This is a genomic window from Jingyaoa shaoxingensis, from assembly GCF_014385005.1.
Classification (GTDB): Bacteria; Bacillota; Clostridia; order Lachnospirales; family Lachnospiraceae; genus Marvinbryantia; species Marvinbryantia shaoxingensis.
The window spans coordinates 115,344-173,014 of the sequence record NZ_JACRSZ010000008.1; the positions used below are offsets into that span (position 1 = coordinate 115,344).

Genomic DNA, 57,671 nt, shown 5'->3' on the forward strand with positions numbered 1-57,671 from the left:
ATTCCTGAAAGGTGGTATTCCATACGGTTTCCTGTACCGGAAGGATTATCTGGACAATGTACTTGCCTGTCAGACACCGGAAGAACAGCGCCGCTGGTTTGTCAGCAAAATGACAGAGGCTTGCCGCAATATCAACAATGTAAAAGAACAGAAAGAAACTACCATCGTAGGAAAAGCCCGGCAATACATTGATCAGAACTTTTCCAAGGAGCTTTCTCTGGAAGAAGTTTCCAAGTATGTGGATATCAGTCCATATTACTTCAGTAAGCTATTTAAAGAAGAGACCGATCAGACCTTTGTAGAATACCTGACCAGCCTGCGTGTGGAAAAGGCAAAAGAAATGCTGGCTTCTCCATCTGCCAGCATCAAAGAAGTCTGTATGGCGGTAGGCTACAGTGATCCGAATTATTTCAGCCGTATTTTTAAGAAAGTAACCGGAAAGACCCCGACTGAGTACCGTGACCGTATCTGAAAAGAGGATTGATTACATGAATCATTTATCATCTGTCGTAAAAAAATATATGTTATACACCACGATTGCTGCCATGGCAGTCAGCACCGCCGGCTGTTCTCCTGTCAAAGAAGAGACACAGTCTGAGAAGTCCGACGAGAATACACCTCTTCAGATCGGAATGTCTTTTGATACCTTTGTATTGGAGCGCTGGATCCGTGACCGGGACATCTTCGTCTCCACTGCATCTGAACTGGGCGCAGAAGTCAATGTACAGAATGCCAACGGAGATGCTGATGAGCAGGCATCCCAGATCGAATATCTGATCGATAAAGGCATGGATGTTCTGGTAATTGTAGCAGTAGACGGCACAGACGCTGCTCTTGCTTCTGCCATTAAACGGGCACACAGCAAAGGTATTAAAGTTCTCGCTTACGATCGTATCATCCAAAATTCTGATGTAGATCTCTATGCCTCCTTCGATAATGAAGAGGTCGGTCAGCTTATGGCAGAAAATGTTATTTCACAGATTCCGGCCAACGGCAAAATTGCTGCTTTGTACGGATCCCCTGCCGATTATAATGTGGTACTGGTTGAAAAAGGCATTAAAAAAGTGCTTGCTGACACAAATATTGAACTGGTTTATGAGAATTATGCTGATAACTGGAAGGCAGAATATGCCTATGATCAGATGAATGAATGTATCGATACCGTTGGAAAAGTAGATGCAGTGATCTGTGGCAATGACGGTCTAGCTGCTATGGCTTTCAAGTCTCTGTCTGAACACCGCATGGCAGATGACGTCTGTCTGGTGGGGCAGGATGCAGACATTGATGCCTGCCAGCGTATCGTGGAAGGCAACCAGTATATGACTGTCTATAAGTCCATCGATCAGCTGGCTAAGCAAAGCGCACAGTACGCCGTCATGCTGGCAGAAGGTACCGATCTGGATATGACAGAGACATTTAACGACGGTACTTACGATGTTCCTTACCTGAAACTGGAACCGGTCGCCGTCACCAGAGAAAACATGGATGCAGAGATTATCTCTTCCCGTTTTCACCTGAAAAATGAAGTATATCTTAACGTAGACACAGAGGAGTAACTATATGTATAAAATTATGCTTGCTGATGATGAGGGGGTTGCCCTGGATGCCCTGCGTATCATGATCACCACTCATTTTCATGAAATGGAAGAAAACATTGATATCCGTATTGCACAGAATTCCGGCCAGCTGTCTGATATTTATCAGAAGTATCATCCTGATATTCTTTTCCTGAATATTCAAATGGCAGGTCTGCATGGTATTTTTTCTATTCGTGAACTTCATGCATTTTACGAAAACTGTCTTTTCATTGTGGTTTCCTATTCCCGCAAAACCGACTATAAACGGGAGGGCTTCAACATGGGAATCCGTGACTACCTTACCAAACCGTTAAAGCGTGAAAAAGTCATCTCCAGTCTAAGCCTTGCTTTTCGTGAACTGAATTATCACAAAAAACATCAGATTCAGGAACAATTAAACAAAGAATCCTTTGATACCGTTATCCCAGTCATAGAAAACGGTTTTATCAGTGAATTGCTTTTCCCGGAACAGCTTCATCAAAATCTGTCTCTGTATACTTCCCTACTGGACATCCATGCACCATACGGATGGATCATGGCCCTGAAGTTCAGTCAGATTACCGCTCACGGTACTATGTGCAATCCGATTGGTTCCATTGTTCAGCTTCAGGGCCAAATCTCCTATTTCCGTACCATTATTAAGGCATTCTTTCCTTCTGCAATCATTGGTCCGGTACTGGCAAACCGTATTTTTATTCTGATTCCAAGCAACTCCATGCCATTATCCGAAAGCGAAGCGGCATTCCGCCAAAAACGTTCCATGGATATGGAAACACAGTTGCACCGTAAGCTAAACCTGCGATTCAAGATCGGGCTGGGCGAGGCACAGCCAATGATGAATCTGGCACAGTCACTGAAAGAAGCACACGAGGCAGTGGAACAATAAAAAAATAATTCCCCAAGGCAGTGATTCCATGTTTACACAAAATCACTGCCTTGGGGAAATTTCTATCCTCTGTAATAATTAATCAGGCATCCTTTCAGTATGATGGTTCTCTCATCATCTGTCAGTTCTCCCATTTTCAAAGTAAATTCTTTCATTTCGCTCTCGCTTACTACGTAAGCTTTGATCTCGGTTGCTTTTTCTTCGATCGCCTTGCGGATCTCCGGTACGAAGATGTAGTCGCCTTTGGTAAATGGCAAGTCGCCTTCTTCGATCAGGAATGGAAGCATGCCCCAGTTGATCAGGTTGGAGCGATATCTCTTGGTTGCATAGCTGTTGGCTATGTTCGCCCAGCCGCCCAGTACTTTCTGGCAGGATGCTGCCTGTTCGCGGGCGGATCCGTCACCTGGTTTTACTGCAAAGATGGTGCTTCCCACACCTACGGTATCTTTACATACATCCGGATACAGTTCTTTTACTTTATGCATAATCGGGCGAAGCTCCGGAAGTGCCTCTCCCATACATTCATTGGCTTCTCTTGCTTTTTCTGCCTTCTGTACTTCTTTTGCCAGTCCCACATAAGCCGGATCTTTTCTGGATAAGGTGAACTCAGCCAGTCCCAGCGGATTGGAGCGGTAAGAGGATGTCTCACCGGATGGAATCAATTCATCGGTTGTAGTTACTGGATCATGGATCTCGGAAACCACCTTCAACATCAGGTGTTTTGTCAGTGCCGGCATCTCTGGCCAGTCCTTGATGTTCGGACCAAACTTGATCTCTACAGACGGATCTGCCACACCCTTACTGTCAAAGACACGGTTTGCATAAATGCTGCTGTCAAAGAAATACTTCGGATTAGTAAAGTGTGTATCCACATCGGTTGCTGCCGTCAGATATCCCTTGTTGGCTGCGGTTGCTGCAATAGAACGTGCATCCATCAGTGCTACGGAAGCGATCTGTCCGCTCTGCAGCTTGCTTCCCTCACGGTTCGGGAAGTTTCTGGTAGAATGACGGATGGAAAATGCATTATTGGCAGGTGTATCGCCTGCACCAAAACATGGTCCGCAGAATGCAGTCTTCACAATGGCACCTGTCTTAATCAGGTCTGCCAGACGTCCGTTTTTCGCCAGTTCCATATAGATTGGAGTACTTGCCGGATAAATGCTTAATGTAAATTCATCTGCTCCGATGTAGGCATCTTTCAGTATATCTGCTGCCGCACAGATATTTTCAAATCCACCGCCGGCACATCCTGCAATAATTCCCTGATCTACATACATTCTTCCGTCGCGTACTTTATCTCTTAAAGTAAAGTCCACGGCTCCACCGAGACTGACCTTAGCGCGTTTTTCCACATCCAGAAGAATATCATCCAGATTGGCATTGAGTTCTTCAATCGTGTAAGTATTGCTTGGATGGAATGGCATGGCAATCATCGGTTTTACCTGAGACAGGTCCACATATACCATACCATCATAGTATGTAACAGCGCCCGGATTCAGTTCTTCGTAATCACCGCTTCTGCCGTGGATTTCATAAAATTCTTTGATCTGGTCATCTGTCTTCCAGATAGAAGAAAGACAGGTAGTTTCTGTTGTCATAACGTCAATGCCGATACGGAAGTCTGCGCTTAAGTTTTCCACACCAGGTCCTACGAATTCCATGACCTTGTTATTTACATAGCCATTTCCAAATACGGCTCCGATAATAGCCAGCGCCACGTCCTGAGGACCTACACCCTTTTCCGGCTTGCCGGTCAGATAAACGCCAACCACCTTTGGCATGTTGATATCATAAGTCTTATTCAAAAGCTGTTTTACCAGTTCCGGTCCACCTTCACCCATAGCCATGGTACCCAGCGCGCCATAACGGGTATGAGAGTCTGAACCCAGAATCATCTTTCCGCCGCCTGCCAGCATCTCTCTGGCAAACTGATGGATGACTGCCTGATGAGGTGGTACATAGACACCGCCATACTTCTTGGCACAGGTCAGGCCAAACATATGGTCATCTTCATTGATGGTTCCTCCCACAGCACAGAGACTGTTGTGACAGTTGGTCAGCACATAAGGAACAGGAAATTTCTCCAGTCCTGATGCTCTGGCTGTCTGAATAATTCCTACAAAAGTTATATCATGGGAAGTCAGCTTATCGAACTTAATCTGTAACTTTTCCATGTTGCCTGAGGTATTGTGTGCCTGTAAAATACGGTACGCAATGGTATTCTTTGCAGCCTCTTCCCTGGATGCTGCATGTCCTGTTTTACTGGTTAACACTGCCTGTGCGTCTCTGTTATCTTCCACAATCTCGGTTCCATTTACCAGATAGACGCCGCCATCATATAATTTCACCATATCTTATCTCCTCTTAGAATGTGTTTCGTTCCATATATTTCATATAATTTGAAACCATCAGTGCAATCCGGAATGTGAGCGCATCTTCAAAGACACGCACATCCAGTCCCGTACTCTTCTGGATCTTCTCCAGACGGTACACCAGTGTGTTTCTGTGAATATAGAGCTGTCTGGATGTCTCGGATACATTCAGACTGTTCTCGAAAAATTTATTGATTGTCATCAGTGTCTCATCATCCAGGGAATCCGGCAGTTCTCCGCCAAATACCTCATTCATGAACATCTCACACAGTGGGATCGGCAGCTGATAGATCAGACGTCCGATTCCAAGGGTACTGTATGCAATAATACTCTTCTCTTCATAGAAGATCTTTCCTACATCCAGCGCCATCTTTGCTTCTTTATAAGACTTGGAAAGGAAGCGAATCTCCTCGATCATGGTTCCATAGGCAATACGTACCTTGGACATTGCCTCGCTGTTCAGCATATCCAGAAGCATTTTCGCTGTCTGGTCTACTGCTTCATATCCTTCTTCTGGTTTTAATTCCTTTACAAGAATGATGTTTTTCTCATCTACTGCGGTGATAAAGTCTCTGCTGCTTCCTGCAAACAGTGTCCTCACAAGCTCCAGTGCATTGCTGTCCTGTTCCTGCTTTGTCTCAATCAGATATACCACACGCTTGGCTTCAATATCGATATGAAGTTTCTTCGCACGATTATAGATATCCACAAGAAGCATGTTATCCATCAACACATTCTGGATAAAACTATTGCGGTCCTGTTTTTCATGATAGGCAACCATCAGATTGTGCAGTTCGCTGACTGCAATCTTACCGATCATATAACCGTCTTCTCCATTTCCCCTTGCTACCAGCACATATTCCGGTATCTGGTTATCCATAATCTTAAAGAAATGGCATCCCTGCATCACCTGGCTGTCTGCCGGTGACTGTACAAATAATTCTATACTGGAAACATCCAGCTCTTCATCAGAAAATGTAGTTGCCACTGTATTTCCGTCTGTATCCAGTACACATAAATCTACTCTGGTAATTGCTTTCAACTCATCAATGGCATTCTGTATTACCTGTCCAGAAATCATCTTCTCCTCCGTCCGTCACTGTTATTTACGGGTTATTATTGTTACTGTTCACTCCGTGAACAGTAACTTTTTTTCATCATTTCACGTATAGCTTTTATCATAATGCATTTTTTCCAAATTCGCAAGAACTAAAAAAGGAGAGACATCACTGTCTCTCCCTGATCTTTTCTGTACTAGTTTGTGATTGTAAGTTCTGTTTCTTTGTCAAATACGTGAATCTTATCTGCATCCAGTGCAAACTTCACAGTGTCACCTGTTCTTGCTGTTGTGGTAGGATTTACACGTGCTGTCAGCGGATAATTCTCTACATCAAAGTAAAGGAATACTTCTGCACCCAGCAGCTCGTATACACGGATGGTAGATTCTACTACAGTATCAGGTGAATTCGCAATGAATTCTTCGGAATCATGTACATCTTCCGGACGAATACCCATAACTACAGTCTTACCAACATATCCACCATCGATCAGTGCTTTTGATTTTGCTTCTGGAAGCTTAATGCTGTACTGACCAACTTTTAATGCAACGTTCTTACCTGTTGCTTCTACAACTGCATCCATGAAGTTCATCTGTGGTGATCCGATGAATCCTGCTACGAACAGGTTGCCTGGCTTGTTGTACAGATTCTGCGGAGAATCTACCTGCTGAACCACACCGTCTTTCATAACAACGATTCTGGTACCAAGTGTCATAGCTTCTGTCTGGTCATGTGTTACATAGATGATCGTAGCACCCAGTCTCTGATGAAGCTTGGAGATCTCAATACGCATCTGAACACGAAGTTTTGCATCCAGGTTTGACAGAGGTTCATCCATCAGGAATACCTTAGGATCACGCACGATTGCACGTCCCATGGCAACTCGCTGTCTCTGACCACCTGACAGAGCCTTCGGCTTACGGTCAAGGAGCTTGTCCAGATCAAGGATCTTAGCTGCTTCTTTTACCATTTTGTCGATCTGATCCTTCGGAACTTTTCTCAGCTTCAGACCAAATGCCATGTTATCATATACTGTCATATGAGGATACAGAGCGTAGTTCTGGAATACCATTGCGATATCTCTGTCCTTTGGCTCTACATCGTTCATAACTTTGTCACCGATCTTCAATGTACCTTCGGAGATCTCTTCCAGACCTGCGATCATACGAAGTGTAGTAGATTTACCACAACCTGAAGGTCCTACGAAAATGATGAATTCTTTATCTTCAATCTCAAGATTAAAATCTTTTACTGCTTCAAAACCATTCGGATATCTTTTGTAAATATGCTCTAAGGATAAACTTGCCATTTTGATTTTCCTCCCGTTTATGCGCCGTTTACGGCTCTTCTTGACACGTACTCAGTATAACTGCTTTTCCCGTTTTCTGCCATGCCACTATTGCCCAAACTTTTTTCAAATCTCTTGTAACTTCTGCCACTCCTTTCCTTTTTCTTCGAAACCAATTGGCAACCTGCCGAAAGAATCCTGTTTTTGCTATGCAAGTTGACGGAAAAACATTCTCTGTGTATACTTATACCAGAAACGCAACAGGAGACTACCATGAATTATATTATTTTTGATCTGGAATGGAATCAATGTCCGGATGGAAAATCCAAAGAAAATCCGGCTCTGCCTTTTGAGATTGTGGAGATCGGTGCCATAAAACTGAATAGTGGAAGACAGGAAATCAGCCGTTTCCATGAACTGGTGCAGCCTTCTGTCTATAAGCGGATGCACCCTATGACCCAGTCGATCATACGGATTGCTTCCGGTGAACTGAAAAATGCTGACCAGTTCCCTGCTGTCTGTGAGCGCTTCCTTCAATGGTGCGGACCAGATGCTGTCTACTGTATCTGGGGTTCTCTGGATCTTCTGGAACTGCAGCGCAACATGCGCTTTCATCATATGGAAATCAAATTTCCATTTCCATTAAAATATCTGGATATCCAGAAGTTATACAGTATCTGTTTCGATGACGGCAAAAGCCGCAAGTCACTGGAGACTGCCGTGGATGAGCTTCAGATGCCCAAGTCCCAGACTTTCCATGCTGCACTTTCAGACGCTTACTATACAGCTGAGGTTCTGAAGATTCTTCCATACGAACAGATTTTTGAATTTTATTCTATCGACTATTTTCGCACACCTTCCAACCGGAAGGAAGAGATATCCGTTATCTTTGACGGATATTCCAAATTCGTTTCCAAAGAATTTGCATCCAAAAAAGAACTGATGAAGGACCGCAAGGTTACTTCCACCAAATGTTATCTCTGCGGGAAAACTGCCAGGAAAAAAATCCGCTGGTTTGCCAGCGGCGGTAAGAACTTTAGTTGTCTTGCCTACTGCGAAGAACATGGCTATCTAAAGGGAAAAATACGATTAAAGAAATGCGAAAATTCCGATGGATTTTTCTGTGTGAAAACCATCAAACAAATCGATGTAGACCGGGCAGGTGATCTGTTGGAGCGTAAGCTGACTCTTCAGGAACGCCGGAGACAGAGAAGGCACCATGAATGATGATACATTCATGATGCCTTTTTCATTAATCCAGATTGTTAAAATTATCAATCAGTTCCTCTACTTCTTCCAGCAGGCAGTCTACCTTTCCGTAGAATGCATCGTTGTTGGTCGGATTGTCCAGTTCAGACTTGAGATGCTGGAATAATTTGATGATCTTATCCATTCTCTTCTTTCCTTTTCCATCCTTGTAGAGCTGATAACGGCTTCTCTCGTTCTCTTCCGGTGTCATCTTCTTGAGCACTACTTCTACGTTTGGCTTTTCACCGATATAACGATAAGTAATGGATGGTGATGCATGGTTTAACAGGTTCTGAAGATAATAAATATCATTGGTACTCTTATAATATCTCCATGCAAATGTCTTTCTCATGGTCTGTGCACCGATGGAATTCAGTCCCAGCTCTTTTCCCACATTCTTAAATACACGGTATGCCTGTTCTCTGGATAAGGAAGTAGTGGAACCTGTATGTCCTACGATCAGATATGCTTCCGGATCCTTGCCTTCTGTATAGTCCATGATGATCTTTTTCAGGTTCTTATTGATCTTGAAGGTTCTCTTGATATTCTTGGTTCCGATGCATGCTTCGATCTCATCTTTGTCACGAATATCTTTATTCTTGAATTTCAGGATCTCCTGAAGCTGAAGTCCGGTTCCTACTCCGATCTCAAACAAAATATAATATTTATCATCTACTTTACGCAGTGCTTTTTTGAAACGTTCCAGTGTTTCGTCATCTTTAATTGGTGATACCCAGTTCATATTAATTATTCCTCCCTGTTTTTTACAGCCGCATGCTTTTCCCCCCGCCGCTGTATACTCCTTTTGATTGTAAGCTTCCCCTGTCTCAGAATGCCACTGACATCCTTACGGTTCTTCCGGCGTTTCTTTTTCGCGGTTTTTCCTCCGCTCCTCTTCCAGCTGCATCTCCAGCTCGTGCGCCCTCAGTTCCGCTTCCACCTGTGCCGCAGATTTTTCTTCAATCTCTGCTTCCAGCTGCCTGCGCAGCGCTATCTCCTGCGTACGCAGTTCGATCATTTTTTTGTATTTCTTATTTCTGCTGATCGATACCAGTAAAAGCGGTATGAAAATAATCAACAGGATCGCTCCTAATATAACAGCAAATATGGTATGTGTCTTAATAAAAAGATCTAACTTGTCATATACTCCTACAATTGCAGTCAGCACTTTATTATCCGCAAATGCTCCGTTCTGAATCATCTGACTCAATCCACCTGCTTCCGTCTCTGTCTCACTCTCCGTCTGTAATTCTGTCTGTGCACTGGTTTCCGTCTCCGGTTCCCATTCCCCTGTGTAAGAAAAAGAAGTACTTCCAAGAGCCTGATCTTCGTAGTAATACGTCATCTTATCCGTCGTGAAATCCATTTTCCTGATAAGGGATGATGTATCTACGCTGTTCGGCAAGGTAACCGTTGTTGTCTCCGCTACTGTAAACGGATCCCTGGACAGATCTGCCTGTCTGATCTTTTCTGCCTCCTGTGCATCTTCTATTCCGATAACTTCAGTATCGGAAACGGTCTGATCCAGGTTGTTGATCTGCACCTCTTTGAAATTATTATATCCATAGTCCAGAACTGTCTTTGTATTACCGTATTCAATATCCTGTCCGTTGGCATGAAGTACCACGCTGATCAGAAGCATACCGTCTCTCTCTGCCGTGGATACCAGTGTATTCCATGCTTCATCCGTATATCCGGTTTTGCCTCCGATAAATCCGTCATACGCTCTGCTCTCATCCATCAGCATTCCGTGATGATTGGCAAAATATCTTTTTTCTTTTACCAGATTCGTCTCCGGATAGCTGTACTCCTGTGTATGGATAATCTCACGGAACTTGTCATACTTCATAGCCGCCTGTGTGATCAGTGCCATATCATAAGCGCAGGTATAATGGTTATCATCATGCAGTCCATTCGGATTTACGAAATGAGTATTCACACATCCCAGCTCTTCTGCCTTCTGGTTCATCATATCCGCAAACTTCTCAACGCTGCCGCCGATATGCTCTGCCACTGCATTGGAGATCTCATTCGCCGACGCCAGCATAATTCCGTACAGACACTGCTCCAGCGTCAGTTTCTCCCCTTCTGTCAGTCCCAGATGGGCGCTTCCATATTCAATACTGTATACTGCATTCTCTGAAAATGTTACAGTATCATCCAGATTGCCATTTTCCAGTGCCAGCAGCACTGTCATAATCTTAGTAATACTGGCAGGATACTCCTGTTTTTCAATATTCTTGCCGTATAAAACGGCTCCTGTATTCCCGTCCATGCAGATTGCCGCATCACTCTCTATTGCATCCCCCTGCGGCCATCCGTTGATATCATTGGTCTGTACAGTCGGATCTATCTCTGTCTCCGTACTGTTTTCTCCGTCAGTATCCGATCCATCGTCCTCTTCTGCTTTTACCGTGTTTTCATAAAAAGCAGTTCCGTTCCAACCGATCCGGACAGGATTTATGCACATAACCATTGTCAGTAACAACGCTGTCCATAACTTCCCCTTTTTCATTATTTTCCTCCTGCAAATTTTTCCTGTTTCGAGTTAAAATCCGAAACTTCCCCCATTTTGCAATACATCACATATTATAACAATACCGACTGTCCTTTTCAAGATCCTTTCCGAAAATTTTTCTTGTTTTGACACTTATGCCTTTCCCAGATATAATGATGCCAGAGTCAAAAATAAACGCCGCAGAAAGGACACGCCACTTATGTCATCCGAATCTGATTTTTCTCAATTATTATCTGATAAAATTGCTGCTTATACACCGGATCTGATCCGTCTTCGCCGGGATTTTCACCGTTTTCCGGAACCTGGATGGTGTGAGGTCCGCACCACTTCCATGATTGCAGACTACTTGACCTGCCTGGGTTACGAAGTTCTGACTGGATCTGACGTATGTGATCCGGATTCCCGCATGGGACTTCCATCGGAAGAAATTCTGGAGACGCACTATCAAAGGGCACTGAAGCAGGGTGCAATTCCGGCTTATGCGCAGAATGCCCGAAACGGTTTTACCGGTGTCATCGGGATCCTCCGCTGTGGTAAAGGTCCTGTAACGGCTCTGCGCTTTGATATTGACGCACTTCCTATTACCGAAGATGCCAGTTCTTCCCATCTGCCATTCACAGAAGGCTTTCTCTCACAGAATCTCGGGTTTATGCATGCCTGCGGTCATGACGGGCATACTGCCATCGGTCTTATTATTGCCCGGATTCTTGCCGAAATGAAGGACTGGTTTTCAGGTACTGTAAAACTGATTTTCCAGCCTGCAGAAGAAGGCGTCCGGGGTGCCCGGTCTGTTGCTCAAAAAGGGCATCTGAACGATGTGGACTGGCTCGTTGGAAGCCACATTTTTCCATACAGTCAACCTGGGGAACAGATCGGTGTATCCATAGGTTCCACCCTCGCTACCACCAAGTTAAATGCCGTCTTTTCTGGTCTGTCTTCCCATGCAGCTCTCCCGGAAAAGGGACATAATGCCATGCTCTCCATGGCTTCTGCCATCCTGAATCTCCACGCTATTCCGAGGCATTCTGACGGTCCGTCCCAGGTCAACGTAGGAACCGCTCATGCCGGTTCCGGAAGAAATGTGATCTGTGATCAGGCAAAACTGGAACTGGAAGTCCGTGGCGCCAATACAGAAATCAATCATTACATGGAAGAATATGCCAGAGTGATTTTGCAGTCCAGCGCGGTCATGCACTCCTGTACCTGTCGGATTGAAACGGTGGGATCTGCCCCGTCTGTCATCAATGATCCGGAGATGATCTCTCTCCTTCAGGATGCAGTCGAGGATCTGCATCTGACTCTTCGTACACCTGATCCGGCAGCTTCCTTCAGCGAAGATTTTTCTTATCTGTCTGAAGCGGTACAGGCACACGGTGGAAAAAGCCTGTTCTTCTATACACTGACCCATACAGATGCACCGGGACATAATCCGGATTTTGATTTTTCTGAAGAAGCTCTGCCAGTTGCGGTACAGATGTTCTGCACACTGGTGTACCGGCTGTGCCACGGCAAAAATCTCTAAATTTTATATATGAAAAGACAGCTGCATGCAAAATCTTTGCATCAGAGCTGTCTTTTTATCATTTTTCGTAACTGTTCAGTACCTTCACAGTGGGTTCTGAATAGTTACCATTTTTCTATTTCAGGTAGTTCATTCTCCAGACTGCTTATATCCATTCTCAGACTACTTCCAGTTTGCCCTTTTCATTCTGCTGCATATCCAGCAAACCAAGAATTCCGGTCTCTACCATACTTTTTACCGCTTCTTCCGTATAAAAAGCCATATGCGGTGTCATGGTTACATTCCGGAACTGACGCAGATATGCCATCTTCTGATTGGATATGATGTCGATTCTGTGGTCTACATGAATGATGCCCTCTTCCCGTTCCAGCACATCCAGTCCCAGCGCTCCGATCTTCTCAGACTCGATACCTTCTATCAGGGCGTCAGGATCTGCCACTCCGTTGGTATCATAGGATGCGTGACTGACACGAATACCGATCTTACCCGCATATTTCACATCAATATGGTTATAACCGATGGTTCTTGTGGATAAGTACCGGATGCCTTTTACCTTCCATGCATCCAGTAATTCTCTGCCGATGAAGACCTGCCCCAAAACAGAGACTCCTTCGCATCCTTCCAGAAACTCTACGTTATCCACAGATGAGTCTTCAGATGTGGTCAAAATGTGTATGCCAAGGCTTTCTTACATTTGATGTACATAATCCGCCTCATCATCCCGCATACTGTATATTCCAATGTTCATATTTACGGTTCCTCTTTTACAGGCACAAACTTTGCCCGGTTCATAACCGGATGCTGCAGATGAATGGCACCAGGATTCGGACATGCCATGACGCAGGCACCACAGTAATAACATTCTCCCGGATAAGCCACGATCGGATGTTTGCCCTTTTCCGGATTCGGAATCATAATATCACACTGACAGATATTGGCACAGGTATTACATCCCACACATTTGCTCTCATCAAACAAAAGTGGTGTGGCACTGCATGGGATCACAGATACTTTCCATTCTTTATTCATGATGGGCACCTCCCATATAGTCCTTGTTGCGTTTCTCATATTCTGTTTCCAGATCTCCAAAATAATCCAGTGGCACTTCGCCCTCTACCACCTGATCTCCTTCTCTGCGAAGGGTGATAAAACGGCGGTCCTTCTGCGGATCCATCTCCGGATAATCGCTTCTGGTAAAGCAAAGCTGCTTCGAACTGGATTTTCTCATCAGGCATGCATGCAGAATCATTTCTGCCACATCCAGAATATCCAGTACTTCATGGGTACGCATCAGATCATGCGGATTCTCACAGTAGAGCTGTGGTACAATCTCTTCCCGATAGCTGTGCAGCAGATCCAGACCTTCTTTTAACAGGGCATCGCATTTTACGCCGCCACAATAGTTCTGCATAGCCTTGGAGATTGCCATATTCAGTTCCTTCCAGGATACCCCTTCTGAACGCTCCAGCGGCGCATACAGACGTTTTTTCTCTGCTTCCACATCTTCCGGATTCACGTCACACAATTCCACGGTATCGCAGTAATCTGCTGCCTTTCTGCCGGCATAGTAACCGGTTGCACAGGCAAATCCACAACAGTCAGATGCAAAAAGCTGGTCACCTGCTGCATAAATGCCATCAATATTGGTCTTCAGATCCCAGTCATGCATGATTCCACCCGGTGCACCAAAAAGCTGGCGTTCCTGATCCAGAAATGCCGCTGACTGCCACCCGGTACCATAACACTGAAGTGCATGCTTTGTCGGATCAAACCCTCTTTCTGTATAATTCTGAAGGATTGGCACCTTTGTTTTGCCTTCTTCGCCTACCATCATGCCCCAGATAACCTTCCGTTCCATCTCCGGCATGCGGCTTAAATCTGCATAAAATGGAAGTTGATAACCACGCTTCATCAGTTCATCAAATGGCATGGTCTCCGGTCCGCGGTATTCGTATTTTGGCTCATCAATGACACCGCCCTTTAAGAAAAACTTCTGTCCCTTTACCGGATAATATCTCTCAGAAACGGTTTTTAATACATTGCCATCACGGTCCAGATACGGAATCTCTACTCCCCTGGCATCTACCATAGTAGCTGCATACCAGGTATTGTGGTTGTTGCCTGCACCATACGGCGGAAAGCTTCTGCCTGCTGCGGAGAATTCTCCCTTTACAGACTTCTCCATCATGGTGAATTCTACACCGGCTCTCCATCCCATAGCATGTCCGCTTCCGATAGACTGCATCGGACGGAATTCACATAAGCCTACCAGATCCGGGTTAAACAGCCATACTCTTGCCGGTCTGGACATGGTCAGCATGGTTGCTTTCGCCTTAAATACCAGCAGCTTGCCGGTATGTACATTCATTCCGATGGCGCCGATTCCACGCTTTTTTCCATTCTCCACGGTAGTCAGAAGTGCTGTCGCTTCGGTACGGTCATAGATCTTCACACCCAGACGCTTCAGTTCCTTATAGAGCACCGGCTTAAAAGTCGATCCCCATACCCTCAAAGTAAATTTGTTCTTATAATCATAGGCAAACATCAGCTTCGTCTTCTCATCCCGAAACTCTGCGCCCTTGAATTCATCCTCTGTGTCGCGGATTTTTCCACCCATCTTTTCCAGATCAAGCAGACGGTCATAACCCTCTCTGCATTCGATATAATGAGCAATTCCGTTGCTGTAATGATCCTGTTCATCCACGTAAGCCTCTGCTATCTCCTTGGCAGTTACTTCCGAACATGGATTGGTACAGGCTGATTCCCAGTGGTCAAATCCGGTTCCTGCGGAGCCGCTTCGCTTCGTTGCACCTTTCTCCACCAGAACTACTTTTTTGCCTTTTCTCGCTGCTGAGATGGCTGCAAAACATCCTGCCAGTCCTCCACCCAGCACCAGGACATCTGATTCTACAGTCTCAGTCTGTCCGTATTCATTCTCATATGGCCATTGATATTCCATTGTTTTCTTCTCCTATTTATCCCCAAATACTTCTGGCGCTATGCCGGTTCTTTGCACACGTCTACCCAGCCGGCTGCTCCTGCCACCTCTTCCAGTTCTGCTATCGTCAGCTTTACTGCGCTGTGGTCATTCCCTGCAGCCGGATACACCGTATCGAACTGCTTCAGACTTTCATCCAGATACACTTTAATGCCTTCTTTGATTCCAAATGGACACACACCGCCAGGTGCATGTCCGATCCAGTTTTCCACTTCTTCAAACGGAATCATTTTTGCTTTCATATGAAAAGTATCTTTATACTTCCGGTTATCTACTTTTGCCGTGCCTTCTGTGAGAATCAGTATCGCTTCCTCTCCAATCAGAAATGACATAGTTTTTGCAATCATCCCCGGTTCCACGCCCAACGCCTGTGCCGCCAGCTGTACCGTTGCACTGGAATCCTCCAGCTCAATTATGTGATCTGCGTAACCTTTTTCTGCCAGATATGCTTTTGCTCTCTCTAATGACATTTACTTTGTGCCTCCCAGCTTTTCTGCCACTTTTTGATAAACAGGAACCGGTACCCCATATTCCTGTCCCATACGAACTACTTCATATACCAGTCCGTCAATCTCAGAATCCTTTTCGGCGTAGACATCCCTTTGCATGGATGTAGTGGCTTCCGGTGCCAGATTCGCCAGAATGCGCAGATTCACATCCACCATATCTTTTTCAAATGGTACTCCCATAGCATCTGCCAGCGTTGCGATCTCACGAATCATTGCCTTAAATGTTTCACGCTGTTCGCCCTCTTTCTGGAAGTCTCCGGCGGTTGCATGATAATACAATCCTGCTGCTCCGATCGGCGATACATAAGAGAACTTCTCCAATGCATCTCTACGGATATTTTCGGAGAGAATTCCGTAAATGCTGCTGTCACACAGATCCTTCTCAATTTCTTTTAATACCGGTCGGTATTCCTCTTTTTCCCGCACTCCAAAGACCACTTTCAGGATCTTGCCATGCTGCAGGAGAACTCCCGGCTCTTTGATATTGGCGGATACATAGATGCAGCCATCTGTCACCAGAAGTTCCGGCAGCTTCTTCTGCATTTTTGCACCGGTTCCATAGATATTCAGAATCGGGATCACCACGGTATCTTTTTTTGCCACTTTCTGAATAAACGGAATCGTATCTTCCAGAGAATATCCCTTTACGCAAACCAGAATCACATCCGGCTGTTCTGTATAATGCTCCATATCGGAAGCTTTTACCGGGATCGTCTCAGTGGACTGATCCCACATTTTTTCCAAAGTCAATCCTTTTGTCTGCATCTGCTTCAGATGTGCGCCTCTGGCAATCAGTGTCACATTCTTTCCGGCTTTTGTCATGTAATAACCCACAACGCCGCCGGTTCCTCCTGCGCCAACAATCAGATACTTCATGTTCTTACACCCTCTTCTCATGTCAGCCATTTGCATTCAGTCAATGTCCGACATATCTTATACTCTATTCTGTAACTTCCACCAGTTCGATCTTGAAATTCAGTTCTTTTCCTGCCATCTCATGATTTGCATCAAAGGTAATGGTTGTCTCATCTTTTGCTGCTACGCTGACCGGGAATGGCTGTCCTGCTGCATTGGATAAATACACTCTTTCTCCTACAGAGAGCCCTTCCGATCCCGGAAGCTGACTGATCTCCAGCGTAAATACATTCTCCGGATTCGGCATACCATAAGCTTCTTCCGGCATCAGATGTATATCAACGATCTGCCCCACTTCCATCTCCTTCACTGCTTCGTCAAAACCTTTGATCATCATGCCTGCACCGCAGACAAACTCCAGTGGCTCGCCACGGTCATAGGAAGAATCAAACTTTGTTCCATCATTAAAAGTTCCGGTATAATGTACTTTGCATTTCTTATTTTCGTTACTCATAGTTTTCTCCAATCTTTTGCTTTTTCGACAATCTTTTTCTATCATATCATGAAGATGTCTGCTTTCGCAAGATAACGCAGTAAATTATAGCAAAGAACCAGTCAAATATCATGGATTCATATCTGACTGGTTCTCCTTTTTACTCGAGCAACGAGCCAAAGTCCATGCTTGCATGAGACCTTGGCGACTGCCGCGATAACTTGAGAAACTCGCGGAACGTGTTTCTCATAGTTTATTCTATTCCATATTCTTTTAACAACTGCTCACAGTATGCTTTATCTTCTGTTGCCCTCTGCAAATCATCCAGGCGTTTTTCTTTCAACAGTCTGGCTGTCAGCACTGACATCCGATCCATTCCTTGTTCCAAACCCTCCTGTCTGCCTTTTTCTATTCCTTTTTCTATTCCTTTTTCAACACCATCATCATAAATCATCTGTCCAAGTCGCGTCATCGCAACCACCTCCTTGATTTCCTGTAATTCCATACCTTTAAGAAATTTATCCGCTAATGTGTACAGAATCGCAATCGTTTTTTCTGCTGTCTCCGTATCTCCCTGCTTTGCGTATAAGATTGCCTCTTTTATCTTCTCCTTTCGGCTCCGTTTTCCGGACATCAATGGTGCCAGTGCAAGACCCGCTAAATCCTCGTCATCTAACGATTCTTCTCTTTCCAGTTTTGTCTGCATTTTCCGAAACAGTTTATCCGCATCATAATCCGTCAGATAAATCGGTTTCACTCTGTATGTATAAAATCCACAGTTCTGTTCTGTCTTCGCACTGGTAATCCCTCCGGAATAAATCACATAGGTCAATACCTTTTTCCCTTTTTTATGAGCTGTCACCGCCTCGTAGGCTTCAAATCGCTGCAAATCTCTCCAGTCCGTTTCCGTTGTCTGAAATTCAAAATGGGCATAGAATCCTTCCACTGTCAGAAAAGTAAAATCCATGTACATAGAGTAAATCTGCAATTCAATCAGCTCTGTCGGTTCTTCTACAACAAACTCATATTCTACTCCCAGCCTCTTCAGTATGCTGTCACGAAAATATCCAAACCCCATTTTCATGATCGCATCTTCATGTTTTGTGTTGGTCATAAGACACCTCTTTTTCTAATCCGTTCATTTTCTTATCTTTTGTGTCTTATCCACTTGTCAGCTGTATTTTTCTCTGTTTTTATCTTTTGTAAGCTATAATTCACTAGCCCTCCTTGGCATCATTATAACAAAGTTCCTACTTAGATCCTATTATATTTTTATAAAAAAAGCAGAAACCCGACTCTGCTAAGCCAGTTTTCTGCTTTCTCATCTTTCTTATTTTGTTATTTTCGCCACTGCCAGTCCGTATACTTCCAGCTTTTCTTCCCCGCTGCCATACAGCCAGGATGCTTCCTTTTCCGGTACCGGAATCTGTACCGCTTCTGTTCCAAAGTTCTGATACAGGTAATATCTGGCTTCTTTGCTTTCTCTTACGGTGATCTCCAGCGTATCTGGAATATCACCTTTTACGCCACAGCTAATTTGATTTTCTTCCAGTACTTTTTTCAGGAAATCAGCAAAAAAATCTTTGTCTGCATCAGCTGCAACATACCAGGCTCTGCCCTTTCCATATTCATTTACAGTCAGTGCCGCATATCCTGCATAGAAGTCTTTTCCGTAGGTCATCAGGCTCTTTGCTCCCCGCAGTTCCACCAGGTCACACAGGTATTTGCAGGTATAAGTCTGATCCAGCCCCAATTCGTTTCCTTCTGCCGGAACGAAGGTGTTCTCTTCCCAGTCATAGAGGCCGTCAATCTCCGTGCTGCGAATTCCCAGTACGTCCATCAATCCGTGTGGAGTACCTTCCAGATAGCAACGGTCAGTATCATCTGCGATTCCGGACCAGTAACTGGTAATCAGAGTACCGCCATTCTCTACAAAGGTACATACTTTTTCTGCAAATCCTTCTTTGAACATATAGACCATCGGCAGAACCAGTATTTTATATTTTTCCACATCACAGGTCTGATCAATGAGATCCACACTGATGCCCTGTTTACGGAATCCCCTGTAATACTTCAGTAAGTTTTCCAGATAATGCAGTCCTTTATTTCTTGGCCCCTGGCTGTCTTCCATCGCCCACTGGCTGTCCCAGTCGTAGATCATAGCTACCGGACTGTCCATGGTGGTTCCAGCCAGTTCCTTCAGTTCTTTTAAGGTTGCTCCCACCTTGGATACTTCTTTGAAGACTCTGGTGTCATTGCCTCCATAATGATCAATGACTGCTCCATGGAACTTCTCAGAAGCGCCGCGGCTCTGACGGATCTGAAAATACAGTGCACCTTCCCCTCCATGGGCAATTGCCTGCATGGACTGAGCAAAAAGCATACCCGGTTTCTTTAACTTGCTGACACTCTGCCAGTTAGTAGAAGTCGGACAGGATTCCATCTGGAAAAATGGTTTGCCCTTCAGGGAACGCATCAGATCATGGCACATTCCATTATCATAAGCAGTATCAATCACTGCCTCTTTATGCCAGGTCGGATAGGTATCCCAGGATACCACATCGATCTCTTTTGCAATCTTAAAGTAATCCAGACTTCCAAAGTAATGCATCAGGTTGGCTGTCGTTGGAAGATCACTTCCGCCATCACGAACCGCTGCAATCTCTGCATGAATAAAATCTGCGGTCTGATGTGTCACAAACCGTTTCCAATCCAGATTCAGTGCATGAAGCTGTGTCTCACCGATCTTAGACGGTGCTTCAATCTGATTAAAGCTGTTATAAGTATGGCTCCAGAAGGTGGTGCACCAACGGTCATTCAGATTCTCAATGGTCTGATATTTTTTCTTCAGCCATTTGCGGAACGCATCCTGGCACAGCGGACAGTAACATTCTCCGCCATATTCATTGGAAATGTGCCACAGAATCACGCCTGGATGTGTAGCTACTTCCTGCGCCAGTTTTTTATTAATCGTATGTACTTTTTCTCTGTATACCGGAGAGGTATAACAGTGATTGTGACGGAAACCAAAATGATTTCTGTGACCGGTCTCATCCACACGAAGTACCTCCGGATACTTATCCGCCATCCATTTCGGACGCGCCCCGGACGGAGTAGCCAGGATCGTACTGATCCCTCTCTGATACAGCTTATCAATGATCTCTTTCAGCCATTCCAAATGAAATACTCCTTCTTCCGGTTCCAGTGTGGACCAGGAAAAAATGCCAAGGCTGACGACGTTACAGCCGGATTCCTCCAGCATATCCAGATCCTTTGCCAGGATATCCGGGCGCTTCAGCCACTGTTCCGGATTGTAGTCGCCGCCATGAAGTAATTTATCCGTTCTAAATTCCATAATTTCTCCTTTATAATGTCATCACCCTTACGTCAGATATCTTCCAACTGCACCTAATACCAGCAAATGCAGGGGATAAAACGTGTAATATACATATTTCGGTATCCGGTTTTTCCGTTCTCCGTTATAACACCAGATGCCATAGAATGCGATCGGCCCTGTCACATACATCAGACTGATCATGCAGCCAAGTATGGTTTTTAACACATTTCTGGTATCAAATACATAGAACACAGCCACCAAAAGTACCATACACAGCCCGTATTCTGCCCGGATCATGCTGACCCAGATCACCGCTGCCAGCACTACCAGCACGCGAACCAGTGTTCTTGCTGTTCCAGACATCTCTTTGAACATATCCAGGCATTTCAGCATCATCAGGCAAATACAGGTTCCGATCAGTGCATTCTGACTGGACATATCCAGAAGCTTTCCGCTCATAGCCCAGTCATAAGGGATCTCACTGATTAATGCAGTTACTCCCATTGCCAGCAGATACTTCCGGTAATCTGATGTATTTTGAAACCCTTCCACCAGCAGAAATGCGAATACCGGTATTGCCATGCCGCCGATGAGCTGCATCACCGATCCCATCCCTGCCAGTGTCATCAAATGGGAATTCTGTGCCATGGCCTCATTTAATCCGGCCTGTGTATACTGATCCAGATGAATCAGTCCCTTTTCAATAATCACAATTCCTATGGACTGAATCAGCATGACGATACAGGCAAACATCTTCAGCCCATCAGCTGTAATATCCGGTGTCTTCCAGACAAACTCTCTTCTTCCCATTTCAATGCTCCTAATCTTAACCTTTTACTGCTCCTCCGGTGATTCCTTCCACATAGAACTTCTGCATAATCATGAACAGAATGGAAATCGGAATAGATACCAGCACACCACCTGCACAGAACTGGGTAAAATAAGAATTAATCAGACTCTTATCCAGCATCTTGTACAGACCAATGGCAACGGTATACTTGGAAGAAATACCTGCATTTAAAATCATCTTTGCGTATACAAAGTCCATCCACGGTACCAGGAAACTGCTGATTACCGTATAGACTACGATCGGACGGCTCATCGGCAATACGATCTGAAAAAAGATTCTTGCCTCGCTGCAGCCATCGATTCTGGCTGCTTCGCAGAGTGCTCTCGGTACCGTATCAAAGAATCCTTTTGCAATCAGATACCCCAGTCCTGAGGATGCGGAATATACCATAATCAGTCCGACATAGCTATTAGTCAGATTGAAAGATTTCAGTGTAAAATATACTGCGATCATAGCCAGCATACCTGGAAACAGGTTCAGGATAACTGCCATGTTCATCAGTGGTTTTCTCATCTTAAAACGCATCATGGAAGTAGCATATGCTACCATCAATACAAACATGGTAGAGATTACACAGGTAAAGCATGCAATGATAAAAGTATTTAAAAACCATTGTGGAAACTGTGATACAGAGTCCGGATGGAACAGCTTCTGATAATTCACAATGCTCCATTCCTTCGGGAAAAAAGTACTGGTATTCATTCCGCTGTAGGCACTAAAGGAAGTGCACACCAGCCAGATAATCGGAATCAGCCAGAATAAAGCCAACACCGCAATGAGTCCGTTATGCAGTACAATTGAAGATGTACGACTGTCTTTCATCTTTTTCATTATTGGTATGTACCCTCCTTATCTCCTTTGATCATCCGGTTAAATGCAACCAGTGTGAAGACTGCACAGATGATAAACACAATGATACCAATGGCGGATGCCATCTTGTAGTTGTAGTAGTCCTGAGTCAGACGGAACAGCCATGTTACCAGAAGATCTACTTCTTTTGCCTGTGAATTGGCCATTGCCTGATTCGTTGTGGTGTATACATCCTGTGTCAGCAGGTAAATAACGTTAAAGTTGTTGATATTTTTTACAAAGTCAGTAATCAGTGCCGGTCCGGTTACAAACAGCAGATACGGCATAGTGATTTTCCGAAAAATCTGGAACTTGGTCGCACCGTCCACTCTGGCACTTTCCAACTGGTCAGACGGCAGGTTCATCAGCACACCGGTAGCAATCAGCATCTGATACGGTACACCAATCCAGATATTAATCAGAATGATCATAACGTGTGCCCAGCCCGGAGCAGATAAGAACGGAATATAACTGGTAGATACCAGACCAATACTTCTCAGGAATCCGGTCAGTCCGATCGTATTGCAGATGGTATTGACAATACCACCGTTTGAGAAGAAGTTACGTACCAGAAGCAGGGATACGAACTGTGGTACTGCAATCGTTACGATAAATAAAGTTCTCCACATCTTCGGCCATCTGGTTTTCTTACTATTCAGTAACAGGGAAAGTAAGATACCGCCAATGTATGTGGTGAAGGTTGCAAAAAATGCCCACACAAGCGTCCATCCCAGAACTCGCACAAACGCATATCCGAATGTGGTGGTCAGTCCGCCACCACCAAACAGGCTGATAAAGTTATTCAGTCCCACCCAGGAGAAAAGTTCCGTAGGAGGCATATGCTGCTGATCGTAATTGGTAAATGCCACAAAGATCAGAAGCAAAATCGGAATCAGTGTAAAAATAACGACTCCAAGAACCGGAAGCGTTAACAGTGTAATATGAAACTTCTCTTCTACTAATGATTTCAAATCTTCCCGGAAAGTATTGATATGCTGTCCTTCTTCTTCCATTTTCTGGAGAACATAGGCATTTATTATATTTTTAAACCAGACCACTGCAGCTGCCAGCCACACAACAAAACTGAATAATGAAAATAACAGAATCGTAAACGAGTTATCGTAATTATTAAATTCACTTTTCATCGTCTTCATATTAAAGACTTTTTCCATCTTTACAGTACCAAGACTGCCAATCTTCGGTACATACTGCATAGCAAATTTTACAGTAAATGCAATGATCGCGATTTCCAGAATCGTCATCAAAACTGCTTTTACATACTGCTTACGCTTTGCATATCCCGCGCCCATCCAGAGCAGAGACAATTTGACAAACGCATCACCTTTTACAACCGCTGTACCAAAGTCTCTGAAAAAGCTTCCGATAGCCTTCCCCAAACTTCCAACGGCTGATGCTGCAGAATTTTTCTCCTGTGCTGCCATTCCTTTTCCTCCATTTTTCTCTTTCCTTAAAATAGCCCACATGCACTTTCACGCATATGGGCCATTTGTATGTTCTTATCGATTCATCAGCATATTCACATATTCTGATCGTCTGACACAATATGCATTACTCTACAGAAGCAGTCACACCTTCTACCAGGTTATCCAGTGCTTCCTGAATTGCTGCATCATCATCTGCTGCCAGAGTTCCCTGTGCAATCAACTCACCGAATGTCTGAGACGGATCCCAGTATTTTCCGCCTACCTTCTGTGCCTGCGCATATTCAGACTGCTGTGCCAGCGCTGAAAGTGCAATATTTTCTTTGATCGCATCAGATGCACCTACATTTTTATTGGATGGACCACTTTCACGTTCATCAAAGAACTTCTGCTGAGCTTCTTCATTTGACAGATAATCAGCGAGAAGCACTGCCCATCCTGAATTTTCAGAATATCCGTTTACACCAATATATTTGTAACCTGCTACAGATCCCTGTTGAACTTCCTGATCACCTACTGTGAAAGTCGGAAGCTTGGTTGCTGCATATCCGTCTCCGAATACTTCCTGTGCTGTCATGGCATCCCATGTACCGGATACGCATGCTACAAGATTACCGGATGCCAGCTGATTTGAGATATCACCATCCGCAATTGCCATAAATGCAGGACTGCCTGAGATAGCCAGCATACCTTTTACCACGTCCACACCGGTATATCCGTCTGCGCTGGTACCGTTCCAGTCGATTGCAGTTGTTCCGTCATCATTTAACGCTGTGGTAAATCCTGCACCATAGAAGAAGGAGGCATTATACCATCCTGATGCCAATGTCATACCTACTTTCTTTCCTGCTGCATCGGCGGCTTCCAGAAGACTGCTCCAGCTTGCCACATCTTCTTCACTGAGAACAGATGCATCATAATACAGAAAATATCCGTTATCTGCTGCTCTTGGGAATGCATACAGTCCGCCATCGATGGTTGCTGCATCAATAGAACCTTCCACATTAGCATCTTTCACATCATCAAGAGTTTTTCCTGCCATCTGAAGTACTTCTGCGTAATCATCCAGTTTCAGAAGTGCACCTGCTTTTATCAGATCAGTAATCTGGTCATCTGCAAATGCATAGACATCAGCAGCTGCTTCTACGTCAGTTAAAACGGTATCCTTGGCTGTGGATTCAGATTCTACACCGATCTGAATATCAAATGTCTGATCTGGGTAAGCTGCCTGGAAATTATCTGTCAGTTCTTTTAACAATGTCTGATCTTCCTCTGCACCCCATACAGTTAAACTGATTGTCTCATCCTCTGCACTTACCAGTGTTCCAAAGGATACTGCCATTGCTGCTGCCATTACCGGCAACATTACTTTTTTCACGGATTTCTTCATCATTCTTTCCTCCTGATATTCTTTTCAAGCTGCGCATATGTAATTATTACTGTTATAATTACTGTTGTCGTCACAGCGCATTTTAAGTTTGCGCAACCGCTTGTTCATGTTTTTAGTATATTAAATAGTCACCTTATTGTCAATTGTTCACTATTCTCTAATTTTTACTCATTTTTTATTGCATATTGCACAATTATCTTTTCATGTTATTTTGTTTTTGCGCAATCGATTGTTCTTTACTGTTTGTCACGTAACTTTACGTTTTCAACAAAAAAGAGCATCTCGTACATTTCTGCACGTTATGCTCCATGATGTCCGTTACTGCGTTGACTCCCGCAGCACGACCTGATAATTTAATGGCTGTGTCTCTTCCTCTGTCTCTTCGCCCATCATCTTTAACAGCTTCTCTGCTGCCATTTTTCCCAGTCTGACCGTATCGAACTTCACACTAGTAATCGGTGGATTATTGTATTCCAGACTCTTACTGTCATACAGGCTTGCCACCCGTACCTGAGACGGAATCGGAATCTTCCGTTCTCTCAGGCTTCCGATGCACATGCTGCAGATGGCATCGTCCATACACAAAATTCCATCTTCCCCCTGTTCCAGGGCCTGTTTTACAGCCTCTGAGACCTTTGTCTGATTCTCGCAGTTCATAAAGATCATGTCTTCATTTACCAGCCTGCCTGTTTTTTTATGAGCTTGCAGATATCCCTTATATCGGCTCTCTGTCACACTGAATGACTGATTGCCACCCAAAAGTGCCAGTTTCTGTACGCCTTTCATCAGCATAATGCTGGTCAGTTCTTTGCTGGCTTCCAGGTTCTTGTTGTCCACATAGGTAATCTGTGGATCTTCTTCCGGTCCAATAACCACAAATGGTTCCTTACAGCTTTTCAGATAATCCTGCGCCATGGAATGCTCTACTGCACGGCTCAGGATCATACCATCCACTTTTCGATTCGCCTCTAACCTCTGAATCTGGGACAGGTCATCTCCGTCTATCATAGAAATAATCACATCATAGTCATGACCGGATGCCACCTCGCAGATTCCCTGCATACAGTCCTTAAAAAAAGGAAATTCTGTCACTGCATAATCCTTTGGCAGCAGCAGCGCCAGATTAAAAGTTTTCTTCTGTGCCAATCCCTTTGCCATCACATTCGGACGGTAGTCATGCTTCTCAATAAACTCTAATACTCTTTCCCTTGTAGCCTGCCCAATACGCCCTTTTCCTGAAATTGCGCGAGATACTGTAGTCTTACTGACCCCCAGTTCTCTGGCAATATCATCAATCGTATAGACTTTCTTCTCTTCTGTTTCCATAACAACACCCCAATTTACGCAACCGTTTGTTCATTACTGATAAGCATAACAAATTGAGGCTTGAATAACAAGTGGTTATTTCACCCCATAATACTTTTTGAATATTTCCAAATACTCCTGCTCTACTTCTCCAAATGGCTGCACGGTATAATCCAGTTCAAAATGAAGTTCCGGAGCTTCTCCTCCCTGTGGTTCATCCAGCAATTTCGTCATATCATACCATAACAGGTCATCATCAATTTCTTTTATCTGTTTTTGTTCTTCTGCTGTCAGATCTGTACCAAGATATCTGGTGTAGACCATACTCAGAAGTGTCTCTTCCTGACAGATATACTCCTGCATCGTCTGCTTAAAAGGACGTGGCACATCAGACATGTAACATTCACTGGCATCATGAAGAAGACAGGCCAGCACGATTCGGTCAGAAAGTCCACGTCCTGCTGCCTCTTTTGCACAACAAATACAATGCTGTCCCACTGACCAGAACGTGGTCACATGCCCGTTTCCGCGGCACAAAAGAGATAACGCATGTGCAATATCTTCAATAACGATTCTCTCCGGATCCGGATGTACCGGATCAAAATGTTTTCTGGTGTAAGTTGTAATATAACTGCTCATGATATGTTTTCTCCTTCTGCAACATGATTCACTATAGTTTTTATTGTACAGAAAATATCCTCATGAATCAAGTCACCCAGTGAACAGTAAAAGAGTGTCCAATTCGGTACAGAATAGATCAGAAAGATTGTTTTTATATCATAAAAATGTTATGATCGTGTTGTATAAAATTGTAAAAAAGATTTGAGGATAAATATTTTGGACGGAAATTTAACAAAAGGGCCGATTCTAAAGACCCTGACAAAACTTGCGATTCCTATCATGGCATCGTCTTTTCTCGGAACATTGTATAATATTACAGACATGGCATGGATTGGACTTCTTGGATCAAAAGCCGTAGCTGGAGTAGGTGTCGGCGGCATGTTTACCTGGTTCTCTCAGGGGTTGTCTTCCATTGCCAGAATGGGTGGACAGGTGCAGGTAGCCCAGTGTATTGGCAGCGGGGATAGGGAAAAAGCTCATAAGTATGCTCAAACAGCTGTACAGATAGCACTGTATATGGGATTGATCTTTGCACTCTTCTCTCTGATTTTTGTCCGCCAGATGGTGGGCTTTTTTAATCTGAGTGATGCGGAAGCCTATAATGCTGCCATTTCCTATACTCAAATTGCATGTGGGCTGATCGTCTTTTCCTTTATGACCATCACACTGACTGGTCTCTATACTGCACAGGGAGATTCCAAGACACCATTTGTTGCGAATCTGGTAGGACTGGTAACAAATATGATTCTGGATCCACTATTAATTCTGGGGCCGGGTCCATTGCCAAAACTTGGCGTCATCGGTGCCGCAATTGCCACTGTTACAGCCCAGTTCATTGTCATGGGTATCATGATACTTGGAATTATCCGGTCAAAAAAAGAGAATGTGCTAAAAGGAATTCACCTGATTGGTGGAATGTCCACAAAATATCTGAAAGGTATCTGCAAAATTGGTATTCCAACCGGAATTCAGGGCATGGTATACTGTATGATCTCTATGCTGATTACCAGGATGGTATCTGGATTTGGAGCTGAAGCAGTCGCCACCTTACGAGTTGGTGGCCAGATCGAATCCGTATCCTGGAATACCGCAGATGGTTTTGCAGCTGCTTTAAATGCATTTACTGCCCAAAACTATGGAGCTGAAAAAATAGATCGTGTCAAAAAAGGATATCGAGTTTCACTTTTGACCGTAGGTATCTGGGGATTACTGATTACCTTAATCTTCATTTTTGCGCCAACCCCAATTGCTTCTGTCTTCTTCCATGAACCTTCCGCTATCGCGACTGCTATAAACTATCTGGTTATCATCGGATTCAGTGAAGCATTTTTGTGTATAGAACTTACTACCATTGGAGCCATATCAGGACTTGGCAAAACAAATCTATGCAGTATCATCAGTATTCTCTTTACGAGTTCAAGAATCCCATTAGCTATGATCCTTGGAAATACTTCTTTAGGACTGAACGGTATCTGGTGGGCATTTTCTTCTACTACCATTGTGAAAGGAATCATTTTCACAGGAACCTTCTTCTGGATCACAAGAAATGGACGGTTGCAAACCACCCTCTCCTCAAGGCAGTGATTTCATGTAATCATGGAATCACGGTTTTACAAAAAAAGAAGGAGCATCGCTTCACTGATTCATCAGTGTTTTGCGACGCTCCTTTTCATTTAAAAAATGCAGGAGATGGGACTTGAACCCACACGGTCTTAACGACCACAGGCACCTGAAGCCTGCGCGTCTGCCAATTCCGCCACTCCTGCATGATTCTTGGTCACTACTGCAACCAAGAACCAATTATACAGATTCATATCACTTCTGTCAACTGTTTTTTATTTTAATTGAATCTTTTTTTTCAAAATATTGCCGTAGCTATAAATATTTCCTTTTTCGCTATATGTCTGCACAGTCAGTGTTGTACTTTTTCCTTTCTTTCTTCCTCCGATTGAAAGATTTATGGTGTATTGGTTTCCTTTTCCTGCTACCAGATGTCCATCGATTTCCATCTTATGGTTTGCCGGCAATTTTTTCTTTAAAGTAACCGTTACCCGATATCTGGTATAATAACTCTTATACCATTTTCCACTGGTTGAGGAATAACTCATCCATTTCCAGCTATAATCTTCTTTGACATTAGATACCTTTATGGATTTTACGTCTGGTTTTGTATTTTTCTGTGTCTGAATACTTCTGTAAAGTGGTTTTCCCTCTATCCATTTACCATCAGACCGTTTAGCAGCTTCTGTCAGTTTGAATTCATAACGTGTATTTGGTTTCAGTTTTTTCACAATTACAGAATCATTACTTTGCAGTTTCTGTTTTATCCATTTATTTCCGGATTTCAGGTACACATTCACTCCATGGGTTCCTGAGGCTCCGCTGCCTCTTACTCCATAGAACTCTATCTGGTTTGGATATACATAATATTTATAAACACTCGGGGTTCCTGCTTTTGCAAATACTGAAAATCCCTTGGACTGCAATCCATTTGACGTTTTAACCTTTATCGTATTATTACCTGCAGTATAGCGATAACCTTTATAAGTTATCGTAAATGTTGCTTTGTTTTTTCCTTTTACAGCGCCCTTAATCTCATACATATCAGAACGAATATTTCCACCCACCAAAATATTGGAAAGTTTGTCATCACTATTTGCAGGTATCGTAGCTGCTGTAAATGTAAATGTCTTTGGGTTTCTTGTAATTCCAGAATCAATCGTCAGTTTATTTGTGTTACAAGTCAGCGATACTCCGGTTGCCGGAATATAATTTCTGCCTCCCAGCCGGAAACGATAGGATGCATACATTCCCGGAGATTTACGGAATCCAACTGCTATTACATAGGTTCCGGGATTAAGCCATACGCTGCCTCTCTTCTCAGCATTGTCAGATGTCAAAGTCAGCAGAGGTGACTTCATTCCAGTGTCATCTTTTCTGTATATACTTACATGAACTTTTTTTCCTTTTTCACCTGCAAGTGATATCGTCTGCTGACGCCGTTCTTTTGTAGTAAAGGAAAAATATCGTGCATACTGATATATTCCACCGCTGTCTCCTGAACGTATCACCCCCTTCTCTTCACTGTTCACAGCAATTTTTTTTGCTGACTTAAATGTTTTTCCACCGTTCTCTGATACAGTTGCCTTCGAAGTTGTCACTCGAATACTGGATTCACCTGCATAGTCTGATCTGAACAAAAATTCTATCGTTTGTTCTTCTCCGGGTTCCATAACAATATACCCGCTCATCTTTCCTGACACCATAAAATCATTCCATGAGAACTGTTCTAATTTGTCACTCGGATATGTTTTTGTCCTGACTGTTTTTACAGTAATATCCAGCTTCATTTTTCCAGATGTTGCGTTTTTAATTACTACTTCTGTCGTGCTTTTTTTGTATTCCGAATTAAATATTATGGAATAATTCTTTCCATATTCGTTACAAATGATATTCTTCGTCTGGGCAGCAGCCGGAACTCCCCATGCCAGCAATCCGATAAACATCAGTATTGTAAGAAACATCATTTGTAATTTTCGTTTGCCAATCACTGCTTTCGTGTACATACTCATATCCTCCCTTCATATCGCATATACAGTTTTCTTGTTATATTATAAGAATATGCCAGAAAACAGCCTCATTACTATCCTAAAATTAGTATGCTTTTTGTAAATATTATCGGATCAGTGGTCCTATAATTTTTGACATTCGTGCCATATTATGATAAAAAATACGTATCTAAAAGGTTTTCTGTGGTTTATCTGCAAAAAGCATGATAAAATATATACATGAAAAAGAAAAAACTCGCTTTTCTGGCTTTTGTAATCATCGCGGTTGCATTATTACTTGAGGCCGGAATTTTAAAATCTGTAAATGACAGCAACACCTATCAGATGTCAGAAGTACTTCTTGATCGTGTAATCACCGTGCTCAATAAAAATGATGAGAATGAAAAAGGACTCATTGAATCGCTAAAGGACGATTATATAATAAGAGCGAAAGCTGCATCATATATCATAGATGCAAAACCAACGGCAGAGCATGATGTAGAAGAATTGCAGAAAATAGCAAAGTTGATCTCCGTAGATGAGATACATCTGATTGATAAAAACGGATATATCTATAGTGGGTCTATGCCAAAATACTATGGCTACAATTTCGACTCAGGAGAACAGATGTCATATTTTAAGCCAATGCTTACTGACAAGGATCTTACCATGTGTCAGGATGTCACGCCTAATACCGCCGAAAAGAAAGAGATGATGTATGCCATCACCTGGAACGAAGCCGGTACAAGGATGATTCAGATAGGCATCGAACCGACACGCCTTCTGCAAGAGTTAAAGCAGAACGAAATCTCTAATGTCGTAAGCGCCATGCCACTTTATAAAGGAATTGAAATTTTTGTGGCAGATGCCGGGACAAAGATTGTAAAAGGAGCCACCGACCGTACCTGGATCGGAGAAGTACTCGATGATCTTGGTATCGCAACTGATAGAGTAAATGACAGCAAGACAGTCACTTTCCACACAAAGGTAAATGGAAAACTCTGCAGGTGTTTCCTGTGTCTTGATGATACATATATCATTGCCGTTACTATGGAAAGTTCCTTTTATCTAAGGAATAATATATATGCTGTATTTATAGTTGGCATATATCTTGTACTGGCATCCTGTTGTATGGTATATATGCTCTCACGAGTTCTGAAAGAAAAATATGAAAAAGAAAAACTGATCTATACATCAAACACCGATGAGCTTACAAAATGTTTTAACAGGCATGCTTATGAAACAGCCATACACAGTCTTGATCTTCATAAAGAATGGATCTATATTTCCATGGATATCAACGGTCTCAAACACGTAAATGATTCTCTTGGACATGCCGCCGGAGATGAACTTATATGCGCAGCTGCAGATTGTATGAAATCATGTTTTCAGAATTATGGAAACGTCTACAGAATCGGTGGAGATGAATTTGTTATTATTATCACCGAGAAAACGGATGTTCTTCCAAATCTTATCACAAACTTTGACCAAAAGTCTGCCAAATGGAGAGGCGAACTGGTGGATTCTATGAGTGTCTCATACGGATACGTTTTTAGTTCAGAGAAAGAATGGAACGGAATCTATGACATTGCAAAGGCTGCAGATGCGAGAATGTACAAAAGTAAATCCTGCTATTACCGCAAAAGCGGCATAGACAGAAGAAGATAACCCGTCAATTATACAAAAATAAGCCCGATCGATTCTTTTTTCTCTCGATCGGGCTCTTAATGAATTTCCAGCAATTTCATTGTCTACACCTTCGGCTTTCTTAGATTACGATTTTTAAATTAAGTTTTTGTTGGACCGTACCTCCAATTCTTAGATTTTCATTTTGGTCTTGTCCGTTATGGATCTCTGCCTTTCATATGAAATCATCTCCTTCATTTACATTCAATGACTTTTTCTTCCAATTCATTGTTCTATCTATGTAAACTCTTTTAAGAGATTTTTTCTTTGGGTTAAGATTTATGTTGCCATTGGACTATACCTCTTTCTTAGATTTTGGTTTGATGGGAAATTTACTTATGCCATCGGTCCGTCCTCCTGATATCTAAAGAATTCAGATTTTCTACTAACTTTTTCTTCTTATTATTTGTCGGAATAAATTTCCTTTGCTTTTGTTAGTTCTGTTTTCTTTTGATATGTTTACTATATCATTGTTTTTTATAATTGTCAATCTCTTTTTTTATTTTAATTAAATATTCAGAATATTCTGTATTTTATTATTTATAATCTTCCGATTCCGTCTATAGTCTCACAGATTGCATGGTTGACAACTAACCTACAATATTGTTTAAAATAATAGAGTAAAGCGGACATTCGCAATCCGCGTTCAATTTTGTTTCCTTGACAAGCCTCATGAGGACTACTATACTCACTTTGGCAACTAATTTTTTAGGGACGATTTGATATGCACAAAAACGATAAAAACAAGATAAATACAAAAAAAGGAACCATTATTGGAACATTTCTGACCATTGCCGGTGGAATTCTGTGGGGAATTTCCGGTGTCTGCGGACAGTTTCTGTTCCAGAACAAAGATGTCACTGCATCCTGGCTGGTTCCCTTACGTCTGGTGACGGCTGGTTTTTTACTGCTGTGTTATTATTTAATTCGAGATAAAAGAAAAGTATTTGACATATGGAAAACCAAAAGAAACAGAATTGACATTATTATTTATGGTCTGGCAGGAATGATGTTATGCCAGTACAGTTATTTTCAGACTATCGAATGGTCTAACGCAGGAACTGCTACGGTTATTCAGTATCTGGGACCTGCGCTGATCGTTGTCTGGGTATGTCTGCAAACGAGACGCTTACCCGAAAAAAAAGAAGTTCTGGGAGTCATCCTGGCAGTTACCGGTATTTTTCTGATTGCCACTCATGGGAATCCAACTACACTGGCATTATCTCAAAAAGCTCTGATTATGGGGCTGATTTCTGCAGTTTCTGTAGTAATCTACACGGTAAAACCCGCCAGAATGCAGGCTGAATTTGACACGCCTCTGATACTGGCATGGGGAATGCTGATCGGCGGTACAGCTCTTACCATAGCATTCCGTCCCTGGAATAATAAGGTGATCTTTGACGGTGAAACATTCACAGCCCTTACCTTCATCATTCTGTTTGGAACCATGGCCGGATTCTCCATGTATATGACAGGAGTAAAAATGATCGGATCTGTAAAGGCAAGCCTTTATTCCTGCGTGGAACCGGTAGCCTCTATGGTATTAACCGCAGTATGGATGAAAGTCAGCTTCACTACACCGGATCTGATCGGAACAGTATTTGTAATTGCTACCATTATTATTCTGGCACTCCCTACACCTTTGAAAAAAGGCAGCGATTCTGCCTGCATGAAACTTTGCAAAAATCAGGAAGAAGTTTGATATTTCTTCCTGATTTTCATCTTTCATATGACTGACTCCTGCAATTTACAGTTCGAGATTCCATTTTAATTCCATCACAATAGCCGGCTTATCCAGATGAATTTTTCTCGGTATCATACAAATATCAGCTTTTCTATATTAATATATATTCCATCTGTCTTTCTTTTGTCTTCATTCCCATTTTTTCATAGAATTTTTCTGCTGAAGTATTTCCTGCCCAGACATTCAATGTTACTTCATAGCAGTTCATTCGCTTTGCTTCATTTTTTACATATTCAAACAAACTTTCTCCGATATGCTGTCCTCGCGCCTGTTGATCGACACACAGATCGTCTATAAAAAGTGACTTAAACTGCACCATATTGTTTGAAAATGGCTGCTCCTGCAATTGACAAAATGCATATCCCACACAAATATCTGCTTCGTTCGCTGCGATGTATATCGGCTTTTCTTTATTTTTCAAAAGCTCTTTCAATTCGTCTACCGTATATTTTGTCGTACTCGGAATAAAAATATCAGGTCTTATGTCTGCATGAATTTGCAGCACTTGCCCTAACAGTTCCATAATTCTGGGAATATCTCTTTCTTCTGCTTTTCTGATCATCATTTCACCTGTTCTTTCTTGAATAATATCACCAACTCCCTTCAAAATCAATGTTGGCTGATATGCATAAGTTTTTACAGCTTCAAGATCTGTTACATCGGGCAACACCCGCACTATGTCATGGAATAAAACAGAAAACCGCTGCACATAACTACAACGGTTTCATAACAGACAGATTTACGGTACGATTTCAAGCCAGTAACCATCAGGATCTTCGATAAAATAGATACCCATCTCTTCATTTTCGAAGCAAATGCATCCCATCTCTTTATGCTTTTTGTGTGCTGCTTCATAATCATCTGCCCGAAATGCCAGGTGGAATTCACATTCACCCAAATTATATGGTTGTGGATGATCTTTAAGCCAGGTAAGTTCCAACTCAAAATCACTTACATCATTGCTCAGATACGCAATGATGAAATTGTTGGTAGTCTTTCGTCTCACTTCATGCAGATCCAGGGCTTCGTTATAGAATTTAATAGAACGGTCCAGGTCTGATACATTATAATTCTCGTGAATCATCTTAAATTTCATAGCACTTCTCCTTTTGTACATTCTGTGTTTTTGATGCGTGACTTATATTGTGGATATTCTGTAATGAACCGCTTAATTACACTGGCATCATTCCAATAATGCATTGGAAAAATGGCATTGCAGTCTATATTTTCAAGGAAATACAGAATCCCGTCAGCATAGTGATCTTCCTGTCTTGGATCAAGGGGAACGAACGCCGCATCAAAATGCATCCCCCTGATTTTCCTGATCTCTGCACGATATGCCGAAGTAAGTCTCTGATTGTCAGCTTCCGGTTCACCATCCCAATACCAATCATTTAAATCACCAGCATGATAAATGATGCCTTCCTTCGTTTTGACAATAAATGCAACACCACTATCATTAGAAAGTAACGTATCGACTTGAGTACCATTATCCAGATTATATGTTTGATCGTGATAAACATAGGAAATCTTCATATCCGGCAACTGCTTCCTTTTGCGTATATCTTTTGCCAAAACTGCCTGATACATCATCCCCATATCATCAAGAATCTCAAAGATCCGGGGATTAAAATGATCCTCATGGAAGTGACTGCAAAAGACGATCACCTCTTTGTTCTTATCGAGAGGCGGCAATTCGCCTTTGTAATAATCGAAAATATAATAGCAGTCTTTGACCTCAACCAAAAAGCCGCTGTGGTTAATATAAGTTATTTTCATGGTATCACCTGCAAAAATCACATATTTCAAATTTGCTTTTATTGTATAGTTTTACATTATATTTGTAAAGCGCCAAAGTGAAAAAGCCCTTTTTTCTTGTACGGAGCGGAAGTAATTTCTCCGGTTGTATAACCGGTGGCATCAATCGTTTTCCGAATAGCTGCTTCATCCAAAGGTTCTTCAGATAGAATGACCGTTTCACCTTTGGAATGATTAGATGTCACTTTTTTCACCGGGAATGCCCCTCGAACTGCATCGTTAATATGAGCTTCGCACATGGCACAAGCCATACCAGAAATCTTTACTGTTGTCTTGATCATAATAAATCTCCTCCTATCTGAATTACTGATCTCTACGTGTTGTTCCAAAATAAGTAATATCACTCATTTATCGCGATACCCTATGGGGGTATTTTCATCATCAGTATATACACCAGTATTATAATTTGTCAATATTTTTTATAATTTAGAATTTTTCTTTTTTGTAACATTTTCTCCTATATATAGATAACAGGTGGGAATATCTCCCACCTGTTATCATATTTCAAATACTACAATCCGTTCCCCGGTATTATCTCCCGTACTTTCTTTGCCAGTGCCTCAGCCAGCTGCTGATGTCCTTCTGCAGTCAGATGCATATAGTCCACATCATTTGGCAGCGCAGATACCACCTCGTTGGCATCCAGAAATTCACATCCGGTCAGCTTTGCAATCTCCCTGTATTCTGCTGCCAGCCCCTGTGATTTTTCCGCACAGCCCGCTCCCATAGTGCTACGCACATGAGACTGTTCATACTCTTTTCCGATATTCTGCGGTGTTACAATCAGAATCTGAGGCTTCTTTTCTCTCCAGCAGTCTGTTATTGAGATGGCTTTCTGCACCAGACGTTTCAGTCCCAGCGCGATACATGCGGAAGACGCTCCGAAACGTTCCTTTGTATCATTGGTTCCCAGCATAATGATCAGCAGGTCTACCGGTTCATGACTCATCAGACACGGATAAATATAATCCAGTCCGGAGAGTCCCTCAAACAGCGGATCGTTAAAGCAGGTGGTTCTGCCGCTTAAGCCTTCTTCCAGTATCAGATAGTCCTCTCCCAATTCTTTCTGAAGCAGGCAGGTCCATCGTTCATTCTCATCGAATCTTCCATCATTCATGGCACAGTAGCCATGGGTATTGGAATCCCCAAAGCATACAATATGCTTTTTCATATGATCACCACTCCTTTGTCTCTTCTACAGCCTTTCTGATATCCTGATACAGAGTCTTCAGATCTGGATCATCCACAGATACCGGCAGGAACGGAAGCCTCGGATCTCCCATCGGGCAGCCATCCAGCGTGATGATGCCTTTTACCGCACCGTGCATAGACGGGAAGCTGCACAGACGATAGATCAGAGGCGTCACAATATTCTGAATCTCTGCGGCCTTTTCCCATTCACTGCGTTTAATCAGTTCATCCATCTTCAGATACAGTTCCGGCATAGCCCCATAGGTACCGCCGATTCCGGCATCTGCACCCAGCAGCCTTCCTGCTACGAACTGTTCATCCGGTCCGTTAAATACAATAAAGTCTTTTCCACCGGCCAGCTTGAATCTTAAGATATCCTGGGCAGGATCAGAAGAACACTTTACACCGGCCACTCTCTCATTTTCCAGCATACGGTTGAATAAATTCATAGACAGATTGAATCCTGTCAGCTGCGGGATATTATAGATAAAGAATGGCAGATCTGCAGCTTCTGTGATCTTGGTCCAGTGCCGATATACGCTTTCTTCACTCGGTCTGTAATACACACATGGAACTGCTGAGATTGCCGCAGCACCAATCTTCTCTGCATGAGCGGCCAGGATACAGGAATGTCTGGTGTCTGCGCATCCTACATGAACGATAATATTCATATCTTTTCCCACTTCATTTACCACGGTCTCCGCTACCAGCATTCTCTCCTCGGTATCCAGCAGGAATCCCTCACCGGTACTTCCGCAGACATACATCTGTTTAATTCCTTTATCACGGAAATATCTGCTTACCGCTTTGACAGCTTCCACATCCACGCTGCCGTCTTTCTGAAACGGTGTATTCAGTGCAACGGTTACATTTCTGAATTTACTCACATCATATTTTGACATCTTCCCTGTTCCCTCTCCTCTATTCTCGATTTTCTACAGCTTTGATAAAACGGGTGGCAATCTCCATCGGTCTGGTAATTGCTCCTCCTACTACTACGGCAAAAGCGCCTGCTTCCAGCATCTTTACCGCATCTTCCGGCGAATGGACTCTTCCCTCTCCGATGACCGGAATATCCACCGTTTCTGCCAGTCTCTTTACCAGTTCATAATCCGGTCCGTTCAGCTTCACCGAATATGGAGTATAACCGCTCATGGTGGTTCCCACCAGATCCATGCCTAGCTTCCACGCACGAACCCCTTCTTCATAAGTAGAGATATCTGCCATCAGAATCTGATCCGGATATTTCTTTCTCACTTCTGTCATAAATTCTTCTATGCTCTTGCCATCCCCGCGCTTCATATCCGTACAGTCCAGTGCAATAATATCCGAACCGACTTCTGCCAGTTCGTCCACTTCTTTCATGGTCGGCGTAATAAAGCTCTCGAATCCCGGATAATTGATCTTGATCAAACCAATTACCGGAAGGCCTGTTTCTTCTTTGATTGCCACCACATCACGAATACTGCTGGTACGGATCATCGGTGTGCCCGCCCGTTTCGCTGCTCTGGCCATCAGATACATAATCGATTTTTCTTCCACATACAATGGCTCCCCAGGCACTGCCTGACAGGATACAATTACTTTGCCTTTGATACTGTCAAATATTTCCTGCTTTGTCATACATACAACTCCCTTCTGTTACTCCCCAACCTTATCCTTTTACAGCTCCCATAGTAATACCTTTTGTAAAATACTTCTGGAATGCCAGGAATACAATGATGATCGGCACTGCGGCCAGCGCAGCTCCCGCCATGATCAGACCAAAGTCTGTGGCATTTTCCGCCTGCAGCTTGGCAATACCAAGGGAAATCGTCAGATTACTGGTACTGCTGAGCATAATCAACTGCATAAAATAGTCATTCCAGGAATTGATAAAGGTAAAGATGGCCAGTGCACCTACACCCGGTTTGATCATCGGATATGCAACAGATACAAAAGTTTTCCACTCATTTGCCCCATCGATCTTAGCTGCCTCCATCATCTCTGTCGGAATACCTTCTGCAAACTGCTTGATCAGAAAGATTCCAAACGGCCATCCTACGATCGGGAAAATTACAGCCCAGATGGTATTATACAGCTTCAGTGCTGACATTTCACGTAATAATGGAATCAAAATAACCTGTTTTGGAAGTGCCATGGCACATACAATTAAGGTAAATACTACGGAACGTCCAATGAAACGTTTCTTTGCCAGTGCATAGCCTGCCATAGCCGCGGTAAAGCAGGTCAGGAACATGGATACGACTGCCATAAATACAGTATTTATCAGCCAGCGTACTGCTGCCGGAACCACAGGACCAGCGAATACCTTTTTAGTAAATGGAATTGCCAGTTCCCATAACGGTGCAGTCTGTCTGCTGAACAGCTTTTCATAGTTTGTCGAAACCCATTCCTGCGGCCACCACTGTGGTGACGGTGCATTGATTGCCATACTGGTCTTAAAGGATCCGGTAATAATCCAGTACAGAGGAAATGCAAATCCAATTGCAATGATGGTAATCACAATCAAAGAAAAAATCCGATAGGCTTTTGCGCCCATTGTTTTGCTTTTCATTTGCTTCTCCTCCTTTCCTATTCTGATTTCGCAAGCTTAAACTGAATACCGGACAGAATCGCAATAGCCAGTGCAAGCACTACGCCCATGGCATTTCCATATCCATAACGGTACAGCTTAAATGCGGTATGGTAAATATAATACATAATGGTATCCGTACTGTGGTTTGGTCCGCCACTGGTCAGCAGCTGAATCAATGCGAAACACTGGAAGCTGTTGATGGTCGTGATAACCAGAATATACAGAGTGGTCGGCTTGATCTGCGGCCATTTGATTTTCCAGAAGCACTGCAGTCTGGTGGCTCCATCCACCTCTGCTGCTTCAACAAGACTCTGATCCACATTATCCAGTGCAGATACATACAGGACGATTGGCTGGCCTACCGATGTGGTAAGCAGAATCAGTATAATACATCCCAGTGCATATTTTTCATCTCCCAGCCAGTTGATGTTCTGCTCAATCAGTCCGGTGGCTTTTCCTACATAGTTAAAAATTCCATAATAATTATTGAACATCCATTTCCATACTACGGTAACCGCAACAGATCCTGTTACCACCGGCAAGTAGAATACGCACCGGAAAACAGAACACAGCGGGCCTCTCAGATTCTGGATCACCGAACTTACCCACAGCGAAAAAATACATACCACAGGTACCGATACCAGCACGATAATAATAGTATTTCTAAGAGCCCCCAGGAACACCTTATCCTGGAACAATTCGATATAATTTCCAAATCCGACAAAGATATCTTCCCTGTTCATCGTAGAATCAAAGAAACTGGTGATGATACACTGGATCATCGGATAGATAACAAATCCAAGGAAGAAGATCAGACTCGGGAGCATAAATGCGTATCCGGCAATTGTCTCTCTTCTTACCAGAGCTTTTGACATACGGCTTTTCGTTGACACGTAATCTCCTCCTATTACTTATGGTGATTTAGCCAAAAACACCCTTCCCGCACGTAATATACAGGAAGGGTGCGTGACTTTCATTTACAAAGTCGGTTTTTTTCAAATTAGTTTGCTGCTGCAGCGGCTGCATTGGCTGTTGTAACGAATTCGTTCACTGCTTCTGTTACATCTGTGCCGGAACCGATCTGCTGAAGCATATTCCACCATGCGGTACGAGCTTCTGCCCATCCGCCAACTACCTGATAGTAGTCGCCCATGTATGGGATAAATGCGGAGTATTCCGTCATCAGGTCATCGCCTTCGTAGATATTGCCAAGGTCTTTTACCGGCCAGTAGCTGGAAGCTTTTACGCTTTCCGCTGCCTGAGTCTCATCATTTGCCATGAAGTCGATAAATGTCTTAGCTGCTTCGATCTTAGCTTCGTCTCCGTTATCAAAGATACCGAATCCCCAGATACCGCCACAGAGCTGTGGGTTACCATCTTCTGAAGGGAATGCCATAGGAAGTACGTCAAATGCTATGTTCTCTGCGTTGTTCTTTTCCTGAGCAATGTTCCAGCAGAAAGCCATTCCCAGTGTTCCGTTGCAGAACAGGTTGATTTCATCGCCGCCTGCAATAGATGCATCAAAGTTGATTCCATCCATGGATTTCAGCAGTTCCAGTGCCTTGATATTTTCCTCGCTGTCTGCTGTATATTCGGTATGTTCTGCATTGGTGAATGTTCCGCCATACAGGTTGTTTACAAGAGCTCTTGTTCCCTGGTCTCCACCCTGTCCGCTGCAGTATACTGCGCCGACATTCTGCTGTCCGTTGTCATAAACTGCCTGAACTGCTTTTACAAAGTTCTCTGTTGTCCAGGTATGTGTCTCTTCATCCAGATACTGAAGTGCATCTGCTGCTTCGAAAAGATCTCTGTTGATTGCCATAGTATGTGCTGTCATGCAAAGTGGATATTCATAGAATACACCATCATTGTTCTGGCATGCAGATTCTACAGAATCATAAATTGCTTCTTTTGCTTCATCTGTCCACAGATCAGCCAGATCTACCATCAGTCCTTTTGCTCCCCAGTTCGCTACCAGACGTTCCGGTCCTTCCAGAACGATATCAGGAGCCTGTCCTCCTTCGATTGCCGTATTGATCTGGTCATCACCATTGGTATAATCAAGATATTCTACTTTTACGTTGATATCTGGATGTGCTTCGTTAAAGTTTGCAATCAGTCCGTCTACTACTGCGGAATCTCCCCAGCTTCCTACCGGATAAGTCCAAAGTGTAATATCAGTAGCTTCACCTTCTGCAAAAACATTCACAGTATTCAAAGAAAATACCATACCTGCTGCAACCGCAAGTGCCATCGCTTTACGGAATTTCATAATAAAACCCTCACTTTCTGGCGAATTCTTTTCGCCATCATATTGTCTGATTTGCTTTTTCTTTTTCGCTTCTGTTCAGCATATTATTTGTTTTTTCGTTTGCTCACCCATATTTTTATGTATATGCTGTACATCTTTTTGTGAGATTTCTTCCCGGGATTGTGAAATCTCGCCAGTTCTTATAGTCCTATCATATCCGGTTTTTTATCCACTGTCAACACATTTTTTAAAATAATTTTCATTATTTTTTATTTTTGAAAATCTTTTGCATTTTCTCTTGAAAATCCAAAAAAGTTTATGCTATAGTAATCATTAAGAAGAAATATTCTGTCAGAACAGAAGGGAGAAACAGCTTCTATGAAAACCATGGTTCTGGATATTGGCGGAACTGCTATTAAGTCTGCCATTTTTGAAAATGATCAGTTATACGATATTCGTGAAACAGCTACTCAGGCATCTCTGGGCGGTGCACATGTCATGGAGACCGCAAAGAAAGTGATTTTTTCTTATAAGAAACAATACAATTTTTCTGCCATTGGTATCAGCACGGCCGGACAGGTAGATCCGGTACACGGACGCATTATATATGCCAATCAGAACATTCCCGGATATATCGGCACACCCATACGTGAGATCATGGAATCTGCTTTTCAGGTTCCTGTCTATGTGGAAAATGATGTTAATGCTGCCGCTCTGGGAGAGGCCGTTTACGGCGCCGGACGTGGAGAATCCGATTTTGTCTGCCTGACCTATGGTACCGGTGTAGGCGGTGCCATGTTCACAAACGGAACTCTCTACCATGGAAGTTCCTGCTCTGCAGGTGAATTCGGTGCCATGATCCTTCATCCGGAAGACCGGCATCCAGAAATGGATATGTTCTCCGGATGCTACGAAAAGTATGCTTCTACCACGGCACTGATTCGTAAAGCACAAGCCTATGATCCATCTATTACAAATGGCAAACTGCTTTTTGAGCGTTTTCAGGAACCTCCGATTCGACAGCTGACAGACCAGTGGATTCAGGAGATTGTCTATGGACTGGTTTCCATTACCCATATGCTGAATCCAGCCTGTATCATCCTGGGCGGAGGTATTATGGAACAGCCTTATATTCCGGCCAGGATCGAAGAGCTGCTTCTTCCGTCTGTGATGTCCAGCTTCCGTCAGGTAAAAATCCAAAAAGCCACTCTGGGCAATCAGGCCGGCATGCTGGGAGCTTCCACATTACCAAACATCCATTCTTCTACAAAAGGGGGTATTGATTTTGACAGGTAACATTTTAGAATCAATTACTGCACAGTATCATTCTCTGACCCGTTCCGGGAAGAAACTGGCAGACTACATTTTTGCACATACTGGGGAGGCACAGTATTTTTCGATCTCCACTCTGGCTGAAAACAGCGGCGTCTCTGAGGCTTCTATTACACGTTTCTGTCATGGTCTGGGTCTTGCCGGTTACAATGATTTCAAGCTGGCTCTGGCCAAGACAGACCGTGTGACAGATATGGGCGAATTGTCTGACTCACCTCAGTCCATTGCTTCCGATGACAGCTTAAACTGCATTTTCCAGAAAATCCACCAGGCAAGTGTCCTTTCTCTGAATGAGACTCTTGGCTTACTGGATGAAAATACCATCAGCCAGGCGGTAGATCTTCTGGTGAATGCTGACCGAGTATACTGCTTTGGACATGGAGGCAGCATGGTAATGGCCATGGAAGCCTGGGCACGTTTTTCCACTGCATCTTCCAAGTTTATTCAGATTACCGACTCCCATATGCAGATCATGGCCACTGCCCTGGCCACTGAAAAAGATGTGATTCTGGTATTTTCCTACTCAGGCTCTACCAAAGATATGGAATCTACCCTGCAGACCGCCAAAATGCACGGTGTTCCCGTTATTCTGATTACACACTATCCGAATTCCAGAGCCGCAGAATTTGCCGACGTGGTTCTTCTGTGCGGATACAATGAAGGACCGCTCCAGTCCGGCTCTATCCCGGCCAAAGTAGGACAGATGCTGCTGATTGACTGTCTGTTCTACGGCTTTTGCCGGAAGAATCCGGAAGCCACTGCTGCCGCACGTTCCGCCACGGCCGAGGCTATCGCGCAGAAATTGCTTTGACATAAAATCAAATGGCTCCTCGAAAGTCGATTCTTTCGAAGAGCCATTTTCTTAATCTCTGATCTCAAACAGTCTCGCCGTATTTTCTTCTGGCAGCTGCACCGTTAAAGTGCCCTGATTCGCATTCCATGTGAACCTTTCTTCTGCATAGGATGGATAAATACAGTTTACCACTGCAACTTTCTCTTTCAGTCCTGGTATCGGCAGATCTACCGTATCTTTCTGTCCTTTTCTTCTCCAGACTGCCACATATCTCCTTTCCCCACACTTCAATCCCAGTGCAGACCATTCATCTGTAAAGGAAGACAGTCCCAGCGGCCAGAACGGTAAACTTGCTGCAATATCCCCGCGGATACGTTTATACACCTCAATGCCCTCTTTTACCAGTCCAAAACGCATCTCATCCAGCTTTGCCAGATGTCCGCTCTGATGAATACGCAGAAGCATGGCATTGACCATGTTAAATACTGTTTCCTCCTGCAGCGCCCGTTCGCTTACCTCCTCTTCATGATTCATCGGATAAGCCCAGACTGCTGCCTGCTCCGGTGTGACCGCTGTCGGTGCATTCGCCGCAATCGTCGCATACAGACGGTAATCATCCTGATCACTGGTGGACTGAATACTATATCTGGACAACATGGCATAATCCATCCGCAGCCCGCCACTGGAACAGTTTTCAATAATCAGATCCGGGTAACGTGCCCATACCCCTTCCAGCCACTTCAGATAGGCACGTTCATGCTCCAGCATTCCCTGTCCCATGCTCTCAGTGTCAATCTCTGTACCGATGCCCGGTTCAATATTATAGTCCATCTTTATATAGCCTACGCCATACTCTTTTACGATACGGTCTATTACAGAATCTGCATATTCCCGTACCTTCGGATTGCGATAATCCAGCTGGTATCTGCTTCGATCATAAACCCGTTTTCCATGACGCACAAAGAAGTACTCATCCGGGAACTCTTTCGCCAGATCACAGTAGATTCCCATGACTTCCATCTCCAGCCATACCCCAGGAATCATTCCCTTGCTTCGGATATAATCCGTCACCTTCCGGACACCGCCTGGAAAACGCTTTTTACTTTCCTTCCATTCCCCCACGCTGTCCCACCAGTCACCGTCGGCATACCATCCGGCATCTATACAAAAGTACTCACATCCTGCCTCTGCTGCTGCATCAATCAGCGGGTATTCTTCTTCTTCTGTCGAATGTCCCCACAGACAGTTCATATAATCATTAAAGATTACCGGAAGTTTCTTATTGTCTTCATTTTCCCGGCGGATTCTGCGGCGGTAAGCTGTCAGTGTATCTATTGCCTGATTCAGTCCGTCATGTTCGCATTCCGGTGCTCCTGTCACGCCTACAGCCACAGGAACAGAAGTAAAAGATTCTCCTGATGTCAGATTTTTAAACCAATGGGAATAGATCTCATTCGGTCCGCTGACTGCCAGATAAAGATGTCCATTCTGATCCCCAATCTCCCAGTGCCAGGAACCGTTATGCTCAATCTGCCAGAAGAGTCCCGTTCCCACACAGGTATTCTCCAGATATGCCATTGGCAGGTATTCCTTAGCAGACCAGTTTCCTGTATTGGAAATCCGAATCATACCAGATGAACGCTGAATCCGTTCCGGCTGAATCTGATCCATGCCAAGTTCCGGCAAAGTATAACATTTCCAGTTCAGTTCCCTCTGCCAGCTGTTATGTGGAATCCAGACACGCATCTTCTCATCTCGTGGGGCCAGTCCCTCTTTCTCGATTCCTTCATAATTAAATCCTGAGATATATTCCACCGTCTGCGTTTCTGTGCCTTCATTTCGGATAACTTGCCACATACGTACTATAGCCAGGCCATCATAGAACTGCACATAAGCATCTACATATACATCTGTCAGATCGTCTCTGAGCACAAAAAGCAGCTGCAGTCCATTTTCATTCCGACTTTCACTGTGACTGACATACTTCATGCGGTACCCCGGCGCTGTTACAATATATTTATTTCCGTGCCGTTCATACGGCCGGTCAAATCCAGACAGCTGCAACTCCACGAATCGGAATCCATAATCCATGGATTCTACTTTAATGTCCTCTTTCTGAAAAGGCAGCGATGACACGTGCAACAGCCGAAGATCCTGCTTTTCATCAACTCCCCAGACAATGTAGATCCCATTTTCATGATAACTCAATAACTTCATACCCGCCTCCGTACTGTATTTTTGTCATTTACGCCATGCGTAGCAACCTTCCCTGCACTTTTCTTTCATCTTAACACAGAATGTAATCCAAACCCATATAGAATTACATTTTTCTGATATTGAGAAACCAGTAATGCAATCATAATAATCCAGCTTACATCATAGCTGAAATAAATCACTCGAATATCCCAGAACAGCAAAAGGAGGATCCGACACCATACCACCCGAAAAATACAGTAACAAAGAAGAGAACACAGCATAGGAAATCCTGTGTGCCCCAGCCCTTTTAATCCTCCTATATATACCTGATTGATTGCATATAAAAAATAGAACGGAAAGATACACAAAATGGCCTGCTGTCCGTTTCTGAGTATTTCCGGATCTGATGTAAACAACTTCAGAATTACCGGCGCTGCTAGCATAAGAATTCCTCCTGCTGCTACTGTGAAGGCACTCAGGGTAAGAATACTTTTTTTCATGCCTTCCTGCACACGATCCATTTTTCCTGCTCCATAATTCTGTCCGATAAATCCCGTCAATGCCATTCCATAAGAGAAGGCAGGATAATACAGGAATCCTTCCACTCTTGCAAACACAACCATCCCTGCTGCCGCATCTGCACCAAAAGAATTAATACTATCTTGAATCAGAAGTGAGGAAATACTCATAAAGACTGCCTGCATTCCGGATGGCAATCCGGTATTTATGATCTCCGGCAGTTCTTTCAGGTCGCCAAACAGTCTGGTTATCTGCAGATTATACCGGACATCCAGTCTGATCATTTTCCATATCATAAGCATAGCCAGCACCCACTGGGAAATCACCGTTGCGACTCCTGCTCCCGGAAGTCCCATTCCCAGACCTATCACAAATAACACATCCAACACCAGATTCAATCCCGATGAAAATGTGAGGAAATACAAGGGTTCTCTGGTATTCCCCAGGGAACGCAGAATCGCATTTCCCATATTGTAAATAAACTGCGGAATAATGCCCATCATACAAATTCGCAGATAATACTGTGCCGGGGAAAATACTTCTTCCGGACAATGAATCCACTGCAAAAAAATTCCAGAACATCCAATGCCGGCCACTGTCATAACAGCTCCGGAGATCAGACTCATCAACACTACTGCATGAAGAATCCGGCTCAGCTTCTGATACTGAAATCCTCCAAATGCAGCGGCCGTCACCGCACTGACTCCGGTGGAAAATCCAACAAAAAAATTAATAATCACAGAAAGAATCAGCGCAGCCTCTCCTGCTGCCGCCAGTCCATTTCCGCCTCCAAAATGTCCTACTATCATACAGTCTGCAATGCTGTACATCTGTTGAAGAATCTGGGATAACAGAATCGGCGCCGCAAACATCAGCAAAGTTCTCCCAATCGGTCCCTGTTCCATATGAACTTCTGCATTTTTACATTTAAAAATACCCATAACTCCTCCCTTATGTTTGCTTTCCATCACGCTTTGTTATTTAAAGCATAACATATCAGAAGATTTATGGATATTTTCACATTTTTATATCTATGATATAAAAAATCATTATATCATTTCATGATCCTTTTCCAGTGCTCCTTCCAGGAAACTTAAAAAATCCACTAATCCTGGAATCAACGGACGCCCCTGGTATTTCAGATAACCAAACCGGATTTTCTGTTCCAGCCCTTCGATCCTGATCCGTCCAAAATCATTCTGCCGATACATCTCACTAAGCCAGTAGCTTCCCACATTACAAAGATCGGTATTTTCCAGCATACGAATCATCAGGCTGCTGCTGTTGGTAGTCACCACTTTTGGAAAATCGTGGTACCGTTTCCCTGAGGGCAGCACCTCCTCCAACATCGCTTCCACCGAGAAAAAATCATCATCCAACTGAATAAATTCCAAATCTGACAACTCTTCCGGTCTGACACTTTTTCGCCCATAAAGAGGATGTTCCTTTCGCACATAAAGCACCAGATCCGTAGTCAGAAGTGGCATAAATTCCAGGAACCTACGTTCCAGCATATGACGCAGTACCGACCTTCGGTTGTCCGGTACGAATAAAAATCCCAGATCATCCATTCCTTCCGATACCCGTTCCATCATCTCTTCAATTCCACATTCTCGATATTCTATCTTCAGCTTTTCCTTTTGCTGAAGATAATAATGGGTCAGGAGCAATGCCATATGACTGCTGGAATTAGATACAATACGCAGAAAAGGAATCTCATTCTGACTGCTTAATGCAGAAATAGCCTCTGCGTTACGCACCGCATTTACCGCATAAGAATAGATCCGTTTTCCCGCCTCCGTTAGCTCCACCCCTTTTGATTTACGGATAAAAAGTGGCGTTCCAAGCTCCTGCTCCAGGGATTTGATCACCATACTGACATGAGGCTGTGTCGTATACAGTTCCTCTGCTGCCAGTGTCAGAGAGTGATTTCTGGCACATGCAAGAAAACATTTTAGCTGACGTAATTCCATATCGACATCCTCCTTCTCGTTTTCTTTTCAGACATACCGGCCATTTCTGTCTCTTATTTTAATATGTCTGCCTATAAAAAACAATTTTTTATAACAGCTGTTTTTGGAAGTGTTTTTAATATAGACATACCATTCTCTTACACTTATAATAAAAGCACAGTTTATTGCGAAGCCTGAATCATTTACTGTTCCAGGCACAACATACCCTGGAAAGTTAGATTAATTATACGAGGCTTCTGAATTATGAATGCTAAGACACTTTTGAATAAAAAACAGTTCTGCCTGCTGATGGCTGCCGGAGCCGCTTCTGCCCTGCTGACCGGCTGTTCCGGTTCTTCCGGATTCGACCCGAAAGCATCGACGAAAGAATCTGCTATTGTTGACTATACCTGCTTTTCCAATCCGGAAAGTCAGAAAAAGATCTACGTTATTTTAAAAAACTACCATGGAGATTATTGGAAAAAAGTAATTACCGGAATTTCTGATGCAACTGATGAAATTGATGCATCCATCTATCTCGGTGGAATTGATAATGAAACAGATATTGACGGACAGATTTCCCTGATGGAACAGGCCGTCGAACAGAATGCTGATGGGATCCTGCTTGCTCCTGCCAATTCCTCTTCCCTTGTGGACAGCTGCCATACTGCTATGGAGCAACAGATCCCTCTGGTTCTGATTGATTCTTCCATAAACAGTGAAGATTACAGCCGCTGTTATATGACAAATAATGTCAGTGCCGGTGAAACGGCAGCTCAAAAGATGCTCTCTCTGCTGCAGGACGCCGGTAACTCTGTCACTGATCATCTGGAAGTCGGTATTATGCTGTCCTCCGATACCTCTCAGGCCATGATAAACCGTATATCTGGTTTTCTGGATTACTGGTCGAATTATGCTCCTCAGCAATGGAATATCGCTGAAGATATTTATCTTAATGGCGGAGATATCTTAAAGGCACAGTCCGATGCATCCAGACTGCTGAAAAAGCATGAGGATCTGAAGGGCATCTTCGGCTGCAACAATACTTCTACTACAGGTATCGTAAATGTACTTACCGAGCAAGAACGAACGGATGTGGTTATGGTTGGTTTTGATCTGGCAGATGAAACCCGGCAGTTTATTCAGAATCCGGACTTTTACGGTGCTTCTCTGATGCAAAAGCAGGATGAGATGGGATATCAGGGGATTCTTTCTCTGAACGATCTGATAGATGGAAAAGAATCTGGTCAGAAGTATTTTGACACGGATATTATTTTAATTGACGAAAACTATCTTATGGAGAATTCTGTCTCATGAAGGAACAAAGAAAAAACCGCAAAATCAGTAAAGTCCTGTTTCTGCTGTATTTAACTGTCTGTCTTGGCATTATTATATCAGCTTACTTCCGCCTCAGCCAGATTGCACGCGACTTTAATACTCAGCATCTGGAACTGATTACCGGTCTGTATGCAGAAAAAATGAATACATCCATGGAATATCTTCAGAATTATGCACAGGAAAATGTTACCATGATTCAATCCATGGAAGATCAAAAACCAGCTGAGATTCTTCAACATTTACGGGATAATCTTGATCAAACCCTTTTCTGCAATATTGGACTGATTCTGAAAAATCAAAAGATTCTGGGAAATCCCTGTGATATTTCTGACATCCAGAAGAAATGTCTGGATCAGACTGCTAAGGATGCAAAAGAACCCTTTTTTTCTGATCCTTATCGTTCCACCAAGACAGGTAATATGGTTCTTACTATCTTCGTACCTGTCAGTCATTCGGATAAAATACAGACACTTTTTATGTCCATACCCATCGAAAATTTGAGACAATTAGGCGTGTACGATTTACTTCGTGATAAGATCAGCGTCTATCTGTTAAAAGCCGATTCCGAAAATTTTATTACCTGCATCAGCACAGGCTATGATATGGCAGGCAACTGGAATAACCTTCTTCTTCAGCAGAAGTATTTCCGTTACACAGGCGACTATTCCTATCATCAATGGATCAAAGATATGCAGGCCGGAGAACCAGACGGACGGTTCTCAGCGGAGATCCGAGGCGAAGCATCCACTATATCCTACCGCAGTATCACCAATATGCCTGGCTGGTATGTCATCGTTGAACTGACCAACAGGAATGTGTCTAATATCACTCAGAACTTTTCCGTCTGGGGCGGCATCTATGGAAGCATACTGGTTGGCTTTACCATTCTGTATATGCTGACCATCGTATTTCTGGAGAAAAAAGAGAAAAAACGTTACATAGGATTATCGACAACCGACCCACTGACCGGTCTTATGAACCGCAGAGCCTTCCAGCGAACTCTGGAAAGTGAACTGCGCAGTCAGAAACCGGGCATCTTTATCTTTATTGATGTAGATAATTTCAAAAACTACAATGACCGGTACGGTCACAATGTTGGGGATCTCTGTCTGACTCACTTTGCCCGGGCCATGAAAAAGAGCTTTCCGGATGGCTCCATACTGGGCCGGTACGGAGGCGATGAATTTGTTGTATATCTGAAGAATACCTCTTCTGAATCTGCACAGCAGTATATGTTGTATTTTCAGGAACAGGTTGCTCATATGCACCTTCCTTCCGGTGAAGCCATCGAACTGTCAGCCAGTGCAGGAGGTGCTGCATTCCCGAAGCAGGGAGAGGACTTTATCTCCTTATGCAGAAGCGCAGATATAGCATTATATGATGTAAAACGAAATGGTAAGGCCGCTTTCAAAATGAAAGGACACTAAAATTTATGGGGTATCGAACAAAACGATACCCCATGTTGTTTTAATTTAAATGCCAGATGTCTTTATTATACTGCTCAATCGTTCGATCTGAAGAGAAGAATCCTGCCTGTGCGATATTCACAAGCATCTTCTTTGCCCATGCAGTGCGGTCTTCATAATCTTCAAATGCCTGATCTTTCACTCTGATATAATCTTTCAGATCCAGTAGCGTCATAAACCAGTCTTTATTCAGAAGCTCATTGTAGACATTTCTCAAATGTTCTTCCCTGCCATACTTCAGCATTGAATCACTGACAATAAAATCTACATATTTCTTAATATCTGCATCACTCTCATAGATTGCACGGGAATGATAATCCATCTTTTCATAATGTCGGATTACTTCATCACTGGACTCACCAAAGATATAAATATTCTCTTTTCCAACCAGATCGCTGATCTCCACATTTGCGCCATCCATAGTACCAAGCGTAACTGCACCATTGAGCATAAACTTCATATTTCCGGTGCCACTGGCTTCCTTGGATGCAAGAGAAATCTGCTCGGAAATATTGCAGGCCGGAATCAGTTTCTCAGCTGCACTGACGTTATAATTTTCCACCATCACCAGCTTCATATACGGTGATACCTCCGGATCATTCTGAATCAAAGTCTCCAGCGTCAACAGCAGGTGGATAATATCCTTGGCAATATAATAAGCAGGAGCTGCCTTTGCGCCAAAGATAAAGGTAATCGGTCTTTCCGGCTTTCTGCCTTCTTTAATTTCCAGATATTTATAAATAACATACAACGCATTTAACTGCTGCCGTTTATATTCATGCAGTCTCTTGATCTGGATATCAAACACACTGTTCTCATCAATCTCAATACCGGTATTTTCGAAGACAAACTCCTTGCAGATTTTCTTTGCATCTGCCTTTATTGCAAGCAACTGGTTCAGCACGTCCTGATCTTCCCCAAAAGCAGACAGCTGCTTCAGCTGTGCCGCATCTTTCTTCCAGCCATCTCCGATCAGAGACGTAATATATTTTGCAAGCGGACGATTACAATACATCAGCCATCTGCGGAACGTAATTCCGTTTGTCTTATTATTAAATTTCTCCGGATAAATCTCATAAAACTGATGCAGCTCAGTGTTTTTCAGAATCTCTGTGTGAAGTGCCGCAACACCATTGATCGAAAATCCATAATGGATATCCATATGTGCCATATGAACCAACTGGCTGCTGTCGATAATAGCAAGATTTTCCTGCGGATACTTTGCTTTCACCTTCTCGTCCAGTCTGCGGATAATCGGAACCAGCTGCGGCACAATATCCTCCAGATACTGAATCGGCCATTTTTCCAGTGCTTCTGCCAGGATTGTATGATTGGTATACGCACATACATGAGAAACGATCTCTGCTGCTTCTTCAAATGCAATTCCCCGCTCACCAAGCAGACGGATAAACTCTGGGATAATCATACTTGGATGCGTATCATTGATCTGAACCACTGCATAATCAGCCAGATCATGGAAGTTGCTTCCTCTGGCCGCTGCTTCATCCAGAATCCGCTGCGCCGCATTGCTTACCATAAAGTACTGCTGATAGATACGAAGTTTCCGTCCATCCTCATCACTGTCATCCGGATACAGGAACAGGGTCAGATTGTGCAGAATATCTTTTTTATTAAACGCAATTCCGTCATGAACCATGGATTCATCTGCCAGGTCAATATCAAACAAATTCAGGCGAATTGCTTTATTTTCGTAACCTGCAACATCAATGGTATACATGGTTGATTTCAATGAAAATCCTCTGAACGGAACCATATAAGTAACATCCGTAGCAGTCAGCCAGGAGTCCGGCGTAATCCATGGGTTTGGCATCTCATGCTGAAGATTGTCCTCAAATACCTGTCTGAACAGACCGAGATGATAATTCAGTCCGATTCCCTCACCGGGAAGACCCAGCGTCGCGATAGAGTCCAGAAAGCAGGCTGCCAGACGTCCCAGGCCACCGTTTCCAAGTGATGGTTCCGGCTCTACGGATTCTATCTCTGCAAGTGATTTTCCATTTTCTCTCAAAAACTCCGCAACGTCATCGTAAATGCCAAGATTGATCAGATTATTGGAAAGAAGCTTTCCGATCAGAAACTCCGCAGAAATATAATAGATTTTTTTCTTTCCATCGTGATATCCTTTTGCAGCAAGCATCTTTTTGGTATATGCAAGAAGTGCTTCGTATACTTCCTGATCTGTACATGCACTGCAATCTCTGTGGAACATATCCTGAATTAAAGTCTTTAAAGCTTCCATAATTTTCTCCTTTCAAAAACATACTCCATATCTTATGTTTCTCCGATATCGTTATCTTAGCATATGTATTTAAAAGAAAAATACAACAAAACTGTTCTATTATGACATTTTTTTGCGAAATTTATGAGGGGAAATCTGGTTCGCTTCCTGAAATTTTTTTATAAAATAACTGGTATTATTAAAACCTACCTCGGTAGCAATATCCGTAACAGAATTATCTGTGTGCAGCAGCAGCGATTTGGCTTTCTCCAGCCGATAATCATTCAGATACGCTGCTGCCGTTTTCCCTGTATACTGTTTAAACAGTTTCATGAAGTAAAATTCACTGTAATTTGAGATCCCGGACAGTTCTTTCACAGACAATGGCTCCCTGTAATGAATACTGATGTACTCCAGTACTTTCTTAACAGATAACAGATTCCTGTTCTGTTCTGCATCCGTCGTAATAATATAATTTCCCGCGAACATCTCATAAAAAAACTCATAAAAAAGTGCTTTCAGGTGAATATAATAAAATGGTTTTTTCTCTTTATGACACTGATGTATCTCACAAAACAGATGGTACAGCTGCTCATAGTGTTCCGCTGTGTCTGTAATCAAATGTGTAAACTCTGCCTTATTTTCCATCAGAAGTGAGATCACCATTTCCTGACAGAGATCGCCTGCTGATCCGGAAAGGAAGTTCAAATCAAACACCACACTTCTGTAATATAAAATATTTCTGCTATCAGACTTGATTCCATGGATCACTCCGCTGTTTACAATCAACAGATCTCCCTTTTTCAGCCGAATGGTCTCTCGATTCAGTCTGGCAAGCCCCTTTCCCTGATCGATGCAGACAATTTCCATTTCTCTGTGCCAGTGATTATAAAGCGAACGGAAAATCTCACAGTTATCGGTGTAAGTCTCTACAGGTAGTTCAAAAGATCCATGTGTTTCCAGTTCCTTCATTGTCTCATCTACATTGGCTCTGCCGATTTGGCTTGTTAAAACAATTGTACTATTTTTCTGTTTCATCACAGGACGACTCCATTTTCGCATTATGCGTATCTCTGAATTTTTGCATATACATGTTCCCTCACAGGACAGTGTTGCTGAACATTTACGTAATTACAGTATAACATGAAACACGCTTCGCGATGCGCCGAAATCATGTATGCACATGATAAAATTCTTGATTTTGTTATATGTACAATGTTAAAATCTTCTTATACACAGATGGACTTTATAGAAATATGCGACACAAAGTCAGTGCCCACGTTTATCATGCATTGTCTGAAAGGACAGTGCATTTTCTTTTTTCAAAGCAGGAGAAACATTATGAAAGACAACATGAATATGAAATGGAAACAAATGGAAATCCTCTGCATAATAATTGTGTCATTCTTTCTGATCCTTTCAGTTCGAATGATTTATCAGCCAAATGCAGACCCTGAGGTGAATTCATTTGTTTCCCTCAGCAGTGACTGGTATCAGATAAAAAACGGAGAACGAACCGACCTTGAGCTTCCTTGTTCTGTCATCACGAATTCTGATGGTGAAGCCATTCTTTATAATGATACGCTGACAGATGCGGATATTGGAAAATTTGTATCCATCAGAGGTGTACAGAATCATCTGGAAATCCGTCTGGGCGATCAGCTTCTTTATCAATACAGAGATGACAATTTTCAGAAAAACAGTCAAATGAAGGGGAAACTCTGGGCAGACGCCTGTTTATCGGATAAAACCGGGCAGGAACCACTATGTCTTATTTTCAGGGGCAGACAAAACAGCCGGCTGTATGTACAGGCGCCTCTCATTGGATCCTATTCTGATATCATCAGACATCATTTTCAGGAATCTGCTTTTTCGATCCTGATGGTTTTTGGTATGATTGGTCTTGGCATTGTATCTGTAATTATTTACTTCTATGCCAGACATAGAAAGATTGCGGAGAAACGTTTTTTTGATGTGGCAGTCTTTTTAATTCTATGCAGCCTGTGGTGCATACTGGATTCTGGGATTTATCAGATGTATGGAAAACAGAGTGCTGCCGGAACACTGGTTTCCTTTTATGCATTCATGCTAATGTCGGTTCCGATACTGCATTTTATACAGGATACGGTCAGTAAAAGCAAAAGATGGATTCCTCAGATATGGATTTTGCTGCTTTATGGAAATGCGGTCTTGCAGACAGTCATCCACATCATTCTGCAAGTTCCTTTTGTCCATATGCTGTTTGTGACTCATCTCATCCTTTTTACCGGTGTTATAGCAATGATCCTTCTTCTGTGGCGGGAATATCAAAGAAGTCAGACACAGGTATTAGGACTTTGTCTGAAAGCATTTGAAGTATTGGGACTTAGTGGTGTCATCGCACTTGCACTGTACTGGATCTTTTCCATATATTGGTATGATGCCGTATTCCAGTTTGGTATTGTTCTCTATATTGCTTTTCTATTCTGGGGATTACTCTGCAAAGTGTCCGATGATGTTCAGTTCCGGCTGGAACAGGCGGTATATGAAAGGATGTCATTAGAAGATCGGATGACCGGACTGAAAAACAGAAAGGCATTCGAACAGGCAGTTAATAAAATTCAGACAGAAGCTGCATTACTTGAAAATGTACTGCTTTTGTTTATAGAAATTGATGGCCTGAAAAAAATTAATGATATGTATGGACTGCAGCGCGGAGACGAAGCCGTCATCCGGACAGCGAGAAGTATCCGTCCCGTAGAAAATGGTTCTTATGAACAGCAGGTGCAGTGTTTTCGCATTGAAGGTGATGAATTTGCTGTCATTGTGTCCAATCCGCAAAAGACACCTGCAGAATGGGAACGCTTTATAAAAGATGAGTTAAAAAAAGAAACAACTGGTGGAAATCGTATCCACCTGAAATTTGGGTACAGTTATCTGCGAAAAACAGATGGAACTCTGGTTTCCATCAGTGACTGGAAAATGCAGGCAGACCAGATGCTGCTTTTCAATAAAGAAAAAGAGTCGGAGGATAAATATGCGCTATTATAATTTCGATTTTCTGATCGCAGCAATGATTATTTTATTGCTGATTCTGTATCATTTTCTGGGACAGAGAAGAGCCAAAGATCTGAATAATCAGGTATTTCTTTTCTTTGCTGCTCTTGGTACAATGGACGTAGCTGCCGAACTTCTCAGTAATTATTGTATTACTTCTTACAACAGTGAACTGGGAATGACAGCATGGTTTTCAACAACCATTTTTTATCTGTTTCAGGCACTGCTTCCCTATACATTGATCTTTTATGTCCATACACTACATGATCATAACGTTATTTCGATAAAAAAAATACTGATATCCGGGATTCCGACCATCGCATTACTTTGTATCATACTTACAAATCCGTTCACAGAAAAACTATTTTACTTTGATGTATCAGGCGGCTATATGACAGGACCCTGGTACACGCTGATGTATTACAGTGCCTTATGCCATATCGTGGCTGCACTGATCCTTATTATTAAATGGTGGAAAGAACTGGGTATACAAAAAGTGAAAATACTTCTGGAGATTCTTCTGCTGTGCGGAAGTGGTGTGATAATCCAGTTTGTATATCATCCGCTCCTGACAACAGGATTCGGCCTGAGTCTTGGCATCCTGGCGTTATTTATTACCATTAATAATCCTCATGCAAATATGGACAGTATGACCGGATTATATAATCATCTCTATCTGACCAGAAAAAGCAATGAGCTGATTAAAGCTGGAAAATCTTTTCATATTATTACAGTGTACCTTTATCAGTTAAAGCATATTAATAAGATTGCCGGGATTCAGGATGGCAACCTTATTTTACAGACAACCGCAAAAAAGCTTGAGGATCTGTGCGGCAGGAATGCCTTTCGAATAACCGGGAAACGCT

48 protein-coding genes, 1 tRNA gene and 1 pseudogene (2 of these 50 cut by a window edge) are annotated in these 57,671 nt (G+C 43.1%); 14 read left to right on the plus strand and 36 right to left on the minus strand.

Going from position 1 to position 57,671, the window contains the following annotated elements; translation table 11 throughout:
- The 3 genes in view from H8716_RS09250 to H8716_RS09260 are tightly spaced (at most 16 nt apart) and all read left to right on the plus strand, a layout consistent with a single transcriptional unit that may run on beyond the window.
- Positions 1-472: the final stretch of a response regulator gene (locus H8716_RS09250; protein WP_249308362.1), read on the plus strand. The gene continues 1,124 nt to the left of window position 1, outside the view; the window shows 472 of its 1,596 coding nt (coding positions 1,125-1,596); the start codon falls outside the window, past its left edge; the stop codon is at positions 470-472.
- 16 nt (positions 473-488) lie between these two features.
- Complete coding sequence (locus H8716_RS09255; RefSeq protein WP_249308363.1) at positions 489-1,556, plus strand: sugar ABC transporter substrate-binding protein; 1,068 nt, start codon at positions 489-491, stop codon at positions 1,554-1,556.
- 4 nt (positions 1,557-1,560) lie between these two features.
- A complete protein-coding gene (locus H8716_RS09260) occupies positions 1,561-2,463 on the plus strand; it encodes a response regulator (protein ID WP_249308365.1) in 903 nt (300 codons plus the stop codon).
- A gap of 62 nt (positions 2,464-2,525) precedes the next feature.
- Here the strand turns inward: H8716_RS09260 and H8716_RS09265 are convergent, their stop codons facing one another.
- The 3 genes from H8716_RS09265 to H8716_RS09275 form a co-directional block, all read right to left on the minus strand.
- The gene (locus H8716_RS09265) at positions 2,526-4,814 is read right to left on the minus strand and encodes a hydratase (protein ID WP_249308367.1); all 2,289 of its coding nucleotides are present in this window, start codon (positions 4,812-4,814) and stop codon (positions 2,526-2,528) included.
- A gap of 13 nt (positions 4,815-4,827) precedes the next feature.
- Positions 4,828-5,916: a PucR family transcriptional regulator gene (locus tag H8716_RS09270; RefSeq protein WP_249308369.1), complete on the minus strand. Its 1,089-nt coding sequence runs from the start codon at positions 5,914-5,916 to the stop codon at positions 4,828-4,830.
- Positions 5,917-6,089: 173 nt separating this feature from the next.
- A complete protein-coding gene (locus tag H8716_RS09275) occupies positions 6,090-7,202 on the minus strand; it encodes an ABC transporter ATP-binding protein (RefSeq protein ID WP_249308371.1) in 1,113 nt (370 codons plus the stop codon).
- A 252-nt stretch (positions 7,203-7,454) separates the two neighbouring features.
- Here H8716_RS09275 and H8716_RS09280 point away from each other — a divergent pair, with 252 nt between their 5' ends.
- Complete coding sequence (locus H8716_RS09280) at positions 7,455-8,408, plus strand: 3'-5' exonuclease (protein WP_249308373.1); 954 nt, start codon at positions 7,455-7,457, stop codon at positions 8,406-8,408.
- 25 nt (positions 8,409-8,433) lie between these two features.
- On the opposite strand, the gene H8716_RS09285 is transcribed toward H8716_RS09280, so the two are convergent.
- Both H8716_RS09285 and H8716_RS09290 read right to left on the minus strand, forming a co-directional pair.
- Positions 8,434-9,171, minus strand: a complete 738-nt coding sequence (locus H8716_RS09285; protein ID WP_249308379.1) for a tyrosine-type recombinase/integrase — start codon at positions 9,169-9,171, stop codon at positions 8,434-8,436.
- 105 nt (positions 9,172-9,276) lie between these two features.
- Positions 9,277-10,944 (minus strand): serine hydrolase, encoded by a 1,668-nt coding sequence (locus H8716_RS09290; protein WP_249308381.1) that lies wholly within the window; start codon positions 10,942-10,944, stop codon positions 9,277-9,279.
- A 202-nt stretch (positions 10,945-11,146) separates the two neighbouring features.
- Here H8716_RS09290 and H8716_RS09295 point away from each other — a divergent pair, with 202 nt between their 5' ends.
- Complete coding sequence (locus H8716_RS09295; protein ID WP_249308383.1) at positions 11,147-12,469, plus strand: amidohydrolase; 1,323 nt, start codon at positions 11,147-11,149, stop codon at positions 12,467-12,469.
- 157 nt (positions 12,470-12,626) lie between these two features.
- On the opposite strand, the gene H8716_RS09300 is transcribed toward H8716_RS09295, so the two are convergent.
- The 14 genes and pseudogenes from H8716_RS09300 to H8716_RS09365 form a co-directional block, all read right to left on the minus strand.
- A complete protein-coding gene (locus H8716_RS09300) occupies positions 12,627-13,112 on the minus strand; it encodes an NAD(P)-dependent oxidoreductase (protein ID WP_249308384.1) in 486 nt (161 codons plus the stop codon).
- A gap of 107 nt (positions 13,113-13,219) precedes the next feature.
- The gene (locus H8716_RS09305) at positions 13,220-13,498 is read right to left on the minus strand and encodes a 4Fe-4S binding protein (RefSeq protein ID WP_249308385.1); all 279 of its coding nucleotides are present in this window, start codon (positions 13,496-13,498) and stop codon (positions 13,220-13,222) included.
- Positions 13,491-15,428 (minus strand): FAD-dependent oxidoreductase, encoded by a 1,938-nt coding sequence (locus H8716_RS09310; RefSeq protein ID WP_249308386.1) that lies wholly within the window; start codon positions 15,426-15,428, stop codon positions 13,491-13,493. Before H8716_RS09310 ends, H8716_RS09305 begins: the two co-directional genes overlap by 8 nt.
- Before the next feature lie 38 nt (positions 15,429-15,466).
- Positions 15,467-15,937 carry a YbaK/EbsC family protein gene (locus H8716_RS09315; RefSeq protein WP_249308387.1) on the minus strand — a complete coding sequence of 157 codons (471 nt, stop codon included), beginning with the start codon at positions 15,935-15,937 and terminating at the stop codon, positions 15,467-15,469.
- On the minus strand, positions 15,938-16,852 hold the full coding sequence (locus tag H8716_RS09320; RefSeq protein ID WP_249308388.1) for a ketopantoate reductase family protein: 915 nt from the start codon (positions 16,850-16,852) through the stop codon (positions 15,938-15,940).
- Between the two features lie 64 nt (positions 16,853-16,916).
- Positions 16,917-17,339 (minus strand): annotated as a pseudogene (locus tag H8716_RS09325) (FKBP-type peptidyl-prolyl cis-trans isomerase); the annotation flags it as partial.
- Between the two features lie 238 nt (positions 17,340-17,577).
- Positions 17,578-18,438 (minus strand): RpnC/YadD family protein, encoded by an 861-nt coding sequence (locus H8716_RS09330; protein WP_249308391.1) that lies wholly within the window; start codon positions 18,436-18,438, stop codon positions 17,578-17,580.
- A 216-nt stretch (positions 18,439-18,654) separates the two neighbouring features.
- The gene (locus H8716_RS09335; protein WP_249308393.1) at positions 18,655-20,679 is read right to left on the minus strand and encodes a beta-galactosidase; all 2,025 of its coding nucleotides are present in this window, start codon (positions 20,677-20,679) and stop codon (positions 18,655-18,657) included.
- 27 nt (positions 20,680-20,706) lie between these two features.
- Entirely contained in the window at positions 20,707-21,471 is a 765-nt protein-coding gene (locus H8716_RS09340) for a TraX family protein (RefSeq protein WP_249308395.1), read from the minus strand.
- Positions 21,472-21,487: 16 nt separating this feature from the next.
- The gene (locus H8716_RS09345; protein ID WP_249308397.1) at positions 21,488-22,342 is read right to left on the minus strand and encodes a sugar ABC transporter permease; all 855 of its coding nucleotides are present in this window, start codon (positions 22,340-22,342) and stop codon (positions 21,488-21,490) included.
- Entirely contained in the window at positions 22,342-23,802 is a 1,461-nt protein-coding gene (locus tag H8716_RS09350; RefSeq protein ID WP_249308399.1) for a carbohydrate ABC transporter permease, read from the minus strand. The genes H8716_RS09345 and H8716_RS09350 overlap by 1 nt, the downstream gene beginning before the upstream one ends.
- A 127-nt stretch (positions 23,803-23,929) precedes the next feature.
- Entirely contained in the window at positions 23,930-25,195 is a 1,266-nt protein-coding gene (locus H8716_RS09355) for an extracellular solute-binding protein (RefSeq protein ID WP_249308401.1), read from the minus strand.
- Between the two features lie 315 nt (positions 25,196-25,510).
- A complete protein-coding gene (locus H8716_RS09360) occupies positions 25,511-26,518 on the minus strand; it encodes a LacI family DNA-binding transcriptional regulator (RefSeq protein WP_249308403.1) in 1,008 nt (335 codons plus the stop codon).
- A 75-nt stretch (positions 26,519-26,593) separates the two neighbouring features.
- Positions 26,594-27,136: an HD domain-containing protein gene (locus H8716_RS09365; RefSeq protein ID WP_249308405.1), complete on the minus strand. Its 543-nt coding sequence runs from the start codon at positions 27,134-27,136 to the stop codon at positions 26,594-26,596.
- Between the two features lie 198 nt (positions 27,137-27,334).
- Here H8716_RS09365 and H8716_RS09370 point away from each other — a divergent pair, with 198 nt between their 5' ends.
- Positions 27,335-28,702 carry an MATE family efflux transporter gene (locus H8716_RS09370; RefSeq protein ID WP_249308406.1) on the plus strand — a complete coding sequence of 456 codons (1,368 nt, stop codon included), beginning with the start codon at positions 27,335-27,337 and terminating at the stop codon, positions 28,700-28,702.
- A gap of 97 nt (positions 28,703-28,799) precedes the next feature.
- Here the strand turns inward: H8716_RS09370 and H8716_RS09375 are convergent.
- Positions 28,800-28,884: transfer RNA gene (locus tag H8716_RS09375), tRNA-Leu, on the minus strand.
- Between the two features lie 69 nt (positions 28,885-28,953).
- Complete coding sequence (locus H8716_RS09380; RefSeq protein ID WP_249308408.1) at positions 28,954-30,684, minus strand: hypothetical protein; 1,731 nt, start codon at positions 30,682-30,684, stop codon at positions 28,954-28,956.
- Between the two features lie 222 nt (positions 30,685-30,906).
- Here H8716_RS09380 and H8716_RS09385 point away from each other — a divergent pair, with 222 nt between their 5' ends.
- Positions 30,907-32,334: a GGDEF domain-containing protein gene (locus H8716_RS09385; RefSeq protein WP_249308410.1), complete on the plus strand. Its 1,428-nt coding sequence runs from the start codon at positions 30,907-30,909 to the stop codon at positions 32,332-32,334.
- A gap of 742 nt (positions 32,335-33,076) precedes the next feature.
- Positions 33,077-34,054, plus strand: a complete 978-nt coding sequence (locus H8716_RS09390; protein WP_249308412.1) for a DMT family transporter — start codon at positions 33,077-33,079, stop codon at positions 34,052-34,054.
- A 133-nt stretch (positions 34,055-34,187) separates the two neighbouring features.
- On the opposite strand, the gene H8716_RS09395 is transcribed toward H8716_RS09390, so the two are convergent.
- From H8716_RS09395 to H8716_RS09440, 10 genes are all read right to left on the minus strand, one after another.
- Positions 34,188-34,661: a GNAT family N-acetyltransferase gene (locus tag H8716_RS09395; RefSeq protein WP_249308413.1), complete on the minus strand. Its 474-nt coding sequence runs from the start codon at positions 34,659-34,661 to the stop codon at positions 34,188-34,190.
- A 174-nt stretch (positions 34,662-34,835) separates the two neighbouring features.
- A complete protein-coding gene (locus H8716_RS09400; RefSeq protein WP_249308414.1) occupies positions 34,836-35,192 on the minus strand; it encodes a VOC family protein in 357 nt (118 codons plus the stop codon).
- Positions 35,189-35,875: an MBL fold metallo-hydrolase gene (locus H8716_RS09405; protein WP_249308415.1), complete on the minus strand. Its 687-nt coding sequence runs from the start codon at positions 35,873-35,875 to the stop codon at positions 35,189-35,191. Before H8716_RS09405 ends, H8716_RS09400 begins: the two co-directional genes overlap by 4 nt.
- A 56-nt stretch (positions 35,876-35,931) precedes the next feature.
- A complete protein-coding gene (locus H8716_RS09410; protein WP_249308416.1) occupies positions 35,932-36,195 on the minus strand; it encodes a heavy-metal-associated domain-containing protein in 264 nt (87 codons plus the stop codon).
- Between the two features lie 230 nt (positions 36,196-36,425).
- A complete protein-coding gene (locus H8716_RS09415; protein WP_249308417.1) occupies positions 36,426-37,085 on the minus strand; it encodes an SGNH/GDSL hydrolase family protein in 660 nt (219 codons plus the stop codon).
- Positions 37,086-37,089: 4 nt separating this feature from the next.
- On the minus strand, positions 37,090-38,007 hold the full coding sequence (locus tag H8716_RS09420; protein ID WP_249308419.1) for a dihydrodipicolinate synthase family protein: 918 nt from the start codon (positions 38,005-38,007) through the stop codon (positions 37,090-37,092).
- A gap of 19 nt (positions 38,008-38,026) precedes the next feature.
- Positions 38,027-38,728 (minus strand): N-acetylmannosamine-6-phosphate 2-epimerase, encoded by a 702-nt coding sequence (locus tag H8716_RS09425; protein WP_249308421.1) that lies wholly within the window; start codon positions 38,726-38,728, stop codon positions 38,027-38,029.
- Between the two features lie 31 nt (positions 38,729-38,759).
- Positions 38,760-39,662, minus strand: a complete 903-nt coding sequence (locus H8716_RS09430; RefSeq protein ID WP_249308423.1) for a carbohydrate ABC transporter permease — start codon at positions 39,660-39,662, stop codon at positions 38,760-38,762.
- 17 nt (positions 39,663-39,679) lie between these two features.
- Positions 39,680-40,558: a carbohydrate ABC transporter permease gene (locus H8716_RS09435; RefSeq protein WP_249308468.1), complete on the minus strand. Its 879-nt coding sequence runs from the start codon at positions 40,556-40,558 to the stop codon at positions 39,680-39,682.
- Positions 40,559-40,683: 125 nt separating this feature from the next.
- A complete protein-coding gene (locus tag H8716_RS09440) occupies positions 40,684-41,955 on the minus strand; it encodes an ABC transporter substrate-binding protein (protein WP_249308424.1) in 1,272 nt (423 codons plus the stop codon).
- A 357-nt stretch (positions 41,956-42,312) separates the two neighbouring features.
- Between H8716_RS09440 and H8716_RS09445 the strand changes: the two genes are divergently transcribed.
- Together H8716_RS09445 and H8716_RS09450 are read left to right on the plus strand one after the other, a co-directional pair.
- Entirely contained in the window at positions 42,313-43,230 is a 918-nt protein-coding gene (locus tag H8716_RS09445) for an ROK family protein (protein ID WP_249308425.1), read from the plus strand.
- A complete protein-coding gene (locus H8716_RS09450) occupies positions 43,220-44,077 on the plus strand; it encodes a MurR/RpiR family transcriptional regulator (RefSeq protein WP_249308426.1) in 858 nt (285 codons plus the stop codon). The genes H8716_RS09445 and H8716_RS09450 overlap by 11 nt, the downstream gene beginning before the upstream one ends.
- A 51-nt stretch (positions 44,078-44,128) precedes the next feature.
- Here H8716_RS09450 and H8716_RS09455 read toward each other — a convergent pair whose 3' ends face one another.
- The 3 genes from H8716_RS09455 to H8716_RS09465 form a co-directional block, all read right to left on the minus strand.
- A complete protein-coding gene (locus H8716_RS09455) occupies positions 44,129-46,276 on the minus strand; it encodes a glycoside hydrolase family 36 protein (protein ID WP_249308427.1) in 2,148 nt (715 codons plus the stop codon).
- Between the two features lie 65 nt (positions 46,277-46,341).
- Positions 46,342-47,715: an MATE family efflux transporter gene (locus H8716_RS09460; RefSeq protein ID WP_249308428.1), complete on the minus strand. Its 1,374-nt coding sequence runs from the start codon at positions 47,713-47,715 to the stop codon at positions 46,342-46,344.
- A gap of 108 nt (positions 47,716-47,823) precedes the next feature.
- Complete coding sequence (locus tag H8716_RS09465) at positions 47,824-48,747, minus strand: LysR family transcriptional regulator (RefSeq protein ID WP_249308429.1); 924 nt, start codon at positions 48,745-48,747, stop codon at positions 47,824-47,826.
- A gap of 243 nt (positions 48,748-48,990) precedes the next feature.
- Here H8716_RS09465 and H8716_RS09470 point away from each other — a divergent pair, with 243 nt between their 5' ends.
- Together H8716_RS09470 and H8716_RS09475 are read left to right on the plus strand one after the other, a co-directional pair.
- On the plus strand, positions 48,991-50,043 hold the full coding sequence (locus H8716_RS09470) for a substrate-binding domain-containing protein (protein ID WP_249308431.1): 1,053 nt from the start codon (positions 48,991-48,993) through the stop codon (positions 50,041-50,043).
- A complete protein-coding gene (locus H8716_RS09475; RefSeq protein WP_249308433.1) occupies positions 50,040-51,491 on the plus strand; it encodes a sensor domain-containing diguanylate cyclase in 1,452 nt (483 codons plus the stop codon). Before H8716_RS09470 ends, H8716_RS09475 begins: the two co-directional genes overlap by 4 nt.
- Positions 51,492-51,531: 40 nt before the next feature.
- Here H8716_RS09475 and H8716_RS09480 read toward each other — a convergent pair whose 3' ends face one another.
- Positions 51,532-53,790 (minus strand): glycogen/starch/alpha-glucan phosphorylase, encoded by a 2,259-nt coding sequence (locus tag H8716_RS09480; RefSeq protein ID WP_249308434.1) that lies wholly within the window; start codon positions 53,788-53,790, stop codon positions 51,532-51,534.
- A gap of 99 nt (positions 53,791-53,889) precedes the next feature.
- On the minus strand, positions 53,890-54,807 hold the full coding sequence (locus H8716_RS09485; protein WP_249308436.1) for an AraC family transcriptional regulator: 918 nt from the start codon (positions 54,805-54,807) through the stop codon (positions 53,890-53,892).
- 303 nt (positions 54,808-55,110) lie between these two features.
- Between H8716_RS09485 and H8716_RS09490 the strand changes: the two genes are divergently transcribed.
- Both H8716_RS09490 and H8716_RS09495 read left to right on the plus strand, forming a co-directional pair.
- On the plus strand, positions 55,111-56,799 hold the full coding sequence (locus H8716_RS09490; protein WP_249308438.1) for a GGDEF domain-containing protein: 1,689 nt from the start codon (positions 55,111-55,113) through the stop codon (positions 56,797-56,799).
- On the plus strand, positions 56,786-57,671 hold the start of the coding sequence (locus H8716_RS09495) for an EAL domain-containing protein (protein WP_249308440.1). It continues 1,022 nt past the right edge of the window; only the first 886 of its 1,908 coding nucleotides appear in the window; its start codon is at positions 56,786-56,788; its stop codon lies beyond the right edge, outside the window. The genes H8716_RS09490 and H8716_RS09495 overlap by 14 nt, the downstream gene beginning before the upstream one ends.

Coding starts and splice junctions, on each gene's coding strand:
- H8716_RS09255 (WP_249308363.1), top strand. CDS start 489: ATGAATCATTTATCATCTGTCGTAAAAAAATATATGTTATACACCACG.
- H8716_RS09260 (WP_249308365.1), top strand. CDS start 1,561: ATGTATAAAATTATGCTTGCTGATGATGAGGGGGTTGCCCTGGATGCC.
- H8716_RS09265 (WP_249308367.1), bottom strand. CDS start 4,814: ATGGTGAAATTATATGATGGCGGCGTCTATCTGGTAAATGGAACCGAG.
- H8716_RS09270 (WP_249308369.1), bottom strand. CDS start 5,916: ATGATTTCTGGACAGGTAATACAGAATGCCATTGATGAGTTGAAAGCA.
- H8716_RS09275 (WP_249308371.1), bottom strand. CDS start 7,202: ATGGCAAGTTTATCCTTAGAGCATATTTACAAAAGATATCCGAATGGT.
- H8716_RS09280 (WP_249308373.1), top strand. CDS start 7,455: ATGAATTATATTATTTTTGATCTGGAATGGAATCAATGTCCGGATGGA.
- H8716_RS09285 (WP_249308379.1), bottom strand. CDS start 9,171: ATGAACTGGGTATCACCAATTAAAGATGACGAAACACTGGAACGTTTC.
- H8716_RS09290 (WP_249308381.1), bottom strand. CDS start 10,944: ATGAAAAAGGGGAAGTTATGGACAGCGTTGTTACTGACAATGGTTATG.
- H8716_RS09295 (WP_249308383.1), top strand. CDS start 11,147: ATGTCATCCGAATCTGATTTTTCTCAATTATTATCTGATAAAATTGCT.
- H8716_RS09305 (WP_249308385.1), bottom strand. CDS start 13,498: ATGAATAAAGAATGGAAAGTATCTGTGATCCCATGCAGTGCCACACCA.
- H8716_RS09310 (WP_249308386.1), bottom strand. CDS start 15,428: ATGGAATATCAATGGCCATATGAGAATGAATACGGACAGACTGAGACT.
- H8716_RS09315 (WP_249308387.1), bottom strand. CDS start 15,937: ATGTCATTAGAGAGAGCAAAAGCATATCTGGCAGAAAAAGGTTACGCA.
- H8716_RS09320 (WP_249308388.1), bottom strand. CDS start 16,852: ATGAAGTATCTGATTGTTGGCGCAGGAGGAACCGGCGGCGTTGTGGGT.
- H8716_RS09330 (WP_249308391.1), bottom strand. CDS start 18,438: ATGACCAACACAAAACATGAAGATGCGATCATGAAAATGGGGTTTGGA.
- H8716_RS09335 (WP_249308393.1), bottom strand. CDS start 20,679: ATGGAATTTAGAACGGATAAATTACTTCATGGCGGCGACTACAATCCG.
- H8716_RS09340 (WP_249308395.1), bottom strand. CDS start 21,471: ATGGGAAGAAGAGAGTTTGTCTGGAAGACACCGGATATTACAGCTGAT.
- H8716_RS09345 (WP_249308397.1), bottom strand. CDS start 22,342: ATGAAAAAGATGAAAGACAGTCGTACATCTTCAATTGTACTGCATAAC.
- H8716_RS09350 (WP_249308399.1), bottom strand. CDS start 23,802: ATGGCAGCACAGGAGAAAAATTCTGCAGCATCAGCCGTTGGAAGTTTG.
- H8716_RS09355 (WP_249308401.1), bottom strand. CDS start 25,195: ATGATGAAGAAATCCGTGAAAAAAGTAATGTTGCCGGTAATGGCAGCA.
- H8716_RS09360 (WP_249308403.1), bottom strand. CDS start 26,518: ATGGAAACAGAAGAGAAGAAAGTCTATACGATTGATGATATTGCCAGA.
- H8716_RS09365 (WP_249308405.1), bottom strand. CDS start 27,136: ATGAGCAGTTATATTACAACTTACACCAGAAAACATTTTGATCCGGTA.
- H8716_RS09380 (WP_249308408.1), bottom strand. CDS start 30,684: ATGTACACGAAAGCAGTGATTGGCAAACGAAAATTACAAATGATGTTT.
- H8716_RS09385 (WP_249308410.1), top strand. CDS start 30,907: ATGAAAAAGAAAAAACTCGCTTTTCTGGCTTTTGTAATCATCGCGGTT.
- H8716_RS09390 (WP_249308412.1), top strand. CDS start 33,077: ATGCACAAAAACGATAAAAACAAGATAAATACAAAAAAAGGAACCATT.
- H8716_RS09395 (WP_249308413.1), bottom strand. CDS start 34,661: ATGATGATCAGAAAAGCAGAAGAAAGAGATATTCCCAGAATTATGGAA.
- H8716_RS09400 (WP_249308414.1), bottom strand. CDS start 35,192: ATGAAATTTAAGATGATTCACGAGAATTATAATGTATCAGACCTGGAC.
- H8716_RS09405 (WP_249308415.1), bottom strand. CDS start 35,875: ATGAAAATAACTTATATTAACCACAGCGGCTTTTTGGTTGAGGTCAAA.
- H8716_RS09410 (WP_249308416.1), bottom strand. CDS start 36,195: ATGATCAAGACAACAGTAAAGATTTCTGGTATGGCTTGTGCCATGTGC.
- H8716_RS09415 (WP_249308417.1), bottom strand. CDS start 37,085: ATGAAAAAGCATATTGTATGCTTTGGGGATTCCAATACCCATGGCTAC.
- H8716_RS09420 (WP_249308419.1), bottom strand. CDS start 38,007: ATGTCAAAATATGATGTGAGTAAATTCAGAAATGTAACCGTTGCACTG.
- H8716_RS09425 (WP_249308421.1), bottom strand. CDS start 38,728: ATGACAAAGCAGGAAATATTTGACAGTATCAAAGGCAAAGTAATTGTA.
- H8716_RS09430 (WP_249308423.1), bottom strand. CDS start 39,662: ATGAAAAGCAAAACAATGGGCGCAAAAGCCTATCGGATTTTTTCTTTG.
- H8716_RS09435 (WP_249308468.1), bottom strand. CDS start 40,558: ATGTCAAAAGCTCTGGTAAGAAGAGAGACAATTGCCGGATACGCATTT.
- H8716_RS09440 (WP_249308424.1), bottom strand. CDS start 41,955: ATGAAATTCCGTAAAGCGATGGCACTTGCGGTTGCAGCAGGTATGGTA.
- H8716_RS09445 (WP_249308425.1), top strand. CDS start 42,313: ATGAAAACCATGGTTCTGGATATTGGCGGAACTGCTATTAAGTCTGCC.
- H8716_RS09455 (WP_249308427.1), bottom strand. CDS start 46,276: ATGAAGTTATTGAGTTATCATGAAAATGGGATCTACATTGTCTGGGGA.
- H8716_RS09460 (WP_249308428.1), bottom strand. CDS start 47,715: ATGGGTATTTTTAAATGTAAAAATGCAGAAGTTCATATGGAACAGGGA.
- H8716_RS09465 (WP_249308429.1), bottom strand. CDS start 48,747: ATGGAATTACGTCAGCTAAAATGTTTTCTTGCATGTGCCAGAAATCAC.
- H8716_RS09470 (WP_249308431.1), top strand. CDS start 48,991: ATGAATGCTAAGACACTTTTGAATAAAAAACAGTTCTGCCTGCTGATG.
- H8716_RS09475 (WP_249308433.1), top strand. CDS start 50,040: ATGAAGGAACAAAGAAAAAACCGCAAAATCAGTAAAGTCCTGTTTCTG.
- H8716_RS09480 (WP_249308434.1), bottom strand. CDS start 53,790: ATGGAAGCTTTAAAGACTTTAATTCAGGATATGTTCCACAGAGATTGC.
- H8716_RS09485 (WP_249308436.1), bottom strand. CDS start 54,807: ATGAAACAGAAAAATAGTACAATTGTTTTAACAAGCCAAATCGGCAGA.
- H8716_RS09490 (WP_249308438.1), top strand. CDS start 55,111: ATGAAAGACAACATGAATATGAAATGGAAACAAATGGAAATCCTCTGC.